This window comes from Halolactibacillus halophilus, assembly GCF_900115605.1.
GTDB lineage: Bacteria > Bacillota > Bacilli > Bacillales > Amphibacillaceae > Halolactibacillus > Halolactibacillus halophilus.
Window position 1 is genome coordinate 1 of record NZ_FOXC01000013.1, and the last position, 57,671, is coordinate 57,671.

A 57,671-nucleotide genomic window follows, 5' to 3' on the forward strand; every position below is an offset into this window, starting at 1 on the left:
CATGTTTCAGCTGCATAAAAAGAGCCGAAACATGTGAAATATAAACTTGAAATTATTGGTTAAAACTTCTCACCAACACCATTTGACAAAGAACCGTTTTTTCTTGCAATGGTTAGTAGCTTCCATTTCGCTAAAAGTTGCTGTCAAAGAGGCCGGTTATATCGTGAATGGTAATGATGAAGAACGGACAAAGAAGTTCTAGTTGTTACAATTGTGCGGACAGCGTACACTTATGATATGGGAAAAGTTAATTCAAAGTCTAAAACTGCATCATCTTTGATTGTTTGAAGTGTATCCTTATGGAGAACAATAGGTGGGTAAAAAAATAATGTTTCGTTATACTATCGGCATACGAGATGGTATAACGAAACGAGTGCTTTTAAATTACCGATTCTTGATGGCTGCTTGAGCAGCTGCTAAACGAGCGATTGGAACGCGAAAAGGAGAACAGGAGATATACTCTAAATTCATTTTTTGGAAAAAATTAATTGATGTGGGATCTCCACCATGCTCGCCACAGACACCCATTTTTATAGTTGGTTTTACTTTTCGTCCTTTTTGGATTGCGGTTTTTACTAGTTGACCAATTCCTTCTTGGTCAATGGTATCAAAAGGGCTTTTTTCAAAGATGTTTTTATCTATATATTCAGAAATAAAACCACCCGCATCATCCCTTGAAAATCCATATCCCATTTGGGTTAAATCATTGGTGCCAAAGCTGAAAAAATCGGCTTCATCCGCAATTTTATCAGCTGTTAATGCAGCTCGCGGTACTTCAATCATTGTTCCAATATGATAAGGTATTATTGTATCCTGCTCCGAGAATATTTTTTTGATTTCATCTTCAATTTCTGCCTTTATATAAATAAATTCTTTCACGTCACTAACTAGAGGAATCATAATTTCTGGTTGGATTTCCAACTTTGTATCTGATTTGTATTCAATAGCAGCTTCCATTATAGCTCTTACTTGCATTCTACTAATTTCAGGATAGGCTATGCCTAACCTAACACCTCTATGACCTAGCATAGGGTTTACCTCGTGTAATTCATTTATACGTCCATTTAATTCTCCCTCACTTAAAGCCATTGTTTTAGATAAATGACGAATATCTTCTTTTTTAATTGGCATAAATTCATGTAAGGGGGGATCTAATAAACGAATGGTTACAGGAAAAACGCCCATGGCATGGTAAATTTGATAAAAATCTATTTTTTGCATTGGTAATATTTCATTTAGAGCCTTTGCTCGTTCTTCAGCTGATGCTGATAAAATCATTCTTCTAACTGAAGAAATTCTATTTTCTTTAAAAAACATATGCTCCGTTCTAACAAGTCCAATGCCTTCGGCTCCAAATTCTAAAGCTTGTTTGGCATCTTCTGGCGTATCCGCATTCGCTCGAACTGCCATTGTTTTCATTTCATCAATCCAATTCATTAACTCTTTGTATTCTTTACTTGAAGAGGGGGTTCTTTTTTCTATGTCACCTATATAAACGGTTCCTGTTGTCCCATCAAGCGAAATGATATCGCCTTCATGTAAAATGACGCCATTAAAATTTGCCTCTTTTTTATCTTCATTGATCTTTAAATCAGAACAACCAGCAATACAGCATTTACCCATTCCGCGAGCGACTACTGCAGCATGAGAGGTCATGCCACCCCTTGTTGTTAAAATCCCTTCCGATTTCACCATGCCAGAAATATCTTCAGGTGAAGTTTCATGTCTTACTAGGATTGTCTTTACTCCTTTTTCATAAGCGGCTTCTATTGCTTCGTTAGTAAAATATATCCTACCTGAAGCAGCACCAGGAGATGCTGCTAGTCCTTCAGCTAATTTTTTTGCTTGAATAAGAGCAACTTCATCAAAACTTTGGTGTAGTAACTGTTCTAATTGTTGTGGATCAATTCTTAACAATGCATCCTCTTTGGTTATTTTTCCTTCGTGATAGAGGTCCATCGCAATAGTAATTGCAGCATGTGCTGTCCTTTTTCCGTTTCTAGTTTGTAATAAGAATAGTTTATTGTTCTCGATAGTAAATTCAATATCTTGCATATCTGCATAGTGATGCTCAAGTTTTTTAGCGGCTAGTTTTAATTGTTGATATACTGCAGGCATTAATTTTTTTAATTCTGATATATCACTTGGTGTACGAACGCCTGCAACGACATCTTCTCCTTGAGCATTTAATAAGAATTCACCGAATAAATAATGATCACCATTTCCAGGATTTCGAGTAAAAGTTACGCCTGTGCCAGATGAGTTCCCTCTATTTCCAAATACCATGGATTGAATATTTACAGCAGTACCGTTTAAATCAGAGATATTATGCATGCGTCTATAAAATATGGCTCGTGGATTATTCCATGACAAAAATACGGCTTTAATGGCCAGTAATAATTGTTTCATAGGGTTCTGAGGGAAGGTTTCACCTGTTTCCTGCAAATAAATCTTTTTGTATTTTCTGATAATTTCTTTGAACATTTTTTCGTTAATATCTTGATCTGAATCTATATTATTAGCCTTTTTAACTTTTTCTAATTCAGATTCAAAATATGTTTTAGGAATTTCCATTACTACATCTGAAAACATTTGTATAAAACGTCGGTAGCTATCATAAGCGAAACGCCCATTAGCTGTTATTTTAGATAACCCTATAACGGACTGATCATTTAATCCTAAGTTTAGGATGGTATCCATCATGCCGGGCATAGATTGAGCAGCTCCAGATCGAACAGATAGGAGCAAAGGGTTTTCTACATCTGAAAATTTTTTCTCTGTCATTTGCTCTAATTTTATTAAGTGATGTTTTATTTCTTCTTTTAAACTAGACCAAATAAGTTTATCTTCTTTAAGAAAACGATTACAACTTTCTGTAGTTAAAGTGAATCCTGGAGGAACTGGAAGTGATATCTTTGTCATTTCGGCCAAATTCGCACCTTTACCACCCAGAAGCTCCTTCATTTCTTTTTTACCTTCATTGAAATTATAAATATATTTTTCTGTCATGCTTTCCCTCTTTTCTTCATTTATTTAAGCTCGTGAAGATATGAATAGATCTATTTTTTTAATATAATCTAAAATCAAATTGGCTGTTTCTTCTATAGCATTATCAGACACATCTATAATAAAACAACCAATTTTTTTCATGATTGCATCAGCATACTTTAGTTCTTCCAGGATTCGATTGATCTCAGCGTAATTAGCGTTTTGTGGTAATCCTAACGCTTTTAATCGCTCTTTTCTTATAGTATTTAATTTTTCAGGAGTATTTGTTAAACCAATAATTCTAGTAGGTGAAATTTGATAGATTTCTTTAGGTGGTTCCGATTCAGGAAAAAGCGGAATATTTGCAACGCGAATGTTTTTATTTGCTAAATACATAGATAAAGGTGTTTTAGAAGTCCGCGATATCCCTAATATCACTAAATCAGCCTTTAATATTCCTCGTGGATCTATTCCATCATCGTATCGGACAGAAAATTCGATTGCTTCAATTCTATTATAATAATCTTGATCCATTTTACGAATGATTCCTGGTTCTTCAATAGATTTAAGGCCGGTTGCTTGTTCTATAGCTGTTAAACCATTTCCTAAAATATCTATAAAAAATATATTGTTTTTTTGAGGGAGGTTTGTTAAATAGTACCTTAATTCTTTTTGAACTAACGTGTAAAAGACAATCGCTTTTTCTTCTTGATAAATATCTTCGACAATCGTTTCTAATTTTTCTTTTGTTAATATATGTGTAATTTTTTTGATTCCATCAATCTCCAAAGAATATTGTGAAAGAATAGAATGTACAACTTGTTCTCCCGTTTCTCCTATTGAGTCAGAAATCAGATAAATTGCTACTGGTTTCATATAATCCTCCTAACTTTCATTTTTAATAAGATTTAAAAACAAACGACTAATTAACGTCTTAGAGAATTTCCCAACTATCTTTAAGTGATTTAAATCTTCGCCCTCTATAAATTCTACTACTGGAAGGCTGTCTACTTCGTGCTGTAAAAGCTTTTTGGTTGCAGTTTCTACGGTATCATTTCCATGAATATAAGCAATATTAGGAACTCTAGTCATTGCCATACTAATCGGCATTTCTTCAATATTTATTTTACCAATGGCTATCTTAAGTAAATCTTTTCTGGAAACAAGACCAACAAGGTGATTATGTTCTGTAATGTAGATTGAACCTACATCTTCTAAAAAAATTTTTATTATAGTATCTTGAATAGAAGTTTCCGATCGAACAATTACTGGAACACTCATGACATCTTCTACTTTTTTTTCTTTTATATCTTTTATTATCAAGGGTTCTATTTTATGAGTGTTATAGAAATAGCCTACTTTAGGTTTTGCAATTAACAATTGACTAAATGTCAGTAGTAAGAAATCAGGTCTTAATGTTGAACGAGAAAACCCTAATAAATCCGCAATTTTTTCTCCTGTGATTGGTTCGTTTTTTTTAACGATTTCTATAATTTTTTTTTGACGCGTACTTAATTCCATTATTTACCCCTTTCGTATAGTATGTTATATATTTTATATAGTACGTCACAATAAACCTAAAGTCAATGTTTTTATGCGTCTTAATTGATGTTAATACTTTGAATAGTTTAACTTTTTAAACAGAAAATACGGATGCTTTATATCTTTAAAAATATTCTTAAGCTATACTCAGTGTCAAACTCCCACGTTTGGTTTATGATGAGGAAAGGGCATATAATCACAGCACATCGATGTCGACATAAAAAAACAAATAATCTGAATTTTACTATAACAATTCTGGCTTATTTATGATAATATTTATACTATTATAAAGATTATTGGAGATGTTAAAGAGATGAAAGTAGCAAAATTTGGGGGAAGTTCAGTCGCAAATGCTGAGCAGTTAAAAAAAGTAGCCAATATTATTCAAGCTGATGATGAGCGTCGGATTATCGTCGTATCGGCACCAGGAAAAAGAAGCAGTGAAGATATGAAAGTGACCGACTTATTAATCGAATTAGGAGAAGCATTCCGTCTTGGCGAGCCACATGAAGAGCCGCTTAAAAATGTCTTGGACCGTTTTGATGCGATTTTAGATGAATTACAGCTATCAAAAGCCGTGTTGGATGACATCAAAAAACAGGTTGTTAAGATTTTCAGTGATGGAAATGATTTAGCATCAAAGCTTGATGCGATTAAAGCGATTGGAGAAGATTCACTGGCAAAAATATTAAGTGAGTATTTACAATCATTGGGACTCAATGCGAGCTATGTTAATCCAAAAGAAGCCGGTCTTATTTTAAGTGATCAGCCTGGTAGTGCTCAGATTTTGGATGAAAGTTTTGAGCTCATTCATACGTTACGAGACCGAAAGGATATTGTTGTTATTCCAGGTTTCTTTGGTTACACCAAAGAAGGGAAATTAGTGACGTTCTCTCGCGGAGGTAGTGATATCACGGGTTCGATTGTTGCGGCGGGCGTAAAAGCCGATCTTTATGAGAATTTCACGGATGTTGATTCGGTGTATTGTGTGAATCCAAAAATCGTTAATCATCCAAGAGAAATCATCTCGCTTACTTATAAAGAAATGCGAGAATTATCGTATGCTGGTTTTTCTGTCTTTCATGCAGAAGCACTTATTCCAGCATTTAAAGAAGAGATTCCTGTTTGTATTAAAAATACGAATAATCCCACCGCAAAAGGAACGATGATTGTCAGCAAGAAACAAGATGTAAATCAAGCGGTCATTGGGATTGCAAGCGACGCCGGGTTTGTCAGCCTTTATGTCAGCAAATATTTAATGAACCGTGAAATCGGATTTGGTCGTCGCTTACTTAATATTTTAGAAGATGAAGGTATTTCATTTGAACATACCCCTTCAGGGATTGATGATTTATCTGTCATTATTCGAGCGGATCAATTAACAAAAGAAAAAGAAGCGATTGTTATTAACCGTATCAATAAAGAACTCAAACCAGATACCGTTTATATTGACCGTGGACTTGCACTTATTATGATTGTTGGTGAAGGCATGCATAGTTTTGTCGGTACCGCCGCAAAGGCAACCAAAGCATTCGAACAAGCGAACGTGAACCTAGAGATGATTAACCAAGGTTCCTCAGAGGTTTCGATGATGTTTGGTATTAAAGAAGAAGGGGTGAACCGCGCAGTACAATCACTTTATCAAGTTTTCTTTGAAAATAAATAATCAATTATTACTTCATTAAACCACCCGTCTGTCCCGTTTAGGTCAGTCGGGTGGTTTTTAGTTAGGAATGAATTACCAAAAGATATAACCAGGTACTAATATCTAATTATAATTATTTCTTGAAAATAATCAAACAAAGCGCTATGATTAAACATGTGTGATGTGTTATAAATCTTCTATTAAAGGAGTCTTTTTATGTCAAAAAATTATGACCTAGTCATACTGGGTGGTGGTATGGGTGGTTATATATCAGCCATTCGTGCTCGACAATTAGGAAAAACGGTCGCTCTAGTAGAGAAGGGAAAATTAGGTGGGACTTGTCTTCATAAAGGATGTATCCCGACGAAAGCATTGCTTAAAAGTGCAGAAGTTTTTCAAACAGTTAAAAAATGTGGGCGTTTCGGTGTGAAAGTAAAAGAACTTGCTTTAAATTACGTTGAAGCTTTTGAACGTAAAAATACCGTCGTTGATAAATTGTATCAAGGTGTTCAACAGTTAATGAAAAAGCATCGTGTCGATGTTTATAAAGGTGTGGCCAGATTACTCGGCCCGTCAATTTTTTCTCCAATGGCGGGTGCCGTCTCGGTTGAAATGGGAGAGGTGAATGAGACTTTGATTGGTAAAAATGTCTTAATTGCGACGGGGGCACGACCAAGACAACTTAGTCAAATACCAGTGGATCACGCGCATATCCTAACGTCAGATGATTTACTCGATCTTGATCATTTGCCAACATCACTTACGATTATTGGTGGTGGGGTGATTGGCGTGGAATGGGCCTCGATGATGCTTGATTTTGATATCGATGTGACGTTGATTGAGCAGGAAGCAGCACTATTACCTGGATTCGATGCGGATATTCAGACAGAGGTGTTAAATCAATTAAAGCAACGCGGACTTACTGTCCATCTGAATGCATCAGTCATGGAATCAGAGGTAAATGGCGGTGCCTGTCTTGTGAAGGGAAGGAAAGATAATGCCCCATTCACTGTATCATCGAGTCACGTGCTTGTGAGTGTAGGTCGAATAGCAAACACCGACCAACTCGGGCTAGGGAACACAAATATTACTGTTGATGAGGCTGGCTTTATTGAAGTCAATGATTATTTCCAAACGAAGGAATCTCATATTTATGCCGTTGGTGATTGTATTGGCGGAAAACAACTCGCGCACGTAGCAAGTGCTGAGGGGAAGCTTGCGGTAAAACATATGTTTGATGAAAAGTTAGATTTAACGCCACTTTCTTTTATCCCAAGTTGTGTGTATGCTTCACCAGAAGTAGCCATGGTTGGTTTGACTGAAGTGGAGGCAAACCAAATGTTTACCAAGATAAAAACAGCGACGTTTCCGTTTCAAGCGATTGGAAAAGCGATTGTATCTGACGAAACAAAAGGATTCGTCAAACTTGTCGTTAATGAAAAGACACGTGATTGTTTAGGGGTGTCAATTGTTGGTGAAAAAGCGACAGAACTCATTTCTGAAGCTGGGATTGGACTTGTGTTAAACGCCTCGATTGATGAATTCGGAGAAACTATTCACCCGCATCCATCGTTATCTGAAGCAATTGCTGAAGCCAGTCTTTTAGCTATGAACGAGCCCGTCCATATTTAGAACGTTGAAGGAGGATGACACGATGTCAGAAAAAAATCAAGCATTAACAGATCAACAATTGTTGGATATGTTTTATTATATGTTGTTAGCAAGACGTAGTGATGAGCGGATGTGGCTGCTTAACCGCTCTGGAAAAATTCCGTTTGTTGTTTCTTGTCAAGGACAAGAAACGATGCAAGTGGCCAGTAGCTTTGCTTTGGAGAAAGGAACGGATTATACCGCGCCTTACTACCGTGATGTAGGTGTTGTACTCACAATGGGCATGACGGTAAAAGAGTTGTTTTTACAAGCCTTTGCGAAGGCAGAAGACCCTAATTCAGGTGGGAGACAAATGCCGGGCCATTTTGGTCACCGTAAATTAAATATGCTGTCAGGATCATCGCCAGTAACAACGCAGGTGCCCCATGCTGTTGGTATGGCACTCGCATTAAAGGTGAAGCAACAATCTGCCATCAGTTTTGTCACGCTAGGTGAAGGCTCGAGTAACCAAGGAGATTTTCATGAAGGATTAAACTTTGCCAGTGTTCATGACTTACCGGTTATTGTGATGGTTGAAAATAATCAGTACGCAATTTCTTGTGGGATCGAGCAACAAGTGAATTGCGCTAAAATTTCTGACCGTGCCCTTGGATACGGCATTCACGGTGAAACTGTTGATGGAAATGATCCTATAGCTGTCTACACCGCAGTAAAACAAGCAAGAGAACGAGCGCTAAACGGAGACGGTCCATCACTGATTGAAGCCGTTGGTTACCGTTTAACGCCGCACTCAAGTGATGATAATGATTTAACATACCGAACGAAAGAAGAAATCGACCAAGCGAAAGAAAAAGACGGTTTAATTATCTTCAGACAACAGTTAAAAAAGCAAGCTATTCTAACGGATGAAATTGAAGCAAAATATGAATCGAAAATTAAGGATTTAATCGATGAAGCTACAACCTATGCTGATGAGGCACCGTATGCCGATGAAGCAACATTATTTGATGGTGTGTATCACCAATAGGAGGGGATAATATGACAGTGATGTCTTATATAGAAGCAATCAACCGTGCGATGAAAGAGGAAATGCGCCGTGATGACGATGTATTTTTATTAGGAGAAGATGTAGGTAAACGCGGTGGTGTTTTTCGAGCTAGTGAAGGCCTATATGAAGCGTTTGGACAAACAAGGGTTATTGATACCCCTCTTGCTGAATCAGCAATTGTAGGGGTTGGTATTGGAGCTAGTATGTATGGTATGAAACCTATTGCTGAAATTCAATTTGTTGATTTTATTTTACCAGCGGTTAATCAAATTGTGTCAGAAGCAGCAAAAATGCGCTACCGTTCTAATAACGATTGGAGTTGTCCGATCACCATTCGAGCGCCATATGGTGGCGGAGTCCACGGCGCATTGTATCATTCTCAGTCGCTTGAAGCTTTATTTGCTTCACAACCAGGTCTTAAAATAGTCATGCCATCTTCACCGAAGGATGCCCTTGGCTTATTAAAAGCGGCTATTAGAGACCCAGATCCGGTCCTGTATTTGGAACATAAAAAAGCGTACCGTTTATTAAAAGAAGATCTTCCAGATGAAGAAGTCTTAATCGAGATTGGTAAAGCTAATACTGTGAGAAAAGGCGATGATTTAACAGTCATTACCTATGGCCTTTGTGTTGAGTTTAGTAAAAAGGCAGCTGAGAAGTTAACAGAAAAAGGTCATACGGTTGAGCTACTTGATCTACGTACTGTTTATCCGCTAGATGAACAAGCCATTATTGAGGCAGCTAAAAAGACTGGAAAGGTCTTACTAATAACTGAGGACAACAAAGAGGGCAGTATTATTAGTGAGGTATCAGCGATCATCGGTGAACACTGTCTATTTGACCTTGATGCACCCATTTTTAGACTTGCGGCACCAAATGTGCCAGCGATGCCTTATGCTCCTCCACTTGAGAAAGCATTTATGGTCAGTGAAGACAAAGTATATGAAAAAATGCTAGAAGTCGCCATGTATTAATAGAGGAGGGAAACAATCATGACGCTAAAAACAATGAATATGCCACAGCTTGGTGAAAGTGTGACAGAAGGTACAATTAGTCAATGGCTTGTCTCTGCTGGTGATACTGTCGACATCTACCAACCGCTCGTTGACGTGATGACTGATAAAGTCAACGCCGAAGTGCCTTCAAGTTTTAAAGGCATAATTAAAGAGTGTCTCGTAACTGAAGATGAAACCGTTGCTGTTGGGACGCCGATCTGTCATATTGAGGTTGAAGAAATTGAAGCGGCTAAAGTAGAAGAGACAGCCAGAAAAAAAGAACAAGCGGTTGTAAGTGAAAAGCAATCGATGAAGAAACGCTATTCACCGAAAGTTTTAAGTTTAGCAAGTGAACACGGTGTTGATCTTAGTGCTATCACAGGGACAGGCTTAAATGGGCGAATTACAAGAAAAGACGTTGAAATGTTTATAGAAAAACCATCACCAACGTCAACTGACAAACAAAAAGATATAAGTCTATCTCAGCCGGAACAAGTCCATGCAAAAAGGATAGCCAACAAACAATCACCCCACCCAGAATTTAAAGGTGATCGTGAAATTCCGGTGACGGGGATTCGAAAGTCGATTGCTGAAAATATGGTCCGGGCAACCTCGGAAATTCCACACGCTTGGATGATGATTGAAGTTGATGTAACCAATTTAGTCAACTATCGTAATGCCGAAAAAACGAAATTTAAAGAACAAGAAGGTTATAACTTATCGTACTTTTCTTTCTTTTTAAATGCGGTTGCTAAAGCATTAAAAAAGTTCCCAGAACTGAATAGTTCTTGGCAAGGGGACACGATTGTCCAGCATAAAGATATTAATTTATCGATTGCGGTTGGCAATGAAACTGAACTGTATGTACCGGTTATTAAGAATGTCGATGAGAAAAGTATTAAAGGCATCGCAAAAGATGTTCATGTACTCGCGCATAAAGCAAAACACGGCCAGTTAACGAACGAAGACATGACCGGTGGTACATTTACCGTAAACAATACCGGCACCTTTGGTTCGGTACAATCTATGGGCGTTATCAATTATCCCCAAGCAGCCATTTTGCAAGTGGAATCGATTGTTAAGCGACCGGTGATTATTGATGATATGATTGCTGCACGTGATATGGTAAATTTATGTCTCTCACTTGACCACCGGGTGTTAGATGGCGTCATATGTGGACGGTTTATGTCACATGTCAAAGGAATTCTTGAGAACATCTCAGGTGACACAACGCCGATTTATTAGCGTAACTATGCATATATATGGTCGTTTAACCACAGAGCGTTAGTTGTTTTGAAATCACTGAAAAAAATTCCAAAAAACCGGATCCCTCATTTAAGTATGGGGATCCGGTTTTTCCACTAAAATAGAAGAATCAATGATTAGCACTGGCTGAAATGATTCAAAAACAAACTGAGTTGATATCAAGTCCGTATCGAGAGATTTATAATATTGGTGTGTCAAAAGATAAATCTTATGACAGCTTAACGCACTCGTTTTTTGGTTGTGTATGCTGAATTATAAGCGCAGACATTTCGATTGTTTAGAGGGCTAGATTTATAGGCTTCAATATCAGTTATAATCATCTTAGTGAAGTTAGAAATGTTTTGTTTAGAATAGTGATGCCCATACATTTTTTCCATGAGATCAGCGATTTCTGATGTGGCCACCCCTATTTTATATAGATGGCTCACAACCTCTTCGAGCGATTCGTTATTACGCTTATAGAAAGAAACGGTCTGTTGTTCAAAGAAACCATTACGATCACATGGAATTCGAATAGACAATTCACCAAATTCTGTATTGAATTTACGTCATTACGAGAATTACCTGAGTTGATGCCTTTGGCATCATAAGACTCATAGGAAGCCCTCTTTTCTGCGAATGTTGTTTGGTAACGCTATTCTACAAAAAGAGGCTTCTTTTTTCTATGCTCAAAAATGAGTCAACGGTCGTTTACACAAAATATTGTACACGGTCCACCTCCGATTCTCATCTACCAACAGTTTACCCAGAGATTATAGATATGATAAGTAGTTGGTTTTATAATTGTTGTAAAAGTACAGATTTTATCTGTGTTTTAGAGTCATAATAATATCCCTCAATACTATAAAGTTCAATTTATGGTATCAGAGGAAGACATGGGGGTTTTATTTTAATCTATTGCCGCTTATGATTGATGATCATACCTGAAAAAGCTAAGGCGGAAAGTAAAATAGCTAAAACTATCAATATGAAACCATGAGTTAGCTTATGATTGTTAAATTGATTATAAGCATACGTCACCATTGCGATGGCACTTATGATTAAGGATACTATCGTCAATGGGTGGATTTTAGCCTTTTTCAAAATAGTTCCTCTCCTTTTTTAATCATTTTAAAAATGTGGTGGTGTGATTTGGGTATATGAATGTGTTAAATATAGCACATATACCTATAAATGTAAAAATAATTACTGTTAATTATAGGAATATAAGTTAGCTGTTTCATTATGCATCGACCATCGTCATAGCATAAATAGAGACTCAAGTAGGTTGGTATAAAAAGTTTGAGAGGATAGCCAACAACAAATAAGTACCCGTTAGATATATTTATATTAAAAAATGTATAAAAAGTATTTAATGTTTGTGTAAATTCATGTATAATTGTGTAATATTTCACATGAAAGGGGTGGGTGTATGTCGAAGAAAATTAAGAAGACAGCATCAAAAGAACATTTAAATACAACAACAAAAACAAAAAGAGGGATTAGGCAACGATTAACTGTGGCATTTAGTATTGTTTCGCTAGTAGCGATCTTTGCTATTGGGGGACTTGTTTACTTATTAGCATCTAACGCTTTGACGGATGAAGTAAGTGAAAAAGTCGAAACAACAGCTGAAATACATATGGAGAAATTAGATCGCTTTATGTATGAACGTACATACGATTTAAATGTGCTGCAGCAACGTCTCATATCAAGCTCAGATGAAGCTAAGAATTTAACATCAGCGCTTCGTGAGGAAGGCTATTTTGAACGTCTCACGGTGTTTGATGCCAGTGGAAAGGTGATAATGGATACGTCACAAGAATCGGTCAGTTCACTACCTGCATTAGAGTTGGCCCTGTCTGGAGAAGTAGCAGTCTCAGAAGCTTTGTACGATGCTGCCTTAAGTGAACAAGTGATTTATATCTATTATCCAATGTCGAATAGTGGTGTCTTGCGCGGAGCATTCCCGATTCGTTATATTTGGGATGAAGTTAATCAGATTGCAAGCGAAAATGTGACGGTTGAATTAGTGAATCAAGCAGGGAAACAACTGGCAGACACAACGACGAGTGCCTCGGTGGAAGACGAAGAAGAAATGTCTTCACTTGATTCGAATTCCACATTATTCAAACAGATCAATGACCTTGAACGAGGAGAAGTTGCGAGTATACATACCAATTCTAGTGCCGGGATTGATAGTTTAATTGGTTTTAGTAAAAGCAGTGGCTATCAAAACTATCAAGGCAACGATTGGGTCTTGATTGTTTCAGAACCTACTAGTCTTGCTTTAGCACCGGTTGCAAGTTTACGCCAAATTATTCTAATTGTCGCAGGCGTCACCTTACTAGCTGTCATTTTAACGGCCTTGTTATTGGCTCACTCATTAGCTAAACCAATTATTACATTAGCTGAAACTGCTGAAAGAGTTGCTGATGGTGAGTTAAATCAAACAGTTGATACAAAGGCGACAGGCGAAGTGGGTACGCTTGCAGCTAGTATTTCAACGATGGTCATTAACTTACGAGATTTTGTGAAAACAACAACGAAAGAAGCCGATCGTTTAGATGGTGAATCAAAACAATTATCATTAGAAAGCCGTGCTTTAACAGAAGGAACGACTCAACTTAATGATGTAATGACCTCAATTGCTGAAGGCGCAGAACAACAAGCGCAATTAACAAATGATATTGCCCTCTATACCGAAACACTAACAAAAGAAACGGGCATGATGCTTACTCAATCTGATCAACTTAAACAATTCTCAGAGGAAGTTAAACAGTCATCTACTAATGGCTTATCACAGATGGATCATGCATTTAAACAGATGAAGCGCATTAACCAAGATGTTGAAACAGCGAATAGTCGCATGCAGTCACTAGAAGCAAAAACACAAGCGGTTGTTGATTTAACGTCCGTTATTAACGACATAACCGAACAAACCAATCTGCTTGCTTTAAATGCGGCAATTGAGTCTGCACGTGCCGGTGAAGCAGGTAAAGGCTTTGCGGTTGTTGCTAATGAAATTAGAAAACTTGCTGAACAAGTGTCAAAAGCAGCGGTAGATATTGAAACGGTTATCGTTGAAATGAATGATGAATCACACTTTGTCAATCATGCACTAAAAGAAACTGTCAAAGAAACCGGACGAGGTATGACAGAATTAACGAAATCAAAAACGAATTTCACAACAATCAATGACCAAGTCACGGCATTAAATGATGTTATTGATCAAATGAAGGCACAATTACAGCAGGTGGATAGCAGTAGTTTGGCGATTCATGGAAATGTTAAGGAAGTTGCAAATATTAGTGAAGAGTCTTCCGCAAGCATCGAGGAAACAACCGCAACAATTGAAGAACAAAAACGTGCGGTTGATGAGTTAGACCAACAAGCAAGTACGCTTGAACGTTTATCAATCAGATTAAAAGAACAGCTTTACCGGTTCAGATTATAAATGATGGGCTCAAGCAAAAACTGCTTGGGCCTTTTTGATATGAAAAAGCTAGGGGATTAAGGTATAATATACGGATATATAGATAAAGAATAAGAGAAAGAGGTGAGGGGATGCAAATTGGCTATCGTACCCTAAAAACAGCCATTGCGGCGCCCGCGGCTGTATGGATTGCGGAGATGTTACATTTAAATAGTTACGGTTCAGCAGGAATTATTGCTGTACTTTGCATACAACCAACACGGAAACAATCGTTTCTAACTGCTTGGCACCGGATCGCAGCCGGATTATTATCAATGGTGTATGCTTATGTTATTTTTGAATGGATTGGTTATTCACCATTAACGATTGGTTTGCTGTTGTTACTTTTTATTCCAGTTACGAATAAATTCCATATTACGCCGGGAATTGTGACGAGTCTCGTTATATTGTTTCATTTTTATGCTGCTAGACGGGTTGATCTAGAGATTGTGATCAATGAATCACTGATTATGTTTATCGGTATTGGCGTGGCGCTCTTATTAAATCTTTATATGCCAAACTTAGATAATTTATTTATTGAGCTGCGTAAAGATGTTGAAGCTAACTATCAAACGTTTTTCCGCAGTATTGCCTCATATTTAAGAGGGGAAAGCACCATGGTCAATACCGCTGTGCTTGAAGATACTAAGAAGGTATTAAAAGAAGCTGATGATCTCGTCCGACGAGATTTAGAAAATAGCTTTTCAAAGAGTACCAGTTACCTGCGCCGTTATTTTTCAATGCGTGACATTCAACGCCACTCGTTGGAGCGAATGCATAAAGTAATAAGGCCGCAAATGGTTTCAGTGAAGCAAGCGAAACTGATTGCGGATTTATTTGATGATTTAGCGGATGCTATTTATCCGGAAAATTCAGTCGAATATCATATTAACTATGTTGATGAATTGCTTGAACGCTTTGAAAAGCAAGATTTACCAAAAACCCGTGAAGAGTTCGAAATCCGTGCGGATTTATTTCAGTTACTGAATGAAATTGATCACTATCTTGCGATTAAAAATCAAACCGTCAAAGATGTGCTAGACTGATATAAAGGTTATAAAAAAACGTCAGGTCCTGTGATGGGCCTGACGTTTGTTAATGGTGACATTATAAAATAAAAGTTAAACCAGACGTTAGCAATGTACTGACCATCGCAATAATCATGACGTATACAATGATTTTTTGACGACGTTCACGTTTTGAGGGCTTTCTTGTTTGTTCGTGTGATGTTTTTTTTGTCTGTTTTGTCATTTGTAAACCTCCAAGCATGATATAAGTTTTAAAATCAATGAATAATTTTAAGATTATTTCGACTTAAATAGTCTTTCAAAATAATATCTATGGTTATTTTAGCGCGAATCCTGAAAAGATACAAGTAAAACTTCACCAAGTAGTGAAGCGTTTTAGTAAGTGATTGTTTTTTACGGATGTGTCATACGTTCATGGCATTAGTGTCATTGACAAAATCACAACCGATGGAGTAACGTAGAAGGAGAAAAATTGAAACTGAAGGGAATTGACAAAATGATTAATGAGCAACGCATTGTAGATGAATTTCTTACCCTCGTTCAGATTGATTCAGAAACGGGACATGAAGGGACAATTCAAACCAGATTAAAAGCCTTATTCGAATCACTAGGTGTTGAAGTAGAAGAAGACGGGGCTAAAGAAGCGACAGGATTTGGCGCAAATAACTTAATCTGCACATTAAGAGGACAATTAGATGTCCCGACGATTTATTTCACGTCACATATGGACACGGTAGTACCTGGTAAAGGTGTAAAACCTTTAATTGAAAATGACGTGATTAAATCGGACGGATCAACGATCCTTGGTGCTGATGACAAAACAGGTCTAGCCGCTATCTTTGAAGCAATCCGGGTTTTAAAAGAACAAAACATAGCCCATGGTGACATTCAGTTTGTCATTACAGTTGGTGAAGAGTCCGGTCTTGTTGGCGCAAAAGCTTTGAATAAAGACATGATCCATGCTGATTTTGGCTATGCACTTGATAGTGACGGACCGGTTGGTGACGTGATTGTGGCAGCACCAACACAAGTAAAAGTATTTGCTAAACTACATGGGAAAACGGCTCATGCAGGAGTGGCCCCAGAAAAAGGTGTATCAGCGATTACACTGGCATCAAAAGCAATTAGTCGCATGCCTCTTGGTCGAATTGATGATGAAACAACGGCAAATATCGGACGTTTCTCAGGTGGCGATAAAACAAATATTGTCTGTGATTATGTTGAAGTATTAGCTGAAGCACGTTCACTTGATCCTGATAAAGTTGAACAACAAGCAAAACAGATGGTTAAAGCTTTTGAAACGGTTGCCGCTGATATGGGCGGACGTGCTGAAGTGGAGACAACTTACATGTATCCAGGCTTCAAGCGTGATGAGTCAGATCAAGTAGTTCAAATAGCTAAATCAGCAATTGGACAGATCGACCGTGAGTTTGTTGTGAAAACGAGCGGTGGAGGCAGTGATGCCAATATTATTTCGGGCTTCGGGATTCCAACTGTTAACTTGGCTGTTGGCTATAGCGATATTCATACAACGAGTGAAGCGATGCCAATTCAAGAACTTGTTAAAATTTCTGAACTTGTCGTTCACATTATTAAAACGGTCGCAAAAGAAGCGTAAGTTGGCTAACCACATCCGTTAAATCGGATGTGGTTTTTAATTTTTTAAGATCATAAACACATCGATTCCCTTTTGTTCTTTACTTGTGGTACGATAAAGTAGAACGATTGTTCTTATGAGAGGGGGCGAAAGCGTGAGTTATTATCCTAAAAAAGGCCGGGTTATTTTTCATGTCGATATGAATAGTTTTTATGCTTCAGTTGAAATGGCGTATAATCCATCGCTAAAAGGCAAACCACTTGCGATTGCTGGAAATCCCGAAGAACGTCGTGGTATTATCGTAACAAGTAGTTACGAAGCAAGAGCCAAGGGCGTAAAGACAACGATGCCACTATTTCAAGCAAAGAAGCTCTGTCCTGAACTCCTCGTTTTAAAGCCTAACTTTGAACGCTACCGTGAAGCATCCAAGGCGATGTTTAAAATTATGGCAGATATCACCGAGAAAATAGAGCCTGTCTCTATAGATGAAGGGTACTTAGACATTACTGACTGCGGGGCTCAAGGTAGCCCGCTAGAGATTGCTCGAAAATTACAACAAAGGCTGTTAAATGAATTGGATTTACCTTGTAGTATCGGCATTGCTCCGAATAAATTTCTAGCCAAGATGGCTTCAGACATGAAAAAACCTCTCGGCATTACTGTGCTTAGAAAAAGAGAGCTCGCTCGTGTGTTGTGGCCGTTAGATGTTGGTGAAATGCATGGGGTCGGCGCTAAAACAAAAGAAAAGCTTAATCAAATAGAGATTTACACAATTGGTGACTTAGCTAAGGCTGATGAGGTCGTTTTAAAGCGCGTCCTCGGTATTAATGGCGTTCGGCTAATTCAACGGGCCAATGGTGAAGATCGTCGTCCCGTCGATCCCGATAGTGTGTTTGATTTTAAAAGTGTTGGGAATTCAGAAACATTAAGACAAGACACAACGGATGAAACCATCTTGTTGTCGTTGATTCGTAAATTATCAAATAAAGTCTCGACCCGACTTAAGCGAAAAGCCTACATTGGTGAGACCGTTCAATTGATGATTCGTTATTATGATCGTAAAACAATTACCCGAAGTGTCACCGTTCATCGGCCGATTGAACAAGCTGAAGATATTTATGGGCTAGCGACGCAACTGTTCGAAATGCATTGGAACTCAGATCCGATTCGGTTACTTGGTGTCACCGTTCAAGGATTGATTGAAAAAAAGTATTATTATGAACAACTAGACTTGTTTCATTATCAAGACCATTTGAAAAATGAACAATTAGCATCAACAATTCAACAGCTGACAAATAAGTATGGGTACAACCCATTTGAACGTGTGGCTGAGAAAACGGCTCGTACGAATAAATCAAATGAGTTAGATCAACCGACGACTAGTTTTCAAAAAGATTTCTTAGACGATTACCGACAAGACAAATAAGCACTCAGCTGTATATAACTGAGTGGTTATTTGTCTTAAGATCGTCTTTTGACCGTGTAAGTCATAAAGTCATAGGCAAAGACCGTTTGATTAAAAACCTTTTGAGCTTCTGCTAATAAGCCGTTTAATTGATGCGGGTCATAACGCTGAGACAAGTGGTTAATAATGAGTTGATCGACGTTACCTAACTTAGCAAGTTCACATGCCTCATCAATTGTACTGTGGGCGTGACTTCTGGCAAGATTAACAAGAGCTTGTTCGTACGTTCCTTCATGGATAAGCAACTGACTATCTTTGATAAAATCAACCAAATCTTCGACCGGACCTGTGTCACCAAGAATACTGATGACACGTCCTTGTTTGTCAGGGCCGACAACATCCTCTCTGTGAATGATGCGACCATCAGGTAACGTTGTATTTGGTTGGGCTTTGATTTGTTGATAAAGTGGTGAGGGTTTAAGCCCAAGCGCTTGTAACTTCTGAACGTTCAATTCTCCCAGTTGATTATGTTCTGACACATTAAATCCGAAAGAAATAGGACCATGATTCAACTCTTTAACGTGTATGTCAAAGTTCGTTGACCTAAAGACGGCACCGTCAACTAAATCGTGATAATAAAGACGATAAGGTAAATGGGTCCCGCTAATTTCAAAGGCCGTTTCAATAAAGGTTTGAAGCCCTTTAGGTGCGTAGATGTCAACGGGTGTCGTGCCATCTAAGAAGGCGCGACTTGATAACAATCCTGGCAACCCATAGATATGATCCCCGTGTAAATGTGTGATAAAAATTTTGCTTATTTTACGTGGTTTAATCGGTGTTTTCAGAATTTGATGTTGCGTCGCTTCCCCGCAATCAAATAACCACACCCCTTCTCCTTTTTCCGTTACATCAAGCGCTAAGCTTGATACATTACGTGTATTAGAAGGAAGACCCGAACCTGTTCCTAAAAAAGTAACATGCATCACGTCCAGCCTCGCTTATAGGCCGTTGGAGCGTCTATGTTAACATCTAGCGCCTCGCTTGCGGCTCTTGGCCAGTAAGGGTTTCGCAATAGTTCACGGCCAATGAAAATGAGGTCCGCCCGATTATTATTTAAAATTTCCTCGGCATGTTTAGCTTCAGTAATCATACCAACCGCACCGGTTAGGATGTTTGCGCCTTGTTTAATCATCTCAGCGTGAGATACTTGATAGCCAGGAAAGACATTAATGGCTGCGTTGACAAGGCCACCGGTAGAAACATCAATTAAATCAACACCTTGGTCTTTCATTTCTTGACTGAAGTAAATGAAATCTTCGGCAGTATTTCCATCCTCATGATATTCGTCCGCAGAAATTCTAACAAATATAGGGCCATGAAAGACAGATTTTACGGCATCAATGACTTGTTGGACGATGCGGTAACGATTTTCTTTTGTACCACCGTATAGGTCTGTTCGTTTATTGGACAGCGGTGATAGAAATTGATTTAATAAGTAGCCGTGCGCGGCATGTAATTCGATAATATCAAAGCCTGCTTTTCTCGCGCGGATAGCAGCGACTTTAAATTGATCTATCAACTGGTCAATCATTGTTGGTGTCATCGCAGTAATGGCCGGTTCCTCACTTGATGGTGCAATGGGGGTGTCCGTTGTTTTTGCTTTATTACCCGCATGACCGAGTTGAATCGCCGCGTGAGCCCCGTGAGCATGAATCCGATCGGTTAATGTGTGTAACCCGTCGATATGCTCATCCGACCAAATCCCAAGGTCTGTCGGTTGAATCCGTCCACGTGGTTCGATGGCTGTCGCTTCAATCATCACCAGTCCTGTCCCGCCAACCGCACGTGACTCATAGTGTGTGATGTGAAATGGGGTCACTAGCCCGTCTTCTTTTTTAACAGAAAACATACACATCGGTGACATCACGATGCGATTTTTTAAAGTGATATTTTTAATTGTTAAGGGTTCGAATAATTTTGCCATAGGAAATCGCTCCTTTATTATTTTGAGTATAAAGTATATGGAAAGTAGCTTTATAAATAGCCAGGTTTAGTCGTCAATACCTAGTGAGGATCTAAGGGTTGGGTCATCGGTAATAATCCCGTCAACATCTGTTTGTAAATAGTCATTAAATAAGACGTCATCATTAACGGTATATAGATATAAATAGAGCCCTAAGCCATGCACGCGTTTTAAGTAGTCGGTCGTAAAAGCTTTATAATGTAAGTGGATTCCATCAATATAGTCCAGGTGCTTTCTTAACGTCCGTTCACTCAGTTGCTTTTTCGTTAGGAAACCGGTCGTGATGTTGGGATTTAATGCTTTGACTTGTTTTAAATACAAGGCATTAAAACTAGACAACGTTAATGTTTCTAAATGTTTGAGGGTATTTAATTGTTTAACGGTTTCTTCAACGAGACCACGATCGTTGTAACGATGACTTTTTAATTCAATATTTAAATAAATCGTTGTCGTTTTCCACCAATCAAGCAGAGCTTTTAACGATATAATTTTATCATCGCTAAAGGTAGGGTCAAACCATTTGCCATTGGGAAGTGCTACGAGTTCTTGTAATGTGTAATCTTTAATCTTTCCGCGACCGGCTGTTGTTCGGTCAATGGTCGGGTCATGAATCACCACAACCGCATGGTCTTTCGTTAATTGAACGTCAGTCTCAATCCCACCAGCCTCTAATGCTATCGCCTTATTAAAACTTGCGAGTGTATTTTCAGGTGCATACTTACTTGCTCCTCGATGCGCATAAATCACTGTCAAAAATCTCACCTCAACTTTTGTTTGCAGTCTCTTTTAAATCGTAGCATAATAAGGGGAGAGAAAACAGTAAAAAGGAGAGCGATGATGAAAAAAGATACGATTTTAATTACCGGTGCGACAAAAGGGTTAGGCCGAGCATTAAGTTATCAGCTGGCAAGAAAAAATCGCACGCTTATTTTAATTGGGAGAAGTGAAGATTTACTTCTAGAGTTAGCTCGCGATTTAAAGGCCCAAGGAGTAACTGTCTTTACCTACACGGTCGATTTAACTGAAATAGAAAAACTTGAATCGCTCGTTCAGACAATATTAACAGACGTGGGTTCAGTAGATGCGATCATTAATAACGCAGGTTTTGGTCTGTTTGAATTTGCGACGGAGACTTTAAGAGCAACGACCACCAACATGTTTCAGTTAAATGTATTAGCGATGATGGAACTGAATTGCTTACTTATTCCTGGATTGATTAAACAAACTAATAAGACACATATTATTAATATTGGCTCGCTTGCAGGTAAAATAGCGACACCTAAAGCAACCAGTTATGCGGCAACCAAACATGCGGTCATTGGTTACTCTAATGCACTAAGACTTGAGTTGAAAGCGACCAATGTTGCGGTCACAACAGTTAATCTCGGACCAATGAAGACGTCTTTTTTTAAAACGGCGGATGAATCAGGGTACTATGAACAAGCGGTTGAAAAAATAATGCTGACACCAGAAAAAGTCGCAACTAAAATTGATCAGTTACTGTATACGAATAAACGGGAGCTGAATTTGCCACTTTGGATGAGTATCGGCAGTAAACTGCATGCTATATTTCCCCGCACATTAGAATTCATTATGCAAGGTGCCTTTAATAAGAAATAGTATAATAAAAACATCATGTGAGAGAGGAGGATGTATGTCATGCGTAAACGTGAAATGAAAAAGATGAAACAAGAGGCGGAAGAACGTTTCGGTAAAAAAGAAATCGATTTACTAGAACAGATGAAGGCAAAACTATTAAAAGATGAGGCAACTAAAATTGAGGAGCAAAAACAAGCCAAACGACAAGCCATGGTTGAGCATGAAAAAAATAAAACATTTGAACAATTGCTAAGTGAGAGTGAGATGGACTGGCATAAATATAAATAATTCAATACAGTAAAGCTAAGATAAAACAAAACATACATAGGAGGGCTAAACATGAGTAAGTTTGAAGAAAAAACAATCCAGTCAAAAGAAATATTTGATGGTAAGATCATCAAGGTTAGTGTGGATGACGTCTTATTACCTAACGGTGAAATATCGATCCGTGAGCTTGTTAAACATCAAGGTGCGGTTGCAGTAATTGCGGTAACAGAAGATAGACGTTTTTTGATGGTTGAACAATATCGTAAACCGCTTGAAAAAGCAATAGTAGAAGTACCCGCAGGTAAGCTAGAGCCAGGTGAAGCACCTGAGGTGACGGCAGTAAGAGAATTAGAAGAAGAAACGGGCTTTACGACGGATCAATTAGAGTATGTCACATCGTTTTATACGACACCAGGCTTTTGTGATGAACGTATTTATTTATATTATACCGATCAATTAGTTCCTATTACAGAGGAAAAAGCGCTAGATGAGGATGAGTTCTTAGAGTGTCAATCCTATACGATGGCTGAGCTTGATCAGCTTGTCAAAGATGAGCGGATTCATGATTTGAAGACAATGTACGCACTGCAGTATTTAAAGTTGCGTGGTTTTTAAGTTTTAATATTCCTTTTATGAATTGGAAGACTAAAAGATGGATCAGTCGTTGATTTCATAGCCTTAAGAAGGCGAGCCTTATAAGAGTCATCTTCTCACCGTTGTTTTGGTCATGAGAAGTTAAGTGTTTTAGTCCTAGATAGAGATGTTCCATTCATCGCACATTCTCGTGTTTTTTTAGCAGGTGTCGATGACAATATTGGTTATTGATAATCATTTACACTTGATAATCATTTTAATTGACAGACGTCTATGCGCTGACTATAATTGAGAATGTAGGGAGGTTTCCGTGATGGAACATCGTATTGAACGTATTAAAAAACAATTACATGCTGAAAGTTATAAATTAACCCCTCAACGGGAAGCGACTGTACGTGTCCTACTTGAAAGAGAAGAAGACCATTTAAGTGCTGAGGATATTTACTTACTTGTTAAAGAGAAAGCGCCTGAAATCGGCTTGGCAACGGTTTACCGTACGCTTGAATTACTATCAGAACTTAAGATTGTTGATAAAATTAACTTTGGTGATGGTGTCTCTCGTTATGATTTACGTAAAGAAGGCGCGGCCCATTTTCATCATCATTTAGTTTGCATGGAGTGTGGGACGGTGGAAGAAATTGTCGAAGACTTACTTGAAGATGTTGAGAAAAAAGTAGAAAATCAGTGGCAATTTCAAGTCAAAGACCACCGCTTAACGTTTCACGGAATATGTCGCAAGTGCCAACAAAATAATAATGAAGCTAATTAAATCACAGGATCCCTGTGATTTTTTGTTATACTTTTGTTTGGTATTTATACAGAGGAAAGAGGGAAAACCCCATGATAGATGAACGTCAAGATTTTATTCAATATATTAAAATAGAACGCGGATTAAGTGAGAATACAATTGAATCTTATCAGCGTGACTTAAAACAATATGAAAGCTTTTTAAAAATAGAACAAATTAAACAATGGGAGGATGTCTCGCGAGATAGTGTATTAAAGTATTTATATAACTTAAAAGATACTGGAAAAAGTGAAGCAACGATTCAACGAGTCCTGTCAACTTTACGACTGTTTCATCAGTTTTTAAAGCGAGAACATCGTACAACACATGATGCTAGCTTACATATTGAAACACCTAAAAAGCGTCAAGTCCTGCCTGAAGTACTATCGGAGAGTGAAGTGGAACAACTATTAGATATTGAGGTAAAGACTCCGCTTGAGTCTCGTACGAAAGCGATGCTTGAAGTCATGTATGCTACAGGCTTACGTGTATCGGAATGTGTCGGTTTGACACTCAATGATTTACACTTAGATATTGGCTTTATACGTTTAATAGGAAAAGGGAATAAAGAACGGATCATACCCTTAGGCGAAGTCGCAACTGAAGCCGTGAATGATTATCTCGCGGATGGGCGTCAAGTTCTCATGAAAACAAAACAGCATGCAACGTTATTTGTTAATCACCATGGTAATCCACTGTCACGTCAAGGTTTTTTTAAGCTAATTAAACAACGCGCTAAAGATGTCGGTATTAAAAAGGAAATCTCACCTCATAAATTGCGCCACTCATTTGCGACACATTTATTAGAACATGGCGCTGATTTAAGAGCCGTTCAAGAAATGTTAGGTCACAGCGATATTTCAACGACACAAATTTATACACACGTCACAAAAGCGCGCTTACAATCCGTCTACCAAACCTATCATCCAAGAGCATAATAAAAAGGTATATTCAATTATTGAACTACCCCCACCTAACATTCTCACGAATGTTTGAGGAAGGGGATGACATCATCATGCCCATGCTTTTTATTGATTAGTCCTCTTATATATGATAAATTAATGCTATTCTAAGAAAGTTTGACGAGTGTTTCGTCAACGGTTTCGACTAGAGGGGGCAGATGGGTGAGTGAATTGACAGAGGTGAATGGAAAAGGACATATGGTGTTTGCGGAACGTGACGTAGTAGAACTAGCAGAAACGTTTCAAACGCCTTTATTTGTTTATAATGTTGAGAAAGTCCGGAAGAACGCCAGAGCTTTTGTGGAAGGTTTTAAGAAGGCGGGCGTTAAAGCACAAGTTGCTTATGCGAGTAAAGCATTTAGTTCTGTAGCCATGTTACAAGTAGCTAAACAAGAAGGTTTAAGTTTGGATGTTGTCTCACAAGGTGAGTTGTATACCGCAATGAAGGCAGACTTTCCAATGGAAAAGATACACTTACACGGTAATAATAAAAGTCGTGAGGAGCTCAAGATGGCACTAGATCAACACATTGGATGTATTGTGGTTGATAATTTTCATGATATTACGTTACTAAAAGAACTATTAAAAGATTATAACGGGACGATGGATGTATTGATTCGTGTGACACCAGGCATTGAAGCCCATACTCATGATTATATTTTAACCGGGAATGAGGATTCAAAGTTTGGTTTTGATTTAAAAAACCAAGCAAAACAGGCGTACGATCAGATTCAACAAATCGATCAATTACACTTAAAAGGCTTGCACTGCCACATCGGTTCACAAATCTTTGAAACAGATGGCTTTATCATGGCAATTAAACGGTTATACGAAGTGTTAGCTGATTGGTATAAACAAGACGGATTTGAAGCAACGGTTCTCAATCTGGGTGGGGGTTTTGGTATCCGCTACACCGATGAAGATAAACCACTCCCGCTTGATGACTATGTTTTAGCTCTTGTTAAAGAAGTGACAGAAGAAGCGGATACGCATGGTTTAAGTCTGCCTGAGATTTGGATTGAACCTGGACGAGCGATTGTAGGAGATACAGCGATTACCCTCTATGAAATAGGATCGAAGAAAGAAATTCCTAACATGAGAAATTATGTGTCCGTTGATGGAGGGATGACGGATAATATTAGACCGGCTCTTTATCAAGCAAAATATGAGGCGATTATTGCAAATAAAGCTCGAGCACCTAAAACGTATCCGTGTTCAATCGCCGGTAAATGTTGTGAGTCGGGTGATATGCTGATTTATGATACTTTATTGCCAGAAGTTACACCAGGTGATATACTAGCTGTATTTAGTACAGGTGCGTACGGTTACTCAATGGCAAGTCACTATAATCGCTTTGCTAAACCAGCAGTCGTTTTTGTTGAGAATGAGGAAGCAACTTTAGTGGTAAAACGAGAAACGTATGCAGATGTGATACAAAATGATTTATCATACGAATAATGGAGGATATGTACATGACTAAACAAGCAACGATTACGTTTGAAAATGGTGAAAAAATCATCATTGATTTATTTGAAGAGGCAGCACCAAAAACAGTGGAAAACTTCGAAACACTTGCAAAGAAAGGTTTTTATGATGGTGTGATTTTCCACCGCGTGATTCCTGGATTTGTCGCGCAAGGTGGCGATCCAACAGGGACAGGAATGGGTGGACCTGGTTACACGATTAAATGTGAAACAGAAGGCAATCCACACAAACACGAAGCTGGTTCATTATCAATGGCACATGCTGGAAAAGATACCGGCGGTAGCCAGTTCTTCTTAGTTCACGAACCACAACCACATTTAGATGGTGTTCACACGGTCTTTGGTCAGGTGACTGAAGGAATGGATGTTGTTTTACGTATTAAACAAGGTGACGTAATGGAGACTGTTGTTGTAGAAGAAGTTTAATGAATGAATCGTCCACATAGACGTTAAAGACCTAAAGGTCTAGTAAGGAGTTATTATGTTAATACGGTTTAAAAAAACAATGGAAAAAATCGCTATGGGATTATTATCGTTCACACCTGAAGAGAAAGATGTAAAAAAACTTCAGGAAACGATTAGACACTATAGTGAAAATCAACAGGAGGTACTCTTTCTTTGGAAAGAAGCTGAAGATATGATTGGGGCCATTGGTGTACATGTTGATGATGAAGAAAAACAAATTACTATTCAACATGTGAGTGTAAACCCTTCGCATCGCGATAATGGTATTGGCCAGCAAATGGTACAAGCCTTATGTCAACGCTATGAGTCGTATGAAGTTGTTGGTAACGAACTAACAGATGACTTTTTAAGTAAATGTAAATAGACATGTAAAATACCACAGGCTGTTCTGTGGTATTTTACTGTCTAACTATAACTATTACCAAATGAACAAACATACATAATGAGGGAATGACAGTAGACCAGTGAGCAAGGAAGAAGGTGGGGTGACACAATGCGACAAGTATATAAAGTTGAAACCGATTTATTTGAGGGGCCTCTCGATTTATTGCTGCACTTGATTAATAAATTAGAAATTGATGTGTATGAATTACCGGTCAGTGAAGTTACCCGGCAATATATGGACTATATTCATACGATGCAAGAGTTAGAGTTAAATATTGCTAGTGAATATTTGGTTATGGCGGCAACACTCCTACAAATTAAAAGTTCAATGTTATTGCCTAATCCTGAATTAGAAGATGAAGTTGAATATGGTGAAGGCGACGATCCAAAAGAAGCGCTTATTGAACGTTTGATTGAATACCGTAAATATAAAGAAGTGGCGAGTGACTTGGAAGAACGACAAATAGACCATAAAGAAAGCTATACTCGACCGCCGGTAAAAGTAGACGTGGGTGAAAAAACAGTAGCCAATCAACAAACAGGATCAATTTATGATATGTTAAAAGCCATGCAGAAAGTATTTGACCGTAAAAAATGGACGCAACCGATGACTAGAACGATTGAAAAAATGGATGTCCCCATTAGAAAACGCATGAGTCAGGTGCTAAATGTCTTAGAGGAAAGACCAGATGGTGTCCCCTTTGATGCCTTATTCCCTTATCCATCCAAAAGTCACATGGTCGTCACGTTTATGGCTATGCTTGAACTGATGAAAGAAAAGGAAATCTACTGCGTTCAACAAACAACCTTTGATGAATTACTACTCTATCGATGGAGGCAAACTGATGAATGATCAACAATTAACCGGTATTTTAGAAAGTTTACTGTTCGTCTCAGGGTCAGATGGTCTTTCGATTAGACAAGTCAGAACCATACTTGAGATTGACGAAAGTGAAGCGTTAGCATTACTAAAAAAATTACAAGCAGACTATCAAGAACCTCGTCGTGGCCTTCAGTTAATTGAAGCAGAAGCAACTTACTATTTAACGACAAAAAAAGATCATGCAGACTACTTGCAATCACTCGTGACGAGTAATAAAAAAAACAAGTTATCACAAGCGAGTCTTGAGACGTTAGCTATCATTGCCTACAATCAGCCGCTCACCCGATTGGAAATAGAGGAAGTGCGTGGAGTAAAAAGCGATCGACCAGTACAAACCTTATTGTCACGCGGACTTATTGAAGAAGCAGGAAAAAAAGATACCATCGGTCGACCGCATCTATATAAAACAACGGTCGAATTTCTAACCTATTTTGGTTTAAAATCGATTGAAGAATTGCCACCATTAACGGATCAACTTGATGATTTAGATTTCAATGAAGAACTTGATTTGTTTTTTAAAGACCCTGAAGATGAAGCGGCAAAATAGAATATTATCGCGTTTGAACGAGCTGGTACCGCTTGTTAATGTGCCCTAACCTGTTAGGTGGCTGCTATTTAGTGGTATAATGGCTTCAGTACTTACAGAAAAAACTGTTTCTCGTGATGAAACAGTTGTGAATAGGGCGATAATTTGAGAGAATAGAACATAATAAGGATTAAAGTTGCATGTAATGATGGCTGATAAGTCGGTCAACGCATGCTAGCAAGATACGAAAAAAATGCAGGTAAGATGAAGGGTGAAAATATGGAACAACATAAAGAACGGTTACAAAAAGTCATTGCACATAGTGGTGTCACATCAAGAAGAAAAGCAGAAACGATGATTGAAGAAGGTCACGTTAAAGTTAACGGAGAGACTGTTACGACACTCGGTGTTAAAGTAACACCAAGTGACCGAGTAGAAGTGGATGGTGTGGAGTTAACAAAGGAAACGCGTGTTTACTATTTACTCTATAAGCCACGTGGTGTTATTTCTGCTGTCAGTGATGATAAAGGTAGAAAAGTGGTGACGGATTTACTGCCGTTTGTTGAACAACGCGTTTATCCTGTCGGACGGTTAGATTATGATACATCAGGTTTACTATTGCTGACCAATGACGGGGAATTGGCGCAATTAATGATGCACCCAAGTTATGAAATGGATAAAGTATACGTCGCAAAGATCAAAGGTGTCCCAACAAAATCAGAATTACAACAATTTAAGCGCGGGATAAAGTCAGAAGGCGAAGTTCTAAAAGCGGTGAATACAAATATTATTTCAATTAATAAAGAGAAACAGCAATCAATCATTGAAGTGACCTTGCATGAAGGAAAAAATAGACAAGTGAGACGGATGTTCGAAGCGCTAAATTATCCGGTTATGAAGCTCAAACGAGAACGTTATGGTTTTCTTAGTTTACGTGGGATGACATCAGGTGATTTTAGAGAGCTCACACCACATGAAGTGAAACAATTGCGTGCACACGCCCTTGATCAACACAAATAGAAGCATCAAGGCTGATATGTTGGCTATTTAGATACTTTAACATTTATAAAGAGAGAAAAGCTGTTGAAGTGGGCTGGGAGATGTAAGAAAGGGGTAATAAGATGGATACACAACAAACAATACTCGTCATTGAAGACGAAGACCGCATTCGTAAATTAATTACAATGTATTTAGGTCGTGAAGGCTTTTTAACAACAGAAGCAGCGGATGGAAAAGAAGGGTTATCATTAGCGCTAGAAAACGATTATGCGCTAATTATTCTCGATCTTATGTTACCCGAGACGGATGGCATTGATGTATGTAAGGCACTAAGAAAAGAAAAATCAACACCTGTCATTATGCTAACAGCAAAAGGGGAAGAAAATCATCGCATTGAAGGATTCGAAGCCGGTGCGGATGATTATGTTGTGAAGCCATTTAGTCCAAGAGAAGTTGTTCTTAGAGTGAAAGCTTTACTGAGACGATCACCCGATGTTGACCTAACCATTACCGAAACGACGACAAAGAATATTCTTGAATTTGAACATATGAGAATTGATCATGACGCACATAAAGTGACCGTTAAAAATCAAGAACTTACCCTAACACCAAAAGAGTACGAATTATTGTACTTTTTAGCAAGCCATGAAGAACGTGTGTATGACCGAGAACAGTTATTAAAAGAAGTGTGGAAATATGAGTTTTTTGGTGATTTACGCACTGTTGATACCCATGTGAAACGGTTAAGAGAAAAATTAAGTAAAATTTCAAAAGAAGCGTCACAAATGATTGTGACGGTTTGGGGTGTTGGTTATAAATTTGAAGTAGATGAACGCTAATGATTACGCGTTTCTTATCGAGAACAGCGTTAATAGGGATCGGGATAATGCTTAGCGTGTTTATTGCGGTAGCTGTTTGGTTTGAACCAGTGGTGAGACCAATCGCTACAAAGCACCATCTAAGTGAATTGACGGGATTTGCTTCAGCTGACTTCTCGGTAGCCTCTTCTGTGACGTTACCAAATGGTCTGTTGATACTGAACCCAGCGTCAGATGTCTATCAACAACTGACACCAATAACAGAAACAACACTCTCTTACTCAGGGGAAAAGTGGCTTTATGCTGAATCTGATTCACTGATCGTAATGGAAAAAGAAGGAGCGATGTTAGAGGATGTTAGCTTTTTCCGTCGCATGACACTTGTCGTTTTGACATTTTTTTACCTTGTGATGGTCGTTGTACATTGGTACAATGTGAGACGGATTAAAAAAGCGCTCCGACCGTTTCGGGTCCAAGCTTTAGCCTATGCCGAGGGTGACTTTTCAACTCGCATCAAGAATGAAGCGACACTAACAAGTGAATTTGCATTAAGCTTCAACCGCATGGCAAGGCAGCTCGATCAACGTATGGTGCAACTAGACCAGCGTAATCAAATATTTAATCATGTACTAAATGCGATGAGTGATGGTGTGTTGGCAGTGAATGTTGATAAAGCGATTCTCGTATCGAATAATCAAGCAGAGCGCGTGATGTGTCTATTTCATGATGATGCTGCTGAACCAACCAGCATTCCATCTGCCTTCTCACCATTGATTGATCGTGCACGCGATGATAACAACTTAATTAAACACACGGTTGTAAAACATGGCCGGCACTATGCGATGGTTTTTTCACCACTTGTGAAAAAAGATCAAGTTATTGGTGTCGTTGTGTTGCTCCGTGACGTGACAGAAGAAGTCCAACTTAATGAACTTAGGGAATTATTCGTGGCCAACGTCTCACACGAACTTAGAACACCCATTTCTTTGTTGCAAGGTTATAGTGAAGCCATTGTTGATGGTGTAGCCGAAACAAAAGAAGACCAACAAGAGTTGGCGCAAGTTATTTTAGATGAATCAGAGCGAATGGGGCGCTTAGTCAATGATTTGTTAGACTTAGCAAAAATTAAATCGGGTCATATTGAATTGAATAAAGAGTGGTATCCGGTTAATGAATTCGTGAAACGTATCACAGGGAAGTTTGCACATAAAGCAAGAGAGACGGATGTGCAAGTTGAAAGTGATGTCGAGCCTTATATTGGTGCCCTCTTATTTGATTATGATCGTTTAGAACAAGTGTTTACTAATCTCATTGATAATGCTTTACGGTATACTGAATCGGGAAAGATTACTGTGCGTGTATCCAAACAAACTAAAATGATTACTTTCGATGTAATAGACACTGGCGCCGGCATGGATGCAGCTAATTTACCATTTTTATTCGAGCGTTTTTATAAGGCGGATAAGGCGCGAACGCGTAATAAAACGGGCACTGGCCTCGGTCTTGCGATTGCAAAAGAGATGGTTGAAGCACATGCTGGTACGATTAGTGTGAAAAGTGAGGTTGGACAAGGGACAACGTTTACGATTACTTTACCGATTATCGATGAATAATTAAAAAATTTATAAACGGGTGTATAACAGGGAAATTGGTGAGAGTCCAATACTGTCCTCGCAACTGTAAATAGTATCGAACGGAACAATAACCACTGTGTAAATCACGGGAAGGGTTCTTAGTAGCAAACTATAAGTCAGTAGACCTACCCTTTTATTTTATTATAGACAAGGCTTCGAGGGTTGAGCGTTTCACCTAGGGAGAGCTCTAGGCGTTTAATTCTCCAAAAAAATGGAGGAATGACTGATGAAAAAATGGTTATGGAGTTTATTAGTAGCTTTACTACTGGTGACTGGATGCGGTGATGCATCAGGAAATGAAACAACAGAAATCACAGATCCTATTGATGTCGAGATGATTATTAGCCTCGATCATGATGCTGAACGATTAGTGGATGAGACACTCACAGTGAATGATGGTGCGGTGCTACTTGACGTATTATCAACGCATTATGATATTGAAAAGACGAGTGAAGGTTTTATTCAAGCCATTGAGGGTCATGCTCAAACATCATCCGAATTTTGGCTGTTTGATATGAATGGCGCTCCGAGTGAAGTTGGCGCAGGCAACGTGGAGCTTCAAGACGGTGATGAAGTTCATTTTGATTTGCATGCGTGGGAAGGGTAATGCGACTCTCGACGTACAGACTAACGCTCATCGCTGTGTTGGCAGCGATGGCGACCGTTGGTCGTTTCTTTATGCAACATATCCCAAATGTACAACCCGTTACCGCGATTATTATTTTATCAGCTTTTTTTTTAGGCCCTTTATCAGGTTTTTTAATTGCTTTTATTACGACTTACTTAACGAACTTAGCCCTTGGTATGGGGATTTGGACACTATGGCAAATCCTTGCTTGGTCTCTGATTGGTATTATTTCAGGTTTACTCGGTAAGATTATTCATCGCCGGGCGCTTGTGTTTTTAACTATCTTCGGTTTTTTAAGCGGCTTTTTATTTGGTTTCTTTTTTTCGCTCATTAACTATATTGTCACAGGTAAGTTTTTAGCTTATTATTTACTTGGATTACCACTGGATTTTTACCACGCCTTAAGTAATGTTCTTTTTATCTATTTACTTTATCGACCATTCGCGCGCCTTTTCGCACGTGAATTGACACGTCATAACTAACGAAAAAAATAAACTTACATAATAGATGTAACGTTTTTAATTATAGAACGACTAATTTAGGGAAACAGGGGGTCTCACTATATGAAGACCACATTTGATTATTTATATGACACCTATCATACCGACGTCTATCAATATATCTTCTACTTAGTGAAGAATCATCAAGTAGCAGAAGACCTCATTCAAGAAACATTTATTAAAGTGTTAAAAGCACATAAACAGTTTCGCGGGGAAAGCAGTGAAAAAACATGGTTGTTTTCGATTGCGAGACATACGGTAATGGATCATTTTAGAAAACAACAACGCGAGAAAAATAAGTGGTTCGGCTTGTTTAATAAAAATGACGAGTGGCAACAAATTGAAGGAAAAGAGCCGTTGCCGGAGGAACTCCTAATTCTTGCAGAAGAACAACAACTCCTTTACCGCAAATTAGATTTACTTACACTTGATCAAAAAAATGTCATTATTCTGCGGTTTATTCAATCGATGTCGATTCATGATACGTCGCGTATTTTAGAGTGGACGGAAAGTAAAGTGAAAACAACACAACACCGTGCCATTAAGAAATTACATCAATTATTAACGAACAAAGAGAAAGGGTGAGGAAAATGCACAAATATGATGACCAAGATCAAAAAATCATCGATCAGTTAAGTGACTTTCCTCACGTGCAGTCAAAGCTATCAAAGGCTGCTTTCTATGATGAGATTAATAGTGAAATGACACCGAATCACAAAAAAACAATGAGAAAAAAGAAGATCTTTTTCCCGGCGCTTTTAACGGCCGCTGTTTTAGCTATCGTGTTTGTCATCCTAAAAGATCAGATTTTCCCACCACAAATGGAACAAGCGATGAACGACGACGTTGCATTAGAAACAGCTGAGAATACTCGCATGACAGATGATAGAAGTGAAGAGGCTTTAGAGGGTGTGATGTTAAAAGATGAAATCATGACGTTTAATAACCCAATGTATCAAACAGATGATTTCTCAAATGTTAAGGGCCACCATGTTATTGTGCCAAGTGATGAGGCCGCTGATTTAAAACAGATAACAGTAGTAGCGATGGATACTTCTGTGATGTACCCCGTCCCATTGACGGTAATTGACCAACAAGGTGATTCCGTGAATTTTTATAATGAACAATTAGCTTCATTTGATTTTAATCAGCTCGGCTTAACGGGTGAAACGTTTGATTTTGGGGTGTTTTCACAAGGGGATCAATCGGTGACACTCACAATTAATTCTGAATTAGTTTCGATTGATAGTTCAGCCCAAGCGACAATGTTTAATCAAACATTGCGTTATATGTTTCAAGATGATTATGGTCGTGTATTTATTGAAGGTGCGAACGGGGAAGCTATTGAATTAGGTCCATTTGGTACTGTTGATCAGTTCGATCTTGATCGGGTTCAGAAATTAAGTTACAAGTATGTCCGCACATCATCCGGTCACAAGTTTATGGTGCCAGTAGAAACAACATTGACCGGTGAAACATTTATTACGATAGATGAAGCACTTGTTGATATGCAAGAGCCAGTTCCAGACTTTAATATTGAAGCTGCCATTCCTGAAGGAGTGACTTATACCCTAGACCTATCAAATGAGGGCGAAGTTAAACTGACATTCGATTCTCATGATGGTCTAGGAGATAATGCTGAAACAACCGATATGTTTGAGGCAATTTTGATGACCGCTAAAAGTTTTGATTTTAATCACGTCGTGATTTCTATGGAAGATATAGATATAAATCAGGTGGGGCCTTACTTACTAGATACAGCCTTAGAGTTGCCTGTTGCAATTAATCCAGTAACTATAAATCAATAATAGCAGATAGGTTTGTCTGATAAAAAAGCGTGCACCGATGATATTGTCGGTACACGCTTTTGTTCATCACACATCAAATGGTGTATGTTGCAAAGTAATAGCTTCGGTTGGGCAAGCTTCTTTTGCGTCAATTAAATCATCCTCAAATAACGCGGGTATATTGGCGCGGCCTGAATTATTATCTAAAGCGTTGTAAGCGAGGCCTTCGTCATCATAGTCGTAGATATCAGGTGCTAAAGCACCACATGACCCACAAGCAATACATAAACTTTTATCTACCTTTGTGTAATAACACATGTCATTCCCTCCAAGTAATCCATCCTCTGTCTGTCTTTATTTTAATGTTTTATCACCAAACAGACAACCCTGAAAGAAAAGAAGTTTTTTTGGCGCTCGAATTTTTCGATTAGAGCTGATATGATAAAGATAAAGGAGTGAGGCGATGTTTCGATATCTGGTGATAAATTTATTACATACGATCAAAAGTAATCGTTCACCTGCAGCGATTTATCATATTTTAACAGGAAAGAAATCCTCTCAAACCATTCAAGATTTACATGTCTTTCAACTGCATTCCTATTACCGATTACTGCCGCACTTAACCCGTCAATCATTTGATGATGTGATTAACTCAATCGTCGATGAAGGACTTATGATGTGGGTGAATAAGAAAGATTATACATTGACTGATGCGGCGATGACTTATTTAACGATTCAGACAAATACTACTGACTACTTTCATAGCTTAACGCACACGATTGATCCATCAGCTAAATACATTTTTACTGAGCGATTGTATTTAACGATTCAAACCTTTACCCATCGCGTTATGAATGAGAGAGGCTTTATTCCGGTGACTGATGATGTGACGATTCAAGCTTTTGTAAAGCAGTATTATCACGTCCATAAACAGCAATTATCAGACTGGCTCGAAGCCTGTCACACACATTTATATAAGGTGTTAATAACATACCCTGAGCACGACCGTCATATTTTTTTAGACCGATTATCTACCTACCGGCATAGCGGACAATCGTTCCAACAATTGACGGATCGTTACGGGAGTCATGAAGCAGATCTTCGTTTAACCCTCGCGTTAATTGAGCGCGATTTATTTATCCGAAGTCAACAGCAGACCTGTTTGTCTGATTTATTGCCGGGTAAACAGACAGTGCTACGCTATCCTTCATTGATGACGCGTTCAGCACAAAAAACGCATCAATTGGTCATGAGAGGGTACAGCATCGATGAATTAATTCAAGCAAGACAATTAAAACGAGGAACCATCGAAGATCATTTAGTGGAGATCTGTACATTAGAGGATCATTTTAAACTTACTGATTATGTGAATGAAGATAAAATAGCACAAATTGAAACCTATTTATCAACAAGACAGACACAAAAACTTGGTGAAATTAAACGTAATTTACCCGCAGCAATTTCTTACTTAGATTTGCGATTAGTATTTGCACACTACCAAAAGAGGTTATATAAATGAACGCATTAGAAACGTTACAGCATTATTTTCATTATAATGAATTTCAATCAGGGCAAGCCGCTGTTATTGATGATTTAAACAAAAGCCAAGACGTCTTATTGACGTTGCCAACTGGGGCGGGTAAATCGATTTGCTATCAAGTGCCAGCACTAATGAATAATGGTTTAACCCTTGTCGTTACGCCATTGTTATCTTTAATGGAAGACCAAGTCAGGCATTTAAAAGCATTTGGTATTAAGCAAGTAGCTGCTTTAAATAGCTTTAATACAAAAAAAGAGCGCCAACACGTATTAAAACACTTATCTCAACTTAAAATTTTATATGTTTCTCCGGAATTACTCCAGCAAGATTGGATTTTAAAGCGGTTAAAAAAGCTCTATATTCGCTTTTTTGTCGTCGATGAAGCCCACTGTATTTCACAGTGGGGCCATGAATTTCGTCCGGATTATATGAAATTAGCTAGTGTTTTACATTCGTTAAGACACCCGACGCTTTTACTTGTGACAGCGACGCTAACTGAGGATGTGAAGCGTGATATTTTCGAGCATTTTTCTGAACGGAATATTTTGGAACACTTGCACATGATTGATCGAGACAACATTAGTTTTATTGTTGAAAAATGTGTGTCAAATATGGAAAAAGACCGTTACATCGTCGATTGTCTATCGGCTTATCATGTCCCAACAATCATCTATTTTTCTAGTAAAAAAGAAACGGAACGCGTGAGTCATCATTTAAGAACTGCCCTACCAGATCATCGGGTAGCATATTATCACGGCGATTTGGAAAATAATGAACGCATGCTGATTCAGCAACAATTTTTATCGGGTGAACTAGATGTTATATGTGCAACGAGTGCTTTTGGTATGGGTGTTAATAAGAGAGATGTCAGATTAGTGATTCACTATCATCTTCCGACACAGATTGAAAGTTTTGTTCAAGAAGTTGGTCGGGCCGGGCGCGATCAGTTACATAGTGTGAGCATTTCATTAGTGACTGAACATGACCGCTTAATCACTGAGCGTTTAATTGAAGGTGAAATGATTGAGGAGGCGGTACTCGTACAACTCTTTCGTCTATTAGATCAATATCCAGAAATCGACATGGATGAATTTGTTGACAGACATCAACTTAACGAGGTCCATCGACGCTATTTACAAAACTATCTTGAAAATCATGACATAATCAACGATAATAAGACTATCAATCATCATAATGTGACTGAATTTTTTAAAGTTGAGTGGATTGAAACAATAACGAAAAGGCAACAATTTAAACGCAAGAAATTACTCGAGTTGTTACTTGCGTTAAATGGTGACCGCTGTATTCGGCGCAGCATTTATCAACCATTTCAAACGAAGATTAAAGATGCTCCATTTGGGTGTTGTTCTGTATGTGGGTTTACATTAGCACAATTTAATCCGATACAATTACAGACAAGTACAGAAAAATTGTCTTGGGAAGAGAAGTTGTTGAAACGGTTGAGACCACATAGTGAAGCGTTAGATTGGAAGGGTGAACGAGATGACTAGTCAACAAGATGACCAAGCAAAAGCATTAAGACAACGGTTTGAAAATAGTACACAGAATATAGGCAAACCCCAAGTAGATACGTATCACGAAGACGATCATGATGATGAAATGACAGCTAATATGCATCAAGAAGGGGTTGATGTGTTAAGTCTTCCGCCGAGAAGTCGACTACATGAAGAGAAAAAGAAAAAAGTTAGGTTGAAAATTAGTTATGCGATGATTCGGTTAATGGTCATCAGTTTTATTTTACTTGTGATTCTTCTCCTCACATTCCCGTATTGGAAAGACACTTTCTTTAGTGGTTCAAATCAGGAAGTCATCCATGCCCAGTTTTTGGATCATTCCAGTGATCAGCATGATGCGCGGTTTCGACTATCGAATGAAATTGAGCGTACAGTAGAAATTGAGACCGGTGAAACAGCGACATATCAGGGTCGACTATATATCTCGCTTGAAGGTGAAACATTAACTCAAATTGTTGACCGGTTTTATGATAACCAAGTGATGATGAATCGGGTTCAAACAATTAATGATGTCTCGACGCGCACGGAAATAATACCAGAAGGTACTCGGTTGTTTTTGCCTGATATGAAAAAATAACCAAAGCAAAAGACGTCTTTCGGACGTCTTGTTTTATGTCTAAATACCTAGTTTTCTTAAACTGTTTATAAATGACCATAACTATTTACGGTAATTTATGATATAATATTAACGGTTCAACTGAAGGAGTTGTTTTGAATGGAAGACGTATTAGTGATCCATACAGGTGGAACCATTGCGATGACAGATGATGTTACATTAGGGACTATTGTCACAAAAGAACATCCGTTAAAGCAATACCGCGATGATCTTAATCAACTAGCTGTAATAGAGGACGATTATTTATTTGATTTACCTTCGCCTCATATGACGCCAAAAGAAATGTTGCTGTTGGGGCAACACATTGAATCGCGTTTAAAAGAACGAGCATTTTCAGGTATTGTCGTCACACATGGGACCGATACGTTAGAAGAAACGGCTTATTTTCTCGATTTGTACTTACAAACATCTACACCTGTCGTCATTACTGGTGCCATGCGCTCAAGTAATGAAGTAGGGGCAGATGGGCTGTATAACCTTATTGGTGCCGTTAGGGTCGCCAGCGCTAAAGAATCGATCAATAAAGGTGTTTTGGTCGTGATGAACGATGAAATACATAGTAGTGCGTATTGTATAAAAACCTCTTCAAGTTCGGTGGCAACGTTTCAAAGTCCACAATTTGGTCCGATTGGCATCATTACCAAACAAGAGGTGTATTTTTATCATAAATGGATTGAGAGAGAAAAAATTGCTTTTCAGACTGTAGCAACTTATGTGCCACTGATCAAGGCATTTGCTGGAATGGATGCACGCTTTATTACCTCTTTAACCGCAGAAGAAATGGACGGTTTAGTCATCGAAGGGTTTGGCCAAGGAAACTTACCACCAGATACGGTCGCGCCATTAGTAGCATTAATTGAACAACACATCCCGGTTGTGATTGTGTCACGAAGTTTTAAGGGTGTTGTTCAACCGACCTATGGTTACCCAGGTGGTGGCCGTCATTTAAAAGATAAAGGCTTTATTTTTGCGAAGCGTTTATCTGGTCCTAAAGCAAGAATCAAACTGATGGCATTACTAGAAGCAGGGTATAAATATCAACGGATTGAGGAAATTTTAGAACGTTAACGTGTGTATTGGAGTGAAATGGATGGTGAAGATAGGAACAAATTTAACACTTGAATTAGATGGTTTTGCTGATGAAGTTAAACGCTTTAAGTGTCGAGTTGTTGAACAAAAACAACACAAACTTTATATCGATTATCCGATTAATCTAGAAACAAATCGAACGGATATCTTTCCCGTTGGAACAAGTTTCCATGTTTTTTATGTCGATGAGCAACAAATGGCCTATCGCTTTGATGGAGAAATTACGGCACGTGTGAAACGCAACGTACCTATGTTAGAATTGACGTATGATTCTGAAAAGATGAAGAAAATTCAGCGGCGTGAATATGTGCGAATCAATACAAGTATGGATGTGTCATTAAAAGTAACACAAACTAATAAAAAGGTTGTGACACTAACTGCTGATATTAGTGGCGGTGGGATGGCTGTTCATACACCTAAAGATATCACATACGAACCAGGGGCACTGTTTGATGGTTTACTTGTGTTTAAATTGAATCATGGTGGGTACCAGTATGTGTTTGTTGAAACTAAAATGATTCGCTTAAAAGCAGATACTGAACGGTATAATGTTATGTCTTTAGAGTTTGTTTCGATTGATGAAAAAGATAGAGAAAAAATTATTCAGTTTTGTTTTGAAGAACAGCTCCGTCAACGACGTGGGGATTAAGAAAAAGGAGTTTTATATATGGAAAAAATTAATATTGCGATCGACGGTCCAGCAGCTGCTGGCAAGAGTACCGTCGCTAAAAAAGTAGCCGAAGCTTTGCATTATACTTATATTGATACCGGCGCGATGTACCGTGCGGCAACTTATCTAGCACTAAAAAACAATGCGAATTTAGATGATGAACGTGAAATATTAGCTTTACTTAAACAAGCGCCGATTACATTATCCTATACCGATCAAGCGCAACATATTTTTTTAGGTGATGTTGATGTGACTGATGCGATTCGTACAGATCATGTATCAAATAACGTTTCACTCGTTGCGACACATAAAGGCGTACGAAGAGAGATGGTAAAAATTCAGCGTGAAATGATAAAACAAGCGGGTGTAGTTATGGATGGTCGCGATATCGGGACACATGTGATTACGGATGCGGCAGTTAAAATCTTTATGATTGCTTCTGTTGATGAACGAGCGGAACGTCGTTATAAAGAAAATGTCGCCAAAGGTTATGAGGCTAACTTGGAGGCGATTAAAGCGGATATTAGACAACGTGATAAAATCGACCAAGAAAGAGAAGTTTCTCCCCTTGTTAAAGCTACTGATGCGATTGAGCTTGACACGACGTCACAGTCGATTGATGAAGTGACCAGAGAAATATTAGCGATTATCAAAGAGAAGGTGAACTAAATGTCGCTTTATTATTTCGTGAAAAGCCTGGTGTGGTATGCGCTAAAGCCGCTCTATCGAATGGAAGTTGAAGGAGGAGATAATGTCCCGAAATCCGGGCCAGTCATTGTGTGTGCCAATCATATTTCCAATTTAGATCCGCCACTTGTTGGAGGTTCGATTAAACGTGATATGTTTTTTATCGCCAAAGAAGAACTGTTTGAGAAAAAATGGTTAGGCAAACTATTATCCAGCATCAATGTTTTTCCAATTAAACGCGGAATGAGTGACCGGGGAGCGATAAGAAAAGCGCTCGGTTTATTAAAGAAGGACCAAGGATTAGTCATCTTCCCGGAAGGAACGCGTAGTAAAACCGGTCAATTAGGTAAAGGGATGAGTGGGGTTGGTTTTTTTGCCTTACGATCACGAGCAACGGTTGTACCGTGTGCGATCATTGGCCCTTATAAAGTAGGTAAGAAGGTCAAAGTTGTTTATGGGAAACCGATTGACATGGCTACGTTGCGTGAAGGAAAGCAAGACGTAAAAGTTGTGACAGACCACATCATGCAAGCGATTAAACAATTGATTGAGAATAATCAGTAAAATTGATGGATATTACTTGACAAATTGGCTAAAATGTTAGAACTTAGTACAAGGAATAGTTATATTTTTGTTGGAAATGAAGGAGGATTTTTTGATGGATGAAATGACAAATGAGTTAGAAAATTTCAAAACATTTGAAGTAGGTGAAATTGTTACGGGGAAAGTTGTAGCCATTGAAGATAAGGAAGTACTGGTTGCTTTCGGTTCTAAAGATGATGGTCGTGTACCGCTTAAAGAACTTTCAAGTCTACCAATCGAATCACCTCATGAACTTGTAAATATGGATGATGAATTAACATTAAAAATTGTTAAAATTGATGATGAAGGTAGTGCGATTTTATCTAAGCGTGCCGTTGATAGCGAAAAATCATGGGATGACTTAGAAGCAAAACTTGAATCAGGTGAAGTATTTGAAGCACCGGTTAAAGATGTTGTCAAAGGTGGTTTAGTTGTCGATGTTGGTGTGCGTGGTTTTATTCCAGCATCCCTCGTTGAAACACACTTTGTTGATGATTTTGATGCATATAAAGGTCAAACATTGACACTAAAAGTAGCGGAACTCGATCGCGAAAAAAATCGCGTCATTCTTTCACACCGTGCCGTTGTTGAAGCCGAACAACAAGAACAAAAGAGTCAAGTCCTTGATACAATTGAAGAAGGTCAAGTTTTAGAAGGTAAAGTTGCTCGTTTAACAGACTTTGGCGCATTTGTTGACCTTGGTGGTATTGATGGTTTGGTACACATTTCACAGTTAGCTCACGAACACGTTGAAAAAGCAAGTGACATCGTCAGTGAAGGTGACGCTATTAAAGTAAAAGTCCTATCTGTTGATAAAGAACAAGAACGTATTTCTTTATCACGTAAACAAACATTACCTGGACCGTGGGAAAAAGTAGCGGAAGAAATTCAAGCAGGTGACGTTGTTGAGGGAACTGTTAAACGTCTGGTTAACTTCGGTGCATTTGTTGAAGTCTTACCACAAGTAGAAGGTCTCGTGCATATTTCACAAATTTCACGAGAACATATTGGTACACCTCAAGAAAAACTTGAAGAAGGTCAAACTGTACAAGTGAAAGTACTTGAAGTGAACACAAATGACAAACGTCTATCTCTCAGTATTAAAGAGCTTGAAGATGATCAAGTTGACCAAGAAGTAAAAGCATATGAAAAGGAAGATGATGATCAAGGTTTTTCATTTAGCGATATGATTGGTGACAAACTCGATCAATTTAAAAATAATTAATTGACATCCTCATTAGTAAAGGAGGCAGACGAGTTTTTCGTTTGTCTTCTTTTTTTGTTTAGTTAGAGACTTAAAGAGGAATGATTTAAAAGAGTGTGTGCGTTAAAACCGGACTTAAAGCACCAACGCGCCACTAAATGGCTGGAATCAGGTGAAAATCAATGAAAAAGATTGTTTAATTGTTTGATATTTGCTAAACTTAAACAGTTAGTTTTTTATTGATTATAAGCTTTTTAGTGATGATGTCGGAACTATAGCAACACTATTGAAAGTTGAAGTCGTGCCTTGTTTGGAGGTTAGGACCGCTTATCTTCATGTGGACGGGTCGCATGACAACACCATAAGAAACAGACTAAAATACAAAACTTTAAATAAAGAAAGGATGAACCTTTCATGAGGAAATCAACCGTAGCTATTGTCGGCCGACCAAATGTCGGAAAATCGACAATTTTTAATCGATTAGTTGGTGAAAGAATTTCAATTGTAGAAGATGTACCAGGGGTGACGCGTGACCGGATATACTCGCAAGCAGAGTGGCTCACAACATCATTTAACTTAATTGACACAGGAGGGATCGAATTAGGAGATGAACCCTTACTGATCCAGATGCGTGAACAGGCCGATGTTGCGATTAGAGAAGCCGATGTCATTATCTTTATCGTCAATGGACGCGAAGGAATTACGGCTGCGGATGAGGAAGTTGCGAAGATTTTATACAAATCAAATAAACCAGTCGTCCTCGCTGTTAATAAGGTAGATAATCCGGAAATGCGTGAAAGTATTTATGAGTTTTATAGCCTTGGCTTTGACGAACCATTCCCAATTTCAGGTACCCACGGTTTAGGTTTAGGGGATATGTTAGACGCTGTCATTGGTCATTTCCCAACTCTTGAGACAGAAGATAAAGATGAAGATACGATTTACTTTAGTTTAATTGGTCGACCAAACGTCGGTAAATCATCACTTGTTAATGCGATTTTAAACGAAGAACGGGTCATTGTAAGTAACATTGCCGGAACGACGCGTGACGCCATTGATACGCCGTTTAAACGCGATGATCAAGATTATGTCATCATTGATACGGCAGGGATGAGAAAACGCGGAAAGATTTATGAATCTACTGAACGCTACAGTATTTTACGTGCCTTAAAAGCCATTGAACGCTCAGATGTCGTCTTAACGTTAATTGACGCTGAAGAAGGCATCATTGAACAAGATAAAAAGATTGCCGGCTATGCTCACCAAGCGGGTAAAGCTATTGTTATTGTTGTGAACAAGTGGGACACGGTTGAGTCAGATGAAAAAGCAATGAAAGATTTTGAAGAAAAAGTACGTGCGCACTTCCCGTTTTTAGACTATGCACCGATTGTTTTCTTATCTGCACTTACAAAGAAACGTACGCATAAACTCATGCCTGAAGTGAAAAAAGTCAGTGAAAACCATGCCATTCGTGTGGAAACTAACGTCTTAAATGATGTCATTATGGATGCAGTCGCAATGAATCCAACACCGACGATGAATGGTAAGCGATTGAAAATTCTTTATGCAACTCAAGTGGCTGTCAAGCCACCTGCATTTGTTGTATTTGTGAACGATCCTGAAATGATGCACTTCTCATATGAACGTTTCTTAGAGAATCGTATTCGAGATGCTTTTGGATTTGAAGGAACGCCAATAAAAATCTTTGCCCGCAGACGTAGCTGAGGAGGATGATGATGGAAAAAGTAGCTGTTTTAGGTGCTGGAAGTTGGGGAACGGCGCTTGCACTCGTTTTAAATGATAACGGACATGACGTGTGGTTATGGACGCATTTAGAGTCACATGCCAAAGAAATGAATGAGACGCATCATAATAAAGCCTATTTAAATAACGTTGAGATCCCAGAAGCGATGACGGTGACGAGTGACTTGGCAGAAGCGGTAAAAGACACGACGGCGCTTGTGTTTGTTCTACCAACAAAAGCGATTCGTCCAGTCTGCCAACAAGTTAAAAACGTATTAGATCATAAGGTGACGATTATTCACGGTACTAAAGGGATTGAGCCAGAGACGTTTAAACGAGTGTCAGAGATGATGGAAGAAGAGCTGACACATAACTACTTCGATGAGATTGTTGTTCTATCTGGCCCGTCTCACGCAGAAGAGGTAAGCATTAAACAACCAACGACGGTTAGTGCATCCTCTTTTTCAGAGACAAGTGCGACGCATGCACAACACTTATTTATGAATGATCGCTTTAGAGTGTACACGAATAAAGATGTTGTCGGTGTTGAGCTAGGTGGCTCACTTAAGAATATCATCGCTTTAGGAGCGGGGATTTCTGATGGATTAGGTTATGGTGATAATGCTAAGGCTGCTTTAGTCACGCGCGGACTCGCAGAGATTGCCCGTCTTGGAACAGCGATGGGAGCGGATCCCCTTACCTTTATTGGCTTAACTGGCATTGGTGACTTAATTGTCACGTCAACTAGTCAACATAGCCGTAATTGGCGAGCAGGAAATCTTCTTGCTAAAGGTGGTTCGCTTGATAGTATTTTACAAGAGATGGGCATGGTTGTTGAAGGTGTCAGAACCGCAAAGGCCGCTTATCACTTGGCAAAAGAAAAAGGGATTGATATGCCGATTACCTCAGGCATTTATCATATTCTATTTGAAGGTGCGGATCCTCAGGCGATGGTTGACCAGTTAATGACGCGTCAGAAACGACCTGAAACTGATGAAATTCATGAAATGCTGAAAGCTTATTATTTAAAACAAGAAAATTAAAGTGTTTAATTGAATAGAGTTAAGATAACGACACCTACGCTTTTATTTAGTGAGTATTTAAAAAGCGTAGGTGTTTTTTATGCTTATTTATCGCTTTAGGGCGTCCTTATGGAATCCCCTTTCACAAACATTCGTGAGAATGTCAGGTGGGGATGATTCAATGGTATATCAACTTCCTACGTATTATTTTTACTTGGTTGTTTTTCTGGATGTGTGTTATCATAAAAGTGGTAAATATAGGTCATAATGGTATAAGGAGTGAGGGAATGATTCGGTTTGAAAGAACGCGTAAAGTCGCTTATACGAGCTTTGGAACGGCTGTTTTTCTCGTTTTAATCATGCTTCTTAACTTGCAAAAGTCAATGGTAGATACATCGCTTCTAAGCGTTTTAAGTGTAGGTGTAGTGTTGTTTTGTGTAATAGGTGTTGCCCTCTTGACAATTGTAAAAGATGCAGAAGAAGCCATTCATGCGGTTTATGCCTCTAGCAAACATGAATAATACCGGTCATGTCTTGTTCAATCACTATTTGGGGTTCGCTTATTTTTTCTTTAATTGTTTAAAAAATTTGTCGCGTAGGTTTTAAACTTAAACAAGAGGGAAAACAGTGTATGAATTTAAACTATGGTGAGGTGGCAAGCGCCTTTATCTCGGGAGAAATGAATGAAAACGCGCGGATAAAGGTAAATAATGGTTTAAAATTAACGATAATGGGTTATTTTTCATTCTTTCTTTCGATTTTTGTTGAATTTATGGTAAAAGTCGTATATTATAAGGCTTGTCACCGATTTGTTTGTGACAGAAGTATAGAATTGCAGAAACTTGTGAGCGAATGGATTAAACACCATTTAAATTCTCATGCTTCATGAATTTAAATGCGGGAGGAGGTGAATATCATGAACAAGACAGATCTAATTAATGCTGTAGCTGAAAAAAGCGAACTTTCTAAAAAAGACGCAACTAAAGCTGTTGATGCAGTTTTTGAATCAATCATGGATTCACTTAAAGATGGTGAAAAAGTACAACTAATTGGTTTTGGTAACTTTGAAGTACGTGACCGTGCAGCTCGTAAAGGCCGCAACCCACAAACTGGTGCTGAGATTGAAATCCCAGCAAGCAAAGTACCTGCTTTTAAACCAGGTAAAGCCCTTAAAGATATCGTAAAATAATGTTACATAGGGCTACTAAGAGGATGCAGCTTTCTGCATCCTCTTTTTACATCTAAAATGAGAGGGTGGGTAATGTGGACCAAGATTATATGATGATCAAAGCTTTAGAAGATGGTGTACAAGTCATTGGGTTAACCCGCGGGCAAGCGACAAAGTTTCATCATTCAGAGAAGTTGGATGAAGGGGAAGTTCTCGTCGTTCAATTTACTGAACACACGTCAGCAATTAAAGTAAAAGGACGAGCGGAGATTAAGACAAGTTTTGGAGATGTTACAAGTGGACGACCAGACCAACAATAAAGTATATCAATTATTGTCTGAGGTCGTGCCAGGGGCACTGACGATGGATGAAAAGGCAATGATTCATATGTGTCTTCAATCTATTTCATTCGATGATTGTGATAAAGACACCCTTCTTCATTGCCTCATACCAACTATCTACATTAAGCGCAGTCAAGATAATCACCAACAGCCGCTTCAATCGCTAGCATCTTCTGTCTTACAAGGTGATTACTACAGTAGCCTCTTTTATCGCTACATGACTCAAAATCATTCGCTAGGCACTTTAAAAATACTATTAAGCGCACTTCAAGTTTCATACTTAGCGAATACTTCAAATCAACAAGCACCACTCTCAGCATGCGATTATTTTAACTTGTTATGGCAACAAACGATACTTCACTATCCATTGCCACCGAAAGCATCGCACATGCAATTATTTGATGAAACGCTCGATACATATAAACAACAAGTTCAATCGGCGATGTTGTCACAGTGTTTAATATTTAATGACGAGCAAAATAAAGCGTTACGGTCGTTAATAACCGCAGGTGGAAAACAGATACGTCTCACGTTATTTTATCATGCCTTATCAAAACGTCAGCTTAAACACTCAGAGGCTATTGCCATCGGGGTTGCCATTGAAGGCATTCACTTAGCTAGCTTGATTCATGATGATATTATTGACGGGGCAAATATCAGACGTCACCAACAGACATTACATGAAAGATTTAATCCTTTTATCGCTTTACATATGGGGAATGCTGTTTTTACTCAAAGTTTGTTGATACTTGCCGATATAGAGGATAGAGAAGTTCATCGTGTGTTTGGTCGTTTGTTTTATCAGATGGTCTCAGGAGAAGTAAAACAACAAGCTAATCAACGTAACACTGACGTTTTATTGTATCGCTACTTAAAAGTGATCCGTGATAAAACGGCATTGTTTGTTGAAAGTATTATGTACTTAGCGGGTTACTTATCTGGATATGATACCTATACCTTAATGCATTATCGCCGGAGTGGTTATAACATTGGCATGGCTTATCAATTGAAGGATGATGTAATTGATTATCAATCTACGGAAGAGGCGCTCGGTAAACCGGTGTTAAGCGATCAAAAAAATGGGTATTATACGCTAGTGCGTGCAAACGATGGTGTCAACCAGTCGAATAGGCTGGCGCACCGATATATTGAACGCGCCCTAAACCATTTACGAAAGCTTCCGTCAGAGATTAATCAACGCGAACTATTTTTTTACACGACGACCCTTTATAAACGCACACGGTGATGAGAGGAAAGAGGAATGAAGATGTCAGATTATCAAACATTTGTGGAAGCTATTTACAAGCAAACAGGGATAGATTTAAAGCTCTATAAAGAAGTACAGATGAAACGACGCTTAACATCGTTAAGAGATAAACGAGGGTATAAGACGTTTATGGACTATCATGTGGCATTAAAGGCAGACGAAGCACTGCTACATGAGTTTCTCGATAAAATGACAATCAATGTATCAGAGTTTTTTAGAAATAAAGCTCGTTGGGATGTATTAGATAAAAAGATTCTGCCAGAGAGAATTAAATCGAATCAAACGTTTAAAGTTTGGAGTGCCGCTTGTTCATCGGGAGATGAACCATACACACTGGCGATGTTGCTCAGTCAACATATGGATTTAAAACATGTTGAGATTCTTGCGACAGATTTAGATGAAAAGATTTTAGCTCGCGCAAGAGAAGGGATTTATACTGAGCGTGCGTTAAAAGAAGTACCTGAATCACTAAAAAAACGTTATTTTAACTTTGATCAAAATGTATATCATATTGATCCAGCCCTAAAAAAAGCAATCACGTTTAAGAAGCATAATTTACTTGAAGATCCGTATCCAAAAAATTTCGATTTGATTGTTTGTCGTAATGTGATGATTTATTTTACTGAAGAAGCAAAACAGGCGATTTATCATAAATTTTCTGGTGCATTAAAAGATAATGCGATTTTCTTTGTCGGAAGTACCGAACAGATTTTTAGTCCGGAACGTTATCAATTCAAAGTTTTAGACACCTTTTTTTATCAGAAAGTAAATAGTATACCGAAGTTATAAATGGAGTAGCCCACTACTCCATTTTTGTTAGAGTTCTTTAAAAGTGCGAAAAAAAAGAATAATCTATCAATTTATCACACACAACAGTTAAAAGGTATGTTATATTAATTTAAAAATAACTTTTGGGGGAGACGGATTATGAGATACTTAACGGCAGGAGAGTCCCATGGTAAACAACTAACAACAATTGTAGAAGGTTTACCAGCAGGGATGCCCCTGACATCAGAAAATATAAATGAATCACTATTAAGACGACAAAAAGGTTATGGTCGTGGAAAACGGATGCAAATTGAAAAAGACCTTGTTGATATTTGTGGTGGTGTTCGCCACGGTTACACACTCGGTTCGCCAATTGCGATGGTCGTAAAAAATGACGACTTTAAACATTGGGAAGACATTATGGGAGAAGACCCAATTGATCTTGATCAAGCAATTAGACGGACGGTCACACGTCCACGTCCAGGTCATGCCGACTTAAATGGGGCAATGAAATATGGCCACCGCGATATGCGTAATATTTTAGAGCGTTCATCGGCACGAGAAACAGGTGCGCGCGTAGCGGCAGGTGCAGTAGCTAAAACGTTGCTTAATCACCTTGGAGTGAAAATTGTCGGTTATGTCCATGAAATTGCGGGTATTACAGCAAAATATCAACCGGCGTTAACGATAGATGAAAAAATTGAAAAATCAGAAGCCTCTGACGTGCGTGTACTTGATAAGGATGTCGAACAGCCAATGCGTGATGCGATTGATCAGGCGAAAAAAGATGGCGACTCGATTGGTGGTATTTGTGAAGTCGTTGTCGAAGGCTTACCAGCTGGTATTGGCTCTTATGTGCATTATGATCGTAAACTCGACGCCCGTTTAGCTTTTGCGGTACAGTCGATTAATGCTTTTAAAGGTGTCGAATTCGGGATTGGTTTTGAAGCAAGTCGACGTCCGGGTTCAAAAGTCCATGATGAAATCATTTGGTCAGAAGAGACAGGCTTTAGTCGTCGAACGAATAACTTAGGTGGCTTTGAAGGCGGTATGACATCGGGTATGCCTATTGTTGTGCGTGGGGTCATGAAGCCTATTCCAACATTGTATAAACCTTTACAGTCTGTTGATATTGAATCAAAAGAAGTTTTTAATGCTAGTATTGAGCGCTCAGATTCTTGTGCAGTACCAGCGGCAGCGGTTGTAATGGAACATGTTGTGGCGTTTGAGATTGCTAAAGCCGTTTTAGAACAGTTCCCAAATGATCAATTCAAAAAATTAAAAGCAGCCTTTGATGACTATCGTGAAGAAGTACGGTGCTTCTAATGGAACAATTAACGATAAAAACAAGTACACACGATTATCCGGTCGTGATTGATCAAGGACTTCGGTTTAAGCTGAAGTCCTTCCTCAATAAAGACTACCCATCCATCTATATTATTACGGATTCAAATGTCGCACCGCTATACTTAGATGACGTCTATAATGCTCTTAAAGCTAACTATCATGTATCCTATTCTATCGTCCCAGCAGGTGAGGAATCAAAAAGTAGTCGCGTCTATTTTGATTTAATGACGCAGTTAATTGAAGCAGGTGTCGATCGCGATGGCCTGGTGATTGCCTTAGGTGGGGGAATGATTGGTGATTTAGCCGGCTTTGTGGCGGCTAGTTATTTACGAGGTATTGATTATATTCAAATGCCTACCACCATTTTAGCGCATGATTCGAGTGTCGGTGGTAAAGTGGCAATCAATCACCCGCTTGGAAAAAATCTTATTGGTGCGTTTTATCCGCCGGTGGCCGTCCTTTATGATGTCGAAACATTACAAACGATCCCATTTCAAGAAATTCGCTCTGGATACGCCGAAATTGCAAAGCATAGTATGATCCATACCCCGCCATTCTGGGAGCAAATTAAGCCCGTCACGTTAGATGAATCCTTATCTGATGCGACGCTTATTCGCGATTTAATCCATGGGATTAATGTGAAGGCGGCCATTGTTGAGAGGGATGAAAAAGAAGCAAATATTCGTCAATTCCTTAACTTTGGTCATACACTTGGTCATGCGATTGAGTCTGAACTTGGATATGGTAAAATGACACATGGAGAGGCTGTGGCAATTGGCATGTTATTTGCGATGGAACTGAGCGAGCAATATTTTTCAGTTACCTTACCAATTGAAGCTTTTCATAACTGGTTAAAGCGTAATGATTATCCACTTACGTTACCGCGACTTAGTGTCAATCAATTAATGACGCGCATGAAACGAGATAAAAAAACCAAGAATCAGACAATCAAAATGGTGCTGTTAAAAACACTAGGAGAGCCAGTCATTATTGATATGGAAGATCGTTCTCTTCGTCAACAATTAGAAGCCTTTTTAGAAAAGATGGTGATAAGATGATTCGAGGGATTCGCGGCGCAACAACTGTCAATCAAAACAAGCAATCAGAGATATATGAAAAAACAAAAGTGTTACTCGAGACCTTAATCGAAAAAAATGATATTAAACCAGAAGATGTAGCCCATGTGTTTGTGTCGGTTACCGATGATATTGACCAAGCCTTTCCGGCCCGTCCAATTAGAGAGAAACAGGGATGGGTGTTTGTGCCGGTCATGTGTATGAAAGAAATCAATGTGCCAAATGGTCTGCCGCTATGTATTCGTCTTATGCTGTCAGTGAATACAGATAAAGACCAACCAGACATTGTTCATGTCTATCAAGAACAAGCGGTATCATTGCGACCGGACTTAGTAGAGAATGCGGAGGGAAAATAATGAAGCATAAACAAGTATTTAATCAAATGTCCCCTTATAAACCGGGGAAACAAGTAGAAGAAGTAAAAAAAGAATTAGGCTTAGATAGAATTGTTAAATTAGCCTCTAATGAGAATCCGTTTGGCTATTCAGAAAAAGTTGACCAAGTTGTAACAGAGTCAGCTAATCACTTCGAAATTTACCCAGATGGCTATGCCACTGTTTTACGTGACGTCATCAGTACGGATTTAGCTGTCGATTTTGATCAGCTTGTGTTTGGTTGTGGCTCGGATGAAGTGATTGATATTATTTGTCGTGTGTATTTAGAAAAAGGTACGAATACAATCATGGCAACACCAACATTCCCTCAATATAAACACAATGCCTTGATTCAAGGGGCGGATATTAAAGAAGTGCCATTACTTAATGGCTACCATGACTTACAAGGGATGCTAGACGTGATAGATGATGATACGCGTGTCATTTGGCTTTGTTCACCTAACAACCCAACAGGTTGTATCATCAATCAGCCTTCACTTGAACGCTTCTTAGAAGTGGTACCAGAAGATATCATCGTTGTTATGGATGAAGCTTATTACGAATATATTAATCGCGATGATGCGCCTGATAGTTTAAGTTATATTAACACCTACCCTAACTTAGTTGTATTGCGTACATTTTCTAAAGCTTATGGTCTAGCTGGTTTACGGGTCGGTTTTGGTGTATGTGACTTAGCGGTCGCTAATGTGTTAAATATTGCCCGTGGTCCGTTTAATACAACTAAACTTGCGCAATTTGCCGCAACAGAGGCTTATCGCGACCAAGAGTTTATTAAACGTACCGTTAGTGAAACGATTAAAAATAAACAGACATTTATTCAGTTCTTAGATGAAATGGAACTTGATTACTATGACAGTGAAACAAACTTTGTCTTAGTGAAGCTACCAGTCTCAGGTGATGAGCTGTTTGATTACTTACTTAGTAAAGGTTTCATTATTCGATCTGGAGAAGCATTAGGTATCCCGAATAGTGTCAGAATTACGATTGGTGAAAAAACTGATATGGACATGATGCAACAACATATTCGTACGTTCTTAGGTACGATCGCAAAGGAAGAAGGCGAATGACACGCGTCTTAGTTGCAGGTCTTGGGTTAATTGGTGGGTCGTTGGCGCTTAATTTAACGTCACATACTGATCATACGCTATTAGGCTATGATCATGACCCAAAAACCTTGCAGTATGCCAAAGCGAAAGGTCTCGTTCACGAAACCTATACGGATTTTGAAACGGCGGTACAAAAAGCTGAGGTTGTGATTTTATCATGTCCAGTATCTGTGACGTGTCAATTAATCGAAGACTTAAATACAATTACGCTAACAAAAGATGTGTTAGTGACTGATGTTAGTTCAGTTAAACAGTCGGTATTAAAACAGGCGGAACAATTAACAAATCCGCAGGTCCACTTTGTTGGTGGGCACCCAATGGCAGGTTCGCACAAACGCGGCGTCGAGGCAGCGAAAGAACATTTATTTGAAAATGCTATTTATGTTCTGACAAAGACAAAGAGTGTGACAGAGACGGATGTGTTACGGTTAGAGGAACTGCTTGCTTCAACAAAAGCGAAGTTTATCGAGTTAGACGGTGAAGAACACGATGAAATGACGTCGGTGATTTCGCATTTTCCGCACTTGATTGCCTCAAGTTTAGTCCACCAAGCAGAAAAGTGGCAAGAGAAACATCCAACAATACCGACGCTTGCTGCCGGTGGGTTCCGAGATATTACCCGGATTGCTTCAAGCAATCCACAAATGTGGCAAGATATTTTATTTCAGAATAAGACGGTGATTAAACGGTTATTGAAAGATTGGATTGAAGAAATGAAACAGCTCTATCACATGTTAGACAGCGATGAATCTGACGCGATGCATAGCTACTTAGACCAGGCTAAAAAGTACCGTGATGGGCTTGACCGTAAAGGACGCGGGGCATTGATGTCATTTTACGATGTTTATGTCGATATTTTTGACCAACCGGGTGCATTAAAAAAGGTTGTTACCTTACTTGCTGAAGCGGAGATTAGTATTAAAAATATTGAAATCCTCGAAGTAAGAGAAGGCATCACCGGGGTTTTACGGTTAAGTTTTGTTTCTAAAGACGATCAGTTAATGAGTCATCGCTTACTTATTCAGCATGGCTATGAAACGATGTTAGAAGATTAAAGGAGGGTTACTTTTGAGCGATATCGTACTGCAACCAACGACCACAGCACTAATTGGTGACTGTTTTGTGCCTGGTGATAAGTCGATTTCTCACCGTGCTGTGTTTTTTGGCTCACTGGCGAAGGGTAAAACAGACATTACAAATTTTTTAACCGGAGACGATTGTTTAACAACAATAAAAGCATTCGAATCGATGGGCGTTCAGATTACGCAAGATGGCGAGCATGTACAAATTGAAAGCCGAGGTTATAAACATCTCAATGAACCGACTGTCCCAATTGATTTAGGCAACTCTGGTACCACGGCGCGACTATTGTTAGGGGTACTAAGCGGCTTGCCTTTTCATACGACCGTATTTGGTGATGAGTCATTAACCAAACGACCGATGGACCGAGTGGCCATTCCCTTGCGTGAGATGGGGGCTAGAATTGATGGTCGAGAAGAAGGGAAGTATTTACCCCTAGCGGTACGTGGACAAACCCTATCGGCGATTACGTTTAAACCACAAGTAAAAAGTGCGCAAGTAAAATCAGGCGTCCTTTTGGCCGGTCTTTTAGCAAACGGAACGACCACGGTCATTGAGTCTATAAAAACACGAGACCACACAGAAAATATGTTACGAGCCTTTGGTGCGAAGGTTGTTGTCAACGGTTTGGCAATTGAGGTTGAGGGTAAACAAACACTCACAGGCACAACGATTCAAGTCCCGCGTGACATTTCATCAGCGGCCTTTTTTATTGTCGCCGCCTTGATTGTTAAGGGAAGTAAAGTGACTTTAAAAGATGTTGGATTAAATCCAACACGTACCGGTATTCTAGCAGCTATTCAGTTAATGGGTGCACACCTTGACATTAAAGAAACAACAAACATCGGTGGAGAAATCATTGGTGATGTGATGGTATCTTATCAGCCACTTAAAGGCGCGATTATTGAAGGGGCTATTATTCCGAGCATGATCGATGAAATTCCAATTCTTGCTCTACTCGCCACACAGGCAGAAGGTCAAACAATAATTAAAGATGCCGAAGAACTGCGCTTTAAAGAAACGGACCGCATCGATAGTGTCGTCGCCACGTTACGCCAATTTGGGTGTCAGATAGAACCGACGGCTGACGGGATGATTATTGAAGGTGGTCAAACACTCAACGGTGCTACAGCTGATTCTCATGGTGACCACCGTATTGGTATGATGATTGCCATTGCGTCACTCATCGCGACAGGTGAGACAACGCTCACCGATAAAGACGCGATTAACGTGTCTTACCCGTCATTCTTTGAGCATTTAGAAACGCTTAAACGATAAATGGATAAAGATGTAACGCCAAGCTAGTAACGATGCTAGCTTGGCGTTTTTATTGAACTTCAGCTGAATCTTTTGTATGATAGTACTATTCGATTTTTTATTCTGTTGATAACAGGGTTAAAAAACAAAGGGGCAGTGACTAATGGAAGAGATTTATCAAGCAATTCAACTGATCGAACAAAATCAAAACGAAGAAGCATTACAGATTCTGTCAGATTTTTTACCAGAAGCAAACGATGATGAACAATTCGTTATTAGTGATTTATACATTCAACTCGGTTTATTGCCAGAAGCGAAAGATATTTTAGAGCGACTTTATACAAAATATCCCGAAGAGACGGAAATTAAACTCGTGTTAAGTGAAATTTATATTGACTTAGAAGATGATGAAGCAGCTTTAACACTGCTAAATCAGATTGATGCGAACGATCCACATTATTTGGAGAGTTTATTGACACAAGCCGATCTCTATCAAACACAAGGGTTATTTGAAGTAGCGGAACATAAGCTTTTAACCGCTAAACAACTAGCACCCAACGAGCTGTTAATTGATTTTGCCCGGGCAGAGCTTGCTTTTTCTAATGGTGAATATCAAAAAGCGATTCCGCACTATCAAAAACTAAAACAAGAGAAAGACATGATCGCAGACGTCTCAATTGATAACCGATTAGCCGAATGTTTCGCCCAAGTAGGCGAGTTCGAATCTGCTTTAGAGCATTATAGTCAGTTTGACCATGACGATGAAGAAACACTATTTAGATATGGCTTTGTCGCAAGCCAAGCACATCGGAATGATATTGCGATTAAAGCGTGGGAAAGCTTGATTGATTTAGAACCGGAATACCCATCTGTCTATCCACAACTGGCTGACATTTATGAAGAAGAGGGAATGTTAACAGAAGCCTATGCGATTAGTAAGCGTGGTCTTGACTTTTTACCACTGAATAAGGAGTTGTTGCTCACAACAGCAGGGCTCGCTCGTCGAAATGGTGAAAAGGAAAACAGTTATCAATATGCAAGAGAATCTGTTGCGGTTGATGTCGGTTATAAAGAAGCGGTGCTTTTCTTAATTGAAAATTACCGAGAAGATGGTGATGAGGAAGCGGTTATTGAGCTCATCACGCACATAATAGACCAAGGCGAAGAAGATAGTTATTATTTATGGGAACTTGCCAAAGCTTATGAAGAAACAGAAGATTTTGCCCAAGCACTTGAAGCTTATCAAAAAGCTTACCCTGATTTTAAAGATGACCTTGATTTCTTAAAAGCTTATGGTTTCTTCCTTGTTGAGGAAGGGAAGCACGCTGAAGCAAAAGCTGTGTTTGAGCGCTATTTGTCCTTTGACGTAACTGATTATGAGATTGAAAATTATCTTGAACGTTTAAGTGATTCTACGCGTTAAATGAACGGTTTTTACAAACCTTTAACAGAGAAGGTGAGAAAGTAATGGTATCTATACAAGCTAAAAAAGCATGTCTTCACTGGTTTCTAAATCGACATCAAGTGAAGCAACGCGATAGTCTTTATTTGCTGCATTTTTTAATGCGTGAGGAAAGTTTATTGACTCAGGTACACTTTGTCTATGATGTGCAGTACGCTCCGCGGGGAATTTTAATATCAGCGGAAGGTGCAAACAAGCCAGCGTTTAAATTTTATAAAAATCATCTCGTCACAACCGAGGTGGATAAAGCCTTTCATGATATCCGGTTAAATAAAGATGAGCCGCTCTATATTGAGCTAAGTTTTCTTGGTGTCAAACGAAGTTTGGACTATCACCGTGTATTAGAAGATAACCCGTTTATCCCTGACGATTACTACTTGAATGAATCAGATAAACAAACCATTGATGCCTTGCTTAATCAGACATTATCGGTTGGTTATGAAACGTGGCTTAGAAAAGAGATTGATCGTTGCTTAGATGAAGGAGATTTGGATCAATTCCAAGTGTTGTCTGAGCAATTAACCCATTATTTAACGGAAGATAAGCACTCCGTGCTGGATTCAACGCCGTTAAATAAAAAGTGAGGGAGAACGTGTGATAACTTATTTATATGCTTTATTAAAGCAGCGATTATTTTTAATCATTTTACTTATTATTAATTTTTTGGGCACGATTTATGGCTACATCTGGTATGGCCCGCAACTGGAACAAACACCGTCACGGTTTTTGTTGTTTGTTCCTGACTCACCAACGGCGAGTTTGTTTTTCACAATCTTTCTCGTGCTATTACTACTGAA

General features: G+C 38.8%; 58 protein-coding genes, 1 pseudogene and 1 riboswitch (1 of these 60 running past the window's edge). Of the genes and pseudogenes, 50 read left to right on the forward strand and 9 right to left on the reverse strand.

What is annotated here, in order from left to right; translation table 11 throughout:
- Positions 1-384: 384 nt before the first annotated feature.
- The 3 genes from ppdK to BM098_RS06120 are packed head-to-tail and all read right to left on the reverse strand — an operon-like array spanning position 385 to position 4,509.
- The gene (ppdK, locus tag BM098_RS06110; RefSeq protein ID WP_089831483.1) at positions 385-3,009 is read right to left on the reverse strand and encodes a pyruvate, phosphate dikinase; all 2,625 of its coding nucleotides are present in this window, start codon (positions 3,007-3,009) and stop codon (positions 385-387) included.
- Positions 3,010-3,033: 24 nt separating this feature from the next.
- Positions 3,034-3,864 (reverse strand): pyruvate, water dikinase regulatory protein, encoded by an 831-nt coding sequence (locus tag BM098_RS06115; RefSeq protein WP_089831485.1) that lies wholly within the window; start codon positions 3,862-3,864, stop codon positions 3,034-3,036.
- 9 nt (positions 3,865-3,873) lie between these two features.
- Positions 3,874-4,509: a helix-turn-helix transcriptional regulator gene (locus BM098_RS06120; protein ID WP_089831488.1), complete on the reverse strand. Its 636-nt coding sequence runs from the start codon at positions 4,507-4,509 to the stop codon at positions 3,874-3,876.
- Between the two features lie 334 nt (positions 4,510-4,843).
- Here BM098_RS06120 and BM098_RS06125 point away from each other — a divergent pair, with 334 nt between their 5' ends.
- The 5 genes from BM098_RS06125 to BM098_RS06145 all read left to right on the forward strand — a co-directional run bounded on the left by BM098_RS06125 (position 4,844) and on the right by BM098_RS06145 (position 11,074).
- Entirely contained in the window at positions 4,844-6,196 is a 1,353-nt protein-coding gene (locus BM098_RS06125) for an aspartate kinase (RefSeq protein WP_089831491.1), read from the forward strand.
- 195 nt (positions 6,197-6,391) lie between these two features.
- The gene (lpdA, locus tag BM098_RS06130) at positions 6,392-7,807 is read left to right on the forward strand and encodes a dihydrolipoyl dehydrogenase (RefSeq protein WP_089831493.1); all 1,416 of its coding nucleotides are present in this window, start codon (positions 6,392-6,394) and stop codon (positions 7,805-7,807) included.
- Between the two features lie 22 nt (positions 7,808-7,829).
- Entirely contained in the window at positions 7,830-8,813 is a 984-nt protein-coding gene (locus BM098_RS06135; RefSeq protein ID WP_089831495.1) for a thiamine pyrophosphate-dependent dehydrogenase E1 component subunit alpha, read from the forward strand.
- 11 nt (positions 8,814-8,824) lie between these two features.
- A complete protein-coding gene (locus tag BM098_RS06140; RefSeq protein WP_089831497.1) occupies positions 8,825-9,808 on the forward strand; it encodes an alpha-ketoacid dehydrogenase subunit beta in 984 nt (327 codons plus the stop codon).
- Positions 9,809-9,826: 18 nt separating this feature from the next.
- Positions 9,827-11,074 (forward strand): dihydrolipoamide acetyltransferase family protein, encoded by a 1,248-nt coding sequence (locus tag BM098_RS06145; protein WP_089831499.1) that lies wholly within the window; start codon positions 9,827-9,829, stop codon positions 11,072-11,074.
- A gap of 239 nt (positions 11,075-11,313) precedes the next feature.
- On the opposite strand, the pseudogene BM098_RS06150 reads toward BM098_RS06145, so the two are convergent.
- Positions 11,314-11,631: pseudogene (locus BM098_RS06150) on the reverse strand (transposase); the annotation flags it as partial.
- Between the two features lie 875 nt (positions 11,632-12,506).
- On the opposite strand from BM098_RS06150, the gene BM098_RS06160 reads away from it, so the two are divergent.
- Together BM098_RS06160 and BM098_RS06165 are read left to right on the forward strand one after the other, a co-directional pair.
- Positions 12,507-14,531: a methyl-accepting chemotaxis protein gene (locus BM098_RS06160; protein WP_089831505.1), complete on the forward strand. Its 2,025-nt coding sequence runs from the start codon at positions 12,507-12,509 to the stop codon at positions 14,529-14,531.
- Between the two features lie 110 nt (positions 14,532-14,641).
- Positions 14,642-15,595, forward strand: coding sequence for an aromatic acid exporter family protein (locus BM098_RS06165; RefSeq protein ID WP_089831507.1), 954 nt, complete (start codon positions 14,642-14,644; stop codon positions 15,593-15,595).
- A 61-nt stretch (positions 15,596-15,656) separates the two neighbouring features.
- Here the strand turns inward: BM098_RS06165 and prli42 are convergent, their stop codons facing one another.
- Positions 15,657-15,800, reverse strand: coding sequence for a stressosome-associated protein Prli42 (gene prli42, locus BM098_RS06170; RefSeq protein ID WP_143423383.1), 144 nt, complete (start codon positions 15,798-15,800; stop codon positions 15,657-15,659).
- A gap of 273 nt (positions 15,801-16,073) precedes the next feature.
- Here prli42 and BM098_RS06175 point away from each other — a divergent pair, with 273 nt between their 5' ends.
- Both BM098_RS06175 and BM098_RS06180 read left to right on the forward strand, forming a co-directional pair.
- Positions 16,074-17,195, forward strand: a complete 1,122-nt coding sequence (locus tag BM098_RS06175; protein WP_089831601.1) for a M20/M25/M40 family metallo-hydrolase — start codon at positions 16,074-16,076, stop codon at positions 17,193-17,195.
- Between the two features lie 115 nt (positions 17,196-17,310).
- On the forward strand, positions 17,311-18,600 hold the full coding sequence (locus tag BM098_RS06180) for a DNA polymerase IV (protein WP_089831511.1): 1,290 nt from the start codon (positions 17,311-17,313) through the stop codon (positions 18,598-18,600).
- A gap of 35 nt (positions 18,601-18,635) precedes the next feature.
- On the opposite strand, the gene rnz is transcribed toward BM098_RS06180, so the two are convergent.
- From rnz to BM098_RS06195, 3 genes are all read right to left on the reverse strand, one after another.
- Complete coding sequence (gene rnz, locus BM098_RS06185; protein ID WP_089831513.1) at positions 18,636-19,562, reverse strand: ribonuclease Z; 927 nt, start codon at positions 19,560-19,562, stop codon at positions 18,636-18,638.
- Entirely contained in the window at positions 19,562-20,563 is a 1,002-nt protein-coding gene (gene namA / locus BM098_RS06190) for an NADPH dehydrogenase NamA (protein WP_089831515.1), read from the reverse strand. The genes rnz and namA overlap by 1 nt, the downstream gene beginning before the upstream one ends.
- A gap of 66 nt (positions 20,564-20,629) precedes the next feature.
- Positions 20,630-21,349, reverse strand: coding sequence for a glycerophosphodiester phosphodiesterase (locus BM098_RS06195; RefSeq protein WP_234987431.1), 720 nt, complete (start codon positions 21,347-21,349; stop codon positions 20,630-20,632).
- A 90-nt stretch (positions 21,350-21,439) separates the two neighbouring features.
- Between BM098_RS06195 and BM098_RS06200 the strand changes: the two genes are divergently transcribed.
- The 17 genes from BM098_RS06200 (at position 21,440) to BM098_RS06280 (ending at position 34,940) form a co-directional block, all read left to right on the forward strand.
- On the forward strand, positions 21,440-22,222 hold the full coding sequence (locus BM098_RS06200; protein ID WP_159430128.1) for an SDR family NAD(P)-dependent oxidoreductase: 783 nt from the start codon (positions 21,440-21,442) through the stop codon (positions 22,220-22,222).
- A 39-nt stretch (positions 22,223-22,261) separates the two neighbouring features.
- Positions 22,262-22,489: a DUF3886 domain-containing protein gene (locus tag BM098_RS06205; protein ID WP_234987430.1), complete on the forward strand. Its 228-nt coding sequence runs from the start codon at positions 22,262-22,264 to the stop codon at positions 22,487-22,489.
- A gap of 51 nt (positions 22,490-22,540) precedes the next feature.
- Complete coding sequence (locus BM098_RS06210; RefSeq protein WP_089831521.1) at positions 22,541-23,083, forward strand: NUDIX hydrolase; 543 nt, start codon at positions 22,541-22,543, stop codon at positions 23,081-23,083.
- Between the two features lie 292 nt (positions 23,084-23,375).
- Positions 23,376-23,831 (forward strand): ferric iron uptake transcriptional regulator, encoded by a 456-nt coding sequence (gene fur / locus BM098_RS06215; protein ID WP_089831523.1) that lies wholly within the window; start codon positions 23,376-23,378, stop codon positions 23,829-23,831.
- Between the two features lie 71 nt (positions 23,832-23,902).
- Entirely contained in the window at positions 23,903-24,787 is an 885-nt protein-coding gene (gene xerD / locus BM098_RS06220) for a site-specific tyrosine recombinase XerD (protein ID WP_089831525.1), read from the forward strand.
- Positions 24,788-24,973: 186 nt separating this feature from the next.
- Complete coding sequence (gene lysA / locus BM098_RS06225; RefSeq protein WP_089831527.1) at positions 24,974-26,269, forward strand: diaminopimelate decarboxylase; 1,296 nt, start codon at positions 24,974-24,976, stop codon at positions 26,267-26,269.
- A 14-nt stretch (positions 26,270-26,283) separates the two neighbouring features.
- Positions 26,284-26,721: a peptidylprolyl isomerase gene (locus BM098_RS06230; protein WP_089831529.1), complete on the forward strand. Its 438-nt coding sequence runs from the start codon at positions 26,284-26,286 to the stop codon at positions 26,719-26,721.
- A 79-nt stretch (positions 26,722-26,800) separates the two neighbouring features.
- Positions 26,801-27,124 (forward strand): GNAT family N-acetyltransferase, encoded by a 324-nt coding sequence (locus tag BM098_RS06235; protein WP_327058545.1) that lies wholly within the window; start codon positions 26,801-26,803, stop codon positions 27,122-27,124.
- Positions 27,125-27,253: 129 nt separating this feature from the next.
- Entirely contained in the window at positions 27,254-27,997 is a 744-nt protein-coding gene (locus BM098_RS06240) for a segregation/condensation protein A (RefSeq protein ID WP_089831534.1), read from the forward strand.
- Positions 27,990-28,574, forward strand: coding sequence for an SMC-Scp complex subunit ScpB (gene scpB / locus BM098_RS06245; RefSeq protein WP_089831536.1), 585 nt, complete (start codon positions 27,990-27,992; stop codon positions 28,572-28,574). The genes BM098_RS06240 and scpB overlap by 8 nt, the downstream gene beginning before the upstream one ends.
- 258 nt (positions 28,575-28,832) lie before the next feature.
- On the forward strand, positions 28,833-29,573 hold the full coding sequence (locus BM098_RS06250) for a pseudouridine synthase (protein ID WP_089831538.1): 741 nt from the start codon (positions 28,833-28,835) through the stop codon (positions 29,571-29,573).
- A 101-nt stretch (positions 29,574-29,674) separates the two neighbouring features.
- A complete protein-coding gene (locus BM098_RS06255; RefSeq protein ID WP_089831540.1) occupies positions 29,675-30,391 on the forward strand; it encodes a response regulator in 717 nt (238 codons plus the stop codon).
- Between the two features lie 47 nt (positions 30,392-30,438).
- Positions 30,439-31,983, forward strand: a complete 1,545-nt coding sequence (locus tag BM098_RS06260; RefSeq protein WP_159430129.1) for a HAMP domain-containing sensor histidine kinase — start codon at positions 30,439-30,441, stop codon at positions 31,981-31,983.
- A riboswitch (cobalamin riboswitch) is annotated at positions 31,984-32,151 on the forward strand.
- A 79-nt stretch (positions 32,152-32,230) separates the two neighbouring features.
- Positions 32,231-32,611 (forward strand): DUF4430 domain-containing protein, encoded by a 381-nt coding sequence (locus tag BM098_RS06265; RefSeq protein ID WP_089831544.1) that lies wholly within the window; start codon positions 32,231-32,233, stop codon positions 32,609-32,611.
- Entirely contained in the window at positions 32,611-33,114 is a 504-nt protein-coding gene (locus BM098_RS06270; RefSeq protein WP_089831545.1) for an ECF transporter S component, read from the forward strand. Before BM098_RS06265 ends, BM098_RS06270 begins: the two co-directional genes overlap by 1 nt.
- An 81-nt stretch (positions 33,115-33,195) precedes the next feature.
- Positions 33,196-33,717, forward strand: a complete 522-nt coding sequence (locus BM098_RS06275) for a sigma-70 family RNA polymerase sigma factor (protein ID WP_089831548.1) — start codon at positions 33,196-33,198, stop codon at positions 33,715-33,717.
- A 5-nt stretch (positions 33,718-33,722) separates the two neighbouring features.
- Positions 33,723-34,940, forward strand: a complete 1,218-nt coding sequence (locus BM098_RS06280; protein WP_089831550.1) for a hypothetical protein — start codon at positions 33,723-33,725, stop codon at positions 34,938-34,940.
- A gap of 66 nt (positions 34,941-35,006) precedes the next feature.
- Here BM098_RS06280 and BM098_RS06285 read toward each other — a convergent pair whose 3' ends face one another.
- Positions 35,007-35,237 (reverse strand): ferredoxin, encoded by a 231-nt coding sequence (locus tag BM098_RS06285; RefSeq protein WP_089831552.1) that lies wholly within the window; start codon positions 35,235-35,237, stop codon positions 35,007-35,009.
- Between the two features lie 145 nt (positions 35,238-35,382).
- Here BM098_RS06285 and BM098_RS06290 point away from each other — a divergent pair, with 145 nt between their 5' ends.
- From BM098_RS06290 to lhaT, 24 genes are all read left to right on the forward strand, one after another.
- On the forward strand, positions 35,383-36,438 hold the full coding sequence (locus BM098_RS06290) for a YpbB family protein (protein WP_089831555.1): 1,056 nt from the start codon (positions 35,383-35,385) through the stop codon (positions 36,436-36,438).
- On the forward strand, positions 36,435-37,970 hold the full coding sequence (locus tag BM098_RS06295) for a RecQ family ATP-dependent DNA helicase (protein WP_089831556.1): 1,536 nt from the start codon (positions 36,435-36,437) through the stop codon (positions 37,968-37,970). The genes BM098_RS06290 and BM098_RS06295 overlap by 4 nt, the downstream gene beginning before the upstream one ends.
- Positions 37,963-38,571, forward strand: a complete 609-nt coding sequence (locus BM098_RS06300; protein WP_089831558.1) for a tail protein X — start codon at positions 37,963-37,965, stop codon at positions 38,569-38,571. The genes BM098_RS06295 and BM098_RS06300 overlap by 8 nt, the downstream gene beginning before the upstream one ends.
- A gap of 138 nt (positions 38,572-38,709) precedes the next feature.
- Complete coding sequence (locus tag BM098_RS06305) at positions 38,710-39,678, forward strand: asparaginase (RefSeq protein WP_089831560.1); 969 nt, start codon at positions 38,710-38,712, stop codon at positions 39,676-39,678.
- Positions 39,679-39,700: 22 nt separating this feature from the next.
- On the forward strand, positions 39,701-40,348 hold the full coding sequence (locus BM098_RS06310; protein WP_089831562.1) for a flagellar brake protein: 648 nt from the start codon (positions 39,701-39,703) through the stop codon (positions 40,346-40,348).
- Between the two features lie 18 nt (positions 40,349-40,366).
- A complete protein-coding gene (gene cmk / locus BM098_RS06315; RefSeq protein ID WP_089831564.1) occupies positions 40,367-41,038 on the forward strand; it encodes a (d)CMP kinase in 672 nt (223 codons plus the stop codon).
- Positions 41,039-41,620 (forward strand): lysophospholipid acyltransferase family protein, encoded by a 582-nt coding sequence (locus BM098_RS06320; RefSeq protein ID WP_089831566.1) that lies wholly within the window; start codon positions 41,039-41,041, stop codon positions 41,618-41,620.
- A 94-nt stretch (positions 41,621-41,714) separates the two neighbouring features.
- Positions 41,715-42,863, forward strand: coding sequence for a 30S ribosomal protein S1 (rpsA, locus tag BM098_RS06325; protein ID WP_089831568.1), 1,149 nt, complete (start codon positions 41,715-41,717; stop codon positions 42,861-42,863).
- Between the two features lie 393 nt (positions 42,864-43,256).
- Complete coding sequence (der, locus tag BM098_RS06330) at positions 43,257-44,567, forward strand: ribosome biogenesis GTPase Der (RefSeq protein ID WP_089831570.1); 1,311 nt, start codon at positions 43,257-43,259, stop codon at positions 44,565-44,567.
- Between the two features lie 11 nt (positions 44,568-44,578).
- The gene (locus BM098_RS06335) at positions 44,579-45,628 is read left to right on the forward strand and encodes an NAD(P)H-dependent glycerol-3-phosphate dehydrogenase (RefSeq protein ID WP_089831573.1); all 1,050 of its coding nucleotides are present in this window, start codon (positions 44,579-44,581) and stop codon (positions 45,626-45,628) included.
- 266 nt (positions 45,629-45,894) lie between these two features.
- Entirely contained in the window at positions 45,895-46,128 is a 234-nt protein-coding gene (locus BM098_RS06340; protein ID WP_089831575.1) for a hypothetical protein, read from the forward strand.
- A 395-nt stretch (positions 46,129-46,523) separates the two neighbouring features.
- Complete coding sequence (locus BM098_RS06350; protein WP_062319305.1) at positions 46,524-46,796, forward strand: HU family DNA-binding protein; 273 nt, start codon at positions 46,524-46,526, stop codon at positions 46,794-46,796.
- A gap of 89 nt (positions 46,797-46,885) precedes the next feature.
- Positions 46,886-47,095 (forward strand): trp RNA-binding attenuation protein MtrB, encoded by a 210-nt coding sequence (gene mtrB, locus BM098_RS06355; RefSeq protein WP_234987433.1) that lies wholly within the window; start codon positions 46,886-46,888, stop codon positions 47,093-47,095.
- On the forward strand, positions 47,064-48,362 hold the full coding sequence (locus tag BM098_RS06360) for a polyprenyl synthetase family protein (protein WP_089831581.1): 1,299 nt from the start codon (positions 47,064-47,066) through the stop codon (positions 48,360-48,362). The genes mtrB and BM098_RS06360 overlap by 32 nt, the downstream gene beginning before the upstream one ends.
- A 21-nt stretch (positions 48,363-48,383) precedes the next feature.
- A complete protein-coding gene (locus tag BM098_RS06365; protein ID WP_089831583.1) occupies positions 48,384-49,172 on the forward strand; it encodes a CheR family methyltransferase in 789 nt (262 codons plus the stop codon).
- Between the two features lie 138 nt (positions 49,173-49,310).
- Positions 49,311-50,477 (forward strand): chorismate synthase, encoded by a 1,167-nt coding sequence (aroC, locus tag BM098_RS06370; protein ID WP_089831585.1) that lies wholly within the window; start codon positions 49,311-49,313, stop codon positions 50,475-50,477.
- Positions 50,477-51,556, forward strand: a complete 1,080-nt coding sequence (gene aroB / locus BM098_RS06375) for a 3-dehydroquinate synthase (protein WP_089831587.1) — start codon at positions 50,477-50,479, stop codon at positions 51,554-51,556. The genes aroC and aroB overlap by 1 nt, the downstream gene beginning before the upstream one ends.
- Complete coding sequence (gene aroH, locus BM098_RS06380; protein ID WP_089831589.1) at positions 51,553-51,930, forward strand: chorismate mutase; 378 nt, start codon at positions 51,553-51,555, stop codon at positions 51,928-51,930. Before aroB ends, aroH begins: the two co-directional genes overlap by 4 nt.
- Complete coding sequence (gene hisC, locus BM098_RS06385; RefSeq protein ID WP_089831591.1) at positions 51,930-53,036, forward strand: histidinol-phosphate transaminase; 1,107 nt, start codon at positions 51,930-51,932, stop codon at positions 53,034-53,036. The genes aroH and hisC overlap by 1 nt, the downstream gene beginning before the upstream one ends.
- Positions 53,033-54,130: a prephenate dehydrogenase gene (locus BM098_RS06390; RefSeq protein ID WP_089831593.1), complete on the forward strand. Its 1,098-nt coding sequence runs from the start codon at positions 53,033-53,035 to the stop codon at positions 54,128-54,130. The genes hisC and BM098_RS06390 overlap by 4 nt, the downstream gene beginning before the upstream one ends.
- Positions 54,131-54,143: 13 nt before the next feature.
- Positions 54,144-55,433, forward strand: a complete 1,290-nt coding sequence (gene aroA / locus BM098_RS06395; protein ID WP_089831595.1) for a 3-phosphoshikimate 1-carboxyvinyltransferase — start codon at positions 54,144-54,146, stop codon at positions 55,431-55,433.
- Positions 55,434-55,575: 142 nt separating this feature from the next.
- Complete coding sequence (locus tag BM098_RS06400; RefSeq protein WP_089831597.1) at positions 55,576-56,835, forward strand: tetratricopeptide repeat protein; 1,260 nt, start codon at positions 55,576-55,578, stop codon at positions 56,833-56,835.
- A 44-nt stretch (positions 56,836-56,879) separates the two neighbouring features.
- A complete protein-coding gene (locus BM098_RS06405; RefSeq protein WP_089831599.1) occupies positions 56,880-57,458 on the forward strand; it encodes a ReoY family proteolytic degradation factor in 579 nt (192 codons plus the stop codon).
- Positions 57,459-57,471: 13 nt separating this feature from the next.
- A protein-coding gene (lhaT, locus tag BM098_RS06410) for a lipoprotein heptaprenylglyceryl N-acetyltransferase LhaT (protein ID WP_089831606.1) crosses the window boundary here: on the forward strand, positions 57,472-57,671 show its beginning. 403 nt of this gene lie beyond the right edge of the window; 200 of the gene's 603 nt are visible here — the first part of the coding sequence; its start codon is at positions 57,472-57,474; the stop codon falls past the right edge of the window.

Coding starts and splice junctions, on each gene's coding strand:
- BM098_RS06140 (WP_089831497.1), top strand. CDS start 8,825: ATGACAGTGATGTCTTATATAGAAGCAATCAACCGTGCGATGAAAGAG.
- mtrB (WP_234987433.1), top strand. CDS start 46,886: ATGATGATCAAAGCTTTAGAAGATGGTGTACAAGTCATTGGGTTAACC.
- fur (WP_089831523.1), top strand. CDS start 23,376: ATGGAACATCGTATTGAACGTATTAAAAAACAATTACATGCTGAAAGT.
- BM098_RS06165 (WP_089831507.1), top strand. CDS start 14,642: ATGCAAATTGGCTATCGTACCCTAAAAACAGCCATTGCGGCGCCCGCG.
- BM098_RS06365 (WP_089831583.1), top strand. CDS start 48,384: ATGTCAGATTATCAAACATTTGTGGAAGCTATTTACAAGCAAACAGGG.
- BM098_RS06240 (WP_089831534.1), top strand. CDS start 27,254: ATGCGACAAGTATATAAAGTTGAAACCGATTTATTTGAGGGGCCTCTC.
- BM098_RS06175 (WP_089831601.1), top strand. CDS start 16,074: ATGATTAATGAGCAACGCATTGTAGATGAATTTCTTACCCTCGTTCAG.
- BM098_RS06305 (WP_089831560.1), top strand. CDS start 38,710: ATGGAAGACGTATTAGTGATCCATACAGGTGGAACCATTGCGATGACA.
- BM098_RS06280 (WP_089831550.1), top strand. CDS start 33,723: ATGCACAAATATGATGACCAAGATCAAAAAATCATCGATCAGTTAAGT.
- prli42 (WP_143423383.1), bottom strand. CDS start 15,800: ATGACAAAACAGACAAAAAAAACATCACACGAACAAACAAGAAAGCCC.
- lpdA (WP_089831493.1), top strand. CDS start 6,392: ATGTCAAAAAATTATGACCTAGTCATACTGGGTGGTGGTATGGGTGGT.
- hisC (WP_089831591.1), top strand. CDS start 51,930: ATGAAGCATAAACAAGTATTTAATCAAATGTCCCCTTATAAACCGGGG.
- BM098_RS06145 (WP_089831499.1), top strand. CDS start 9,827: ATGACGCTAAAAACAATGAATATGCCACAGCTTGGTGAAAGTGTGACA.
- BM098_RS06390 (WP_089831593.1), top strand. CDS start 53,033: ATGACACGCGTCTTAGTTGCAGGTCTTGGGTTAATTGGTGGGTCGTTG.
- BM098_RS06285 (WP_089831552.1), bottom strand. CDS start 35,237: ATGTGTTATTACACAAAGGTAGATAAAAGTTTATGTATTGCTTGTGGG.
- rpsA (WP_089831568.1), top strand. CDS start 41,715: ATGGATGAAATGACAAATGAGTTAGAAAATTTCAAAACATTTGAAGTA.
- BM098_RS06400 (WP_089831597.1), top strand. CDS start 55,576: ATGGAAGAGATTTATCAAGCAATTCAACTGATCGAACAAAATCAAAAC.
- BM098_RS06125 (WP_089831491.1), top strand. CDS start 4,844: ATGAAAGTAGCAAAATTTGGGGGAAGTTCAGTCGCAAATGCTGAGCAG.
- BM098_RS06360 (WP_089831581.1), top strand. CDS start 47,064: ATGTTACAAGTGGACGACCAGACCAACAATAAAGTATATCAATTATTG.
- BM098_RS06255 (WP_089831540.1), top strand. CDS start 29,675: ATGGATACACAACAAACAATACTCGTCATTGAAGACGAAGACCGCATT.
- BM098_RS06230 (WP_089831529.1), top strand. CDS start 26,284: ATGACTAAACAAGCAACGATTACGTTTGAAAATGGTGAAAAAATCATC.
- BM098_RS06270 (WP_089831545.1), top strand. CDS start 32,611: ATGCGACTCTCGACGTACAGACTAACGCTCATCGCTGTGTTGGCAGCG.
- BM098_RS06205 (WP_234987430.1), top strand. CDS start 22,262: ATGCGTAAACGTGAAATGAAAAAGATGAAACAAGAGGCGGAAGAACGT.
- cmk (WP_089831564.1), top strand. CDS start 40,367: ATGGAAAAAATTAATATTGCGATCGACGGTCCAGCAGCTGCTGGCAAG.
- BM098_RS06405 (WP_089831599.1), top strand. CDS start 56,880: ATGGTATCTATACAAGCTAAAAAAGCATGTCTTCACTGGTTTCTAAAT.
- BM098_RS06350 (WP_062319305.1), top strand. CDS start 46,524: ATGAACAAGACAGATCTAATTAATGCTGTAGCTGAAAAAAGCGAACTT.
- BM098_RS06200 (WP_159430128.1), top strand. CDS start 21,440: ATGAAAAAAGATACGATTTTAATTACCGGTGCGACAAAAGGGTTAGGC.
- BM098_RS06120 (WP_089831488.1), bottom strand. CDS start 4,509: ATGGAATTAAGTACGCGTCAAAAAAAAATTATAGAAATCGTTAAAAAA.
- BM098_RS06295 (WP_089831556.1), top strand. CDS start 36,435: ATGAACGCATTAGAAACGTTACAGCATTATTTTCATTATAATGAATTT.
- der (WP_089831570.1), top strand. CDS start 43,257: ATGAGGAAATCAACCGTAGCTATTGTCGGCCGACCAAATGTCGGAAAA.
- BM098_RS06210 (WP_089831521.1), top strand. CDS start 22,541: ATGAGTAAGTTTGAAGAAAAAACAATCCAGTCAAAAGAAATATTTGAT.
- namA (WP_089831515.1), bottom strand. CDS start 20,563: ATGGCAAAATTATTCGAACCCTTAACAATTAAAAATATCACTTTAAAA.
- BM098_RS06235 (WP_327058545.1), top strand. CDS start 26,801: ATGGAAAAAATCGCTATGGGATTATTATCGTTCACACCTGAAGAGAAA.
- BM098_RS06180 (WP_089831511.1), top strand. CDS start 17,311: ATGAGAGGGGGCGAAAGCGTGAGTTATTATCCTAAAAAAGGCCGGGTT.
- BM098_RS06265 (WP_089831544.1), top strand. CDS start 32,231: ATGAAAAAATGGTTATGGAGTTTATTAGTAGCTTTACTACTGGTGACT.
- scpB (WP_089831536.1), top strand. CDS start 27,990: ATGAATGATCAACAATTAACCGGTATTTTAGAAAGTTTACTGTTCGTC.
- BM098_RS06260 (WP_159430129.1), top strand. CDS start 30,439: ATGCTTAGCGTGTTTATTGCGGTAGCTGTTTGGTTTGAACCAGTGGTG.
- BM098_RS06300 (WP_089831558.1), top strand. CDS start 37,963: ATGACTAGTCAACAAGATGACCAAGCAAAAGCATTAAGACAACGGTTT.
- aroB (WP_089831587.1), top strand. CDS start 50,477: ATGGAACAATTAACGATAAAAACAAGTACACACGATTATCCGGTCGTG.
- xerD (WP_089831525.1), top strand. CDS start 23,903: ATGATAGATGAACGTCAAGATTTTATTCAATATATTAAAATAGAACGC.
- BM098_RS06160 (WP_089831505.1), top strand. CDS start 12,507: ATGTCGAAGAAAATTAAGAAGACAGCATCAAAAGAACATTTAAATACA.
- BM098_RS06135 (WP_089831495.1), top strand. CDS start 7,830: ATGTCAGAAAAAAATCAAGCATTAACAGATCAACAATTGTTGGATATG.
- BM098_RS06310 (WP_089831562.1), top strand. CDS start 39,701: ATGGTGAAGATAGGAACAAATTTAACACTTGAATTAGATGGTTTTGCT.
- aroH (WP_089831589.1), top strand. CDS start 51,553: ATGATTCGAGGGATTCGCGGCGCAACAACTGTCAATCAAAACAAGCAA.
- BM098_RS06115 (WP_089831485.1), bottom strand. CDS start 3,864: ATGAAACCAGTAGCAATTTATCTGATTTCTGACTCAATAGGAGAAACG.
- BM098_RS06275 (WP_089831548.1), top strand. CDS start 33,196: ATGAAGACCACATTTGATTATTTATATGACACCTATCATACCGACGTC.
- BM098_RS06335 (WP_089831573.1), top strand. CDS start 44,579: ATGGAAAAAGTAGCTGTTTTAGGTGCTGGAAGTTGGGGAACGGCGCTT.
- BM098_RS06340 (WP_089831575.1), top strand. CDS start 45,895: ATGATTCGGTTTGAAAGAACGCGTAAAGTCGCTTATACGAGCTTTGGA.
- BM098_RS06290 (WP_089831555.1), top strand. CDS start 35,383: ATGTTTCGATATCTGGTGATAAATTTATTACATACGATCAAAAGTAAT.
- aroC (WP_089831585.1), top strand. CDS start 49,311: ATGAGATACTTAACGGCAGGAGAGTCCCATGGTAAACAACTAACAACA.
- BM098_RS06320 (WP_089831566.1), top strand. CDS start 41,039: ATGTCGCTTTATTATTTCGTGAAAAGCCTGGTGTGGTATGCGCTAAAG.
- rnz (WP_089831513.1), bottom strand. CDS start 19,562: ATGCATGTTACTTTTTTAGGAACAGGTTCGGGTCTTCCTTCTAATACA.
- ppdK (WP_089831483.1), bottom strand. CDS start 3,009: ATGACAGAAAAATATATTTATAATTTCAATGAAGGTAAAAAAGAAATG.
- BM098_RS06250 (WP_089831538.1), top strand. CDS start 28,833: ATGGAACAACATAAAGAACGGTTACAAAAAGTCATTGCACATAGTGGT.